The sequence below is a fragment of the Alphaproteobacteria bacterium LSUCC0719 genome, from assembly GCA_040839025.1.
In the GTDB taxonomy this organism is placed as follows: Bacteria; Pseudomonadota; Alphaproteobacteria; order Puniceispirillales; family Puniceispirillaceae; genus UBA8309.
In genome coordinates this window covers 443,784-500,426 of record JBFPJN010000002.1, presented here as the reverse complement: position 1 = coordinate 500,426, position 56,643 = coordinate 443,784, and the positions used below count along the sequence as shown (strand labels likewise).

56 protein-coding genes and 1 tRNA gene (1 of these 57 cut by a window edge) are annotated in these 56,643 nt (G+C 60.1%); 26 read left to right on the top strand and 31 right to left on the bottom strand.

All coding sequences use genetic code 11. From position 1 onward, the window contains the following. From AB3X55_07035 to lpdA, 3 genes are all read left to right on the top strand, one after another. Positions 1-2,518 carry the 3' portion of a 2-oxoglutarate dehydrogenase E1 component gene (locus AB3X55_07035; GenBank protein ID MEX0503334.1) on the top strand. 398 nt of this gene lie to the left of the window's left edge, so 2,518 of the gene's 2,916 nt are visible here — the last part of the coding sequence; its start codon lies off the left edge, out of view; its stop codon occupies positions 2,516-2,518. Between the two features lie 81 nt (positions 2,519-2,599). Further along, entirely contained in the window at positions 2,600-3,859 is a 1,260-nt protein-coding gene (gene odhB, locus AB3X55_07030) for a 2-oxoglutarate dehydrogenase complex dihydrolipoyllysine-residue succinyltransferase (GenBank protein MEX0503333.1), read from the top strand. A 52-nt stretch (positions 3,860-3,911) separates the two neighbouring features. Further along, a complete protein-coding gene (gene lpdA, locus AB3X55_07025) occupies positions 3,912-5,321 on the top strand; it encodes a dihydrolipoyl dehydrogenase (GenBank protein MEX0503332.1) in 1,410 nt (469 codons plus the stop codon). Positions 5,322-5,352: 31 nt separating this feature from the next. Here the strand turns inward: lpdA and AB3X55_07020 are convergent, their stop codons facing one another. Beyond that, positions 5,353-6,246 (bottom strand): tyrosine recombinase XerC, encoded by an 894-nt coding sequence (locus tag AB3X55_07020; GenBank protein MEX0503331.1) that lies wholly within the window; start codon positions 6,244-6,246, stop codon positions 5,353-5,355. A gap of 2 nt (positions 6,247-6,248) precedes the next feature. Next, positions 6,249-6,902 (bottom strand): fructose-6-phosphate aldolase, encoded by a 654-nt coding sequence (fsa, locus tag AB3X55_07015; GenBank protein ID MEX0503330.1) that lies wholly within the window; start codon positions 6,900-6,902, stop codon positions 6,249-6,251. A 114-nt stretch (positions 6,903-7,016) separates the two neighbouring features. On the opposite strand from fsa, the gene AB3X55_07010 reads away from it, so the two are divergent. From AB3X55_07010 to atpC, 6 genes are all read left to right on the top strand, one after another. Further along, a complete protein-coding gene (locus AB3X55_07010; protein ID MEX0503329.1) occupies positions 7,017-9,218 on the top strand; it encodes a primosomal protein N' in 2,202 nt (733 codons plus the stop codon). Between the two features lie 164 nt (positions 9,219-9,382). After that, positions 9,383-9,937 carry a F0F1 ATP synthase subunit delta gene (locus tag AB3X55_07005; GenBank protein MEX0503328.1) on the top strand — a complete coding sequence of 185 codons (555 nt, stop codon included), beginning with the start codon at positions 9,383-9,385 and terminating at the stop codon, positions 9,935-9,937. After that, on the top strand, positions 9,937-11,472 hold the full coding sequence (gene atpA, locus AB3X55_07000) for a F0F1 ATP synthase subunit alpha (GenBank protein ID MEX0503327.1): 1,536 nt from the start codon (positions 9,937-9,939) through the stop codon (positions 11,470-11,472). The genes AB3X55_07005 and atpA overlap by 1 nt, the downstream gene beginning before the upstream one ends. Positions 11,473-11,536: 64 nt before the next feature. Continuing rightward, on the top strand, positions 11,537-12,412 hold the full coding sequence (locus tag AB3X55_06995; protein MEX0503326.1) for a F0F1 ATP synthase subunit gamma: 876 nt from the start codon (positions 11,537-11,539) through the stop codon (positions 12,410-12,412). 32 nt (positions 12,413-12,444) lie between these two features. Then, positions 12,445-13,866 carry a F0F1 ATP synthase subunit beta gene (gene atpD / locus AB3X55_06990; protein MEX0503325.1) on the top strand — a complete coding sequence of 474 codons (1,422 nt, stop codon included), beginning with the start codon at positions 12,445-12,447 and terminating at the stop codon, positions 13,864-13,866. Positions 13,867-13,896: 30 nt separating this feature from the next. Next, on the top strand, positions 13,897-14,250 hold the full coding sequence (gene atpC, locus AB3X55_06985) for an ATP synthase F1 subunit epsilon (protein MEX0503324.1): 354 nt from the start codon (positions 13,897-13,899) through the stop codon (positions 14,248-14,250). Positions 14,251-14,354: 104 nt separating this feature from the next. Here atpC and AB3X55_06980 read toward each other — a convergent pair whose 3' ends face one another. From AB3X55_06980 to AB3X55_06925, 12 genes are all read right to left on the bottom strand, one after another. Next, positions 14,355-14,837 (bottom strand): RNA pyrophosphohydrolase, encoded by a 483-nt coding sequence (locus AB3X55_06980; GenBank protein ID MEX0503323.1) that lies wholly within the window; start codon positions 14,835-14,837, stop codon positions 14,355-14,357. Then, positions 14,834-16,189 carry a S41 family peptidase gene (locus AB3X55_06975; protein ID MEX0503322.1) on the bottom strand — a complete coding sequence of 452 codons (1,356 nt, stop codon included), beginning with the start codon at positions 16,187-16,189 and terminating at the stop codon, positions 14,834-14,836. The genes AB3X55_06980 and AB3X55_06975 overlap by 4 nt, the downstream gene beginning before the upstream one ends. Positions 16,190-16,297: 108 nt before the next feature. After that, positions 16,298-17,851: a 2,3-bisphosphoglycerate-independent phosphoglycerate mutase gene (gene gpmI / locus AB3X55_06970; GenBank protein MEX0503321.1), complete on the bottom strand. Its 1,554-nt coding sequence runs from the start codon at positions 17,849-17,851 to the stop codon at positions 16,298-16,300. Between the two features lie 112 nt (positions 17,852-17,963). Next, on the bottom strand, positions 17,964-18,419 hold the full coding sequence (locus tag AB3X55_06965) for a 23S rRNA (pseudouridine(1915)-N(3))-methyltransferase RlmH (GenBank protein MEX0503320.1): 456 nt from the start codon (positions 18,417-18,419) through the stop codon (positions 17,964-17,966). A gap of 83 nt (positions 18,420-18,502) precedes the next feature. Then, a complete protein-coding gene (gene rsfS / locus AB3X55_06960) occupies positions 18,503-18,868 on the bottom strand; it encodes a ribosome silencing factor (GenBank protein MEX0503319.1) in 366 nt (121 codons plus the stop codon). Between the two features lie 4 nt (positions 18,869-18,872). Beyond that, entirely contained in the window at positions 18,873-19,556 is a 684-nt protein-coding gene (locus tag AB3X55_06955) for a nicotinate-nucleotide adenylyltransferase (protein ID MEX0503318.1), read from the bottom strand. Further along, a complete protein-coding gene (locus AB3X55_06950; protein ID MEX0503317.1) occupies positions 19,537-20,829 on the bottom strand; it encodes a glutamate-5-semialdehyde dehydrogenase in 1,293 nt (430 codons plus the stop codon). The genes AB3X55_06955 and AB3X55_06950 overlap by 20 nt, the downstream gene beginning before the upstream one ends. Before the next feature lie 26 nt (positions 20,830-20,855). Further along, positions 20,856-22,001, bottom strand: coding sequence for a glutamate 5-kinase (proB, locus tag AB3X55_06945; protein ID MEX0503316.1), 1,146 nt, complete (start codon positions 21,999-22,001; stop codon positions 20,856-20,858). Continuing rightward, positions 21,989-23,023 (bottom strand): GTPase ObgE, encoded by a 1,035-nt coding sequence (obgE, locus tag AB3X55_06940; protein ID MEX0503315.1) that lies wholly within the window; start codon positions 23,021-23,023, stop codon positions 21,989-21,991. Before obgE ends, proB begins: the two co-directional genes overlap by 13 nt. Positions 23,024-23,163: 140 nt before the next feature. Then, a complete protein-coding gene (gene rpmA, locus AB3X55_06935; protein MEX0503314.1) occupies positions 23,164-23,433 on the bottom strand; it encodes a 50S ribosomal protein L27 in 270 nt (89 codons plus the stop codon). A 54-nt stretch (positions 23,434-23,487) separates the two neighbouring features. After that, positions 23,488-23,994, bottom strand: a complete 507-nt coding sequence (rplU, locus tag AB3X55_06930; protein ID MEX0503313.1) for a 50S ribosomal protein L21 — start codon at positions 23,992-23,994, stop codon at positions 23,488-23,490. Positions 23,995-24,258: 264 nt separating this feature from the next. Continuing rightward, positions 24,259-25,479 (bottom strand): mandelate racemase/muconate lactonizing enzyme family protein, encoded by a 1,221-nt coding sequence (locus AB3X55_06925; protein ID MEX0503312.1) that lies wholly within the window; start codon positions 25,477-25,479, stop codon positions 24,259-24,261. 117 nt (positions 25,480-25,596) lie between these two features. On the opposite strand from AB3X55_06925, the gene AB3X55_06920 reads away from it, so the two are divergent. The 5 genes from AB3X55_06920 to AB3X55_06900 all read left to right on the top strand — a co-directional run bounded on the left by AB3X55_06920 (position 25,597) and on the right by AB3X55_06900 (position 29,413). Beyond that, complete coding sequence (locus AB3X55_06920; GenBank protein MEX0503311.1) at positions 25,597-26,547, top strand: HAD-IIA family hydrolase; 951 nt, start codon at positions 25,597-25,599, stop codon at positions 26,545-26,547. 24 nt (positions 26,548-26,571) lie between these two features. Further along, positions 26,572-26,928 (top strand): dihydroneopterin aldolase, encoded by a 357-nt coding sequence (locus AB3X55_06915; protein ID MEX0503310.1) that lies wholly within the window; start codon positions 26,572-26,574, stop codon positions 26,926-26,928. 3 nt (positions 26,929-26,931) lie between these two features. Further along, positions 26,932-27,678: a hypothetical protein gene (locus AB3X55_06910; GenBank protein MEX0503309.1), complete on the top strand. Its 747-nt coding sequence runs from the start codon at positions 26,932-26,934 to the stop codon at positions 27,676-27,678. 179 nt (positions 27,679-27,857) lie between these two features. Continuing rightward, a complete protein-coding gene (locus AB3X55_06905) occupies positions 27,858-28,538 on the top strand; it encodes a chorismate mutase (protein MEX0503308.1) in 681 nt (226 codons plus the stop codon). Further along, complete coding sequence (locus tag AB3X55_06900; protein MEX0503307.1) at positions 28,535-29,413, top strand: prephenate/arogenate dehydrogenase family protein; 879 nt, start codon at positions 28,535-28,537, stop codon at positions 29,411-29,413. Before AB3X55_06905 ends, AB3X55_06900 begins: the two co-directional genes overlap by 4 nt. Positions 29,414-29,420: 7 nt before the next feature. Here AB3X55_06900 and AB3X55_06895 read toward each other — a convergent pair whose 3' ends face one another. Further along, positions 29,421-30,005: a YdcF family protein gene (locus AB3X55_06895; protein MEX0503306.1), complete on the bottom strand. Its 585-nt coding sequence runs from the start codon at positions 30,003-30,005 to the stop codon at positions 29,421-29,423. 188 nt (positions 30,006-30,193) lie between these two features. Between AB3X55_06895 and AB3X55_06890 the strand changes: the two genes are divergently transcribed. Continuing rightward, entirely contained in the window at positions 30,194-30,790 is a 597-nt protein-coding gene (locus AB3X55_06890; GenBank protein ID MEX0503305.1) for a DUF3426 domain-containing protein, read from the top strand. Positions 30,791-30,797: 7 nt separating this feature from the next. Here the strand turns inward: AB3X55_06890 and lysA are convergent, their stop codons facing one another. The 3 genes from lysA to argH are packed head-to-tail and all read right to left on the bottom strand — an operon-like array spanning position 30,798 to position 33,698. Beyond that, a complete protein-coding gene (gene lysA, locus AB3X55_06885; GenBank protein MEX0503304.1) occupies positions 30,798-32,075 on the bottom strand; it encodes a diaminopimelate decarboxylase in 1,278 nt (425 codons plus the stop codon). 33 nt (positions 32,076-32,108) lie between these two features. After that, positions 32,109-32,237: a lipopeptide gene (locus tag AB3X55_06880; protein ID MEX0503303.1), complete on the bottom strand. Its 129-nt coding sequence runs from the start codon at positions 32,235-32,237 to the stop codon at positions 32,109-32,111. A gap of 18 nt (positions 32,238-32,255) precedes the next feature. Further along, entirely contained in the window at positions 32,256-33,698 is a 1,443-nt protein-coding gene (argH, locus tag AB3X55_06875) for an argininosuccinate lyase (protein MEX0503302.1), read from the bottom strand. Between the two features lie 54 nt (positions 33,699-33,752). Between argH and AB3X55_06870 the strand changes: the two genes are divergently transcribed. Beyond that, a complete protein-coding gene (locus AB3X55_06870; protein ID MEX0503301.1) occupies positions 33,753-34,322 on the top strand; it encodes a TlpA family protein disulfide reductase in 570 nt (189 codons plus the stop codon). Positions 34,323-34,398: 76 nt separating this feature from the next. Here the strand turns inward: AB3X55_06870 and AB3X55_06865 are convergent, their stop codons facing one another. The 6 genes from AB3X55_06865 to AB3X55_06840 form a co-directional block, all read right to left on the bottom strand. After that, positions 34,399-35,331, bottom strand: a complete 933-nt coding sequence (locus AB3X55_06865; GenBank protein MEX0503300.1) for an electron transfer flavoprotein subunit alpha/FixB family protein — start codon at positions 35,329-35,331, stop codon at positions 34,399-34,401. A gap of 2 nt (positions 35,332-35,333) precedes the next feature. Then, positions 35,334-36,083: an electron transfer flavoprotein subunit beta/FixA family protein gene (locus AB3X55_06860; protein MEX0503299.1), complete on the bottom strand. Its 750-nt coding sequence runs from the start codon at positions 36,081-36,083 to the stop codon at positions 35,334-35,336. 115 nt (positions 36,084-36,198) lie between these two features. Further along, on the bottom strand, positions 36,199-36,768 hold the full coding sequence (locus tag AB3X55_06855; GenBank protein ID MEX0503298.1) for a cob(I)yrinic acid a,c-diamide adenosyltransferase: 570 nt from the start codon (positions 36,766-36,768) through the stop codon (positions 36,199-36,201). 44 nt (positions 36,769-36,812) lie between these two features. Further along, positions 36,813-37,013, bottom strand: a complete 201-nt coding sequence (locus tag AB3X55_06850) for a twin transmembrane helix small protein (protein MEX0503297.1) — start codon at positions 37,011-37,013, stop codon at positions 36,813-36,815. 62 nt (positions 37,014-37,075) lie between these two features. Further along, positions 37,076-38,002 carry a bifunctional methylenetetrahydrofolate dehydrogenase/methenyltetrahydrofolate cyclohydrolase FolD gene (folD, locus tag AB3X55_06845; protein ID MEX0503296.1) on the bottom strand — a complete coding sequence of 309 codons (927 nt, stop codon included), beginning with the start codon at positions 38,000-38,002 and terminating at the stop codon, positions 37,076-37,078. A 134-nt stretch (positions 38,003-38,136) separates the two neighbouring features. Then, entirely contained in the window at positions 38,137-38,424 is a 288-nt protein-coding gene (locus AB3X55_06840) for a YggT family protein (GenBank protein MEX0503295.1), read from the bottom strand. 137 nt (positions 38,425-38,561) lie between these two features. Here AB3X55_06840 and AB3X55_06835 point away from each other — a divergent pair, with 137 nt between their 5' ends. The 3 genes from AB3X55_06835 to AB3X55_06825 all read left to right on the top strand — a co-directional run bounded on the left by AB3X55_06835 (position 38,562) and on the right by AB3X55_06825 (position 41,417). Beyond that, positions 38,562-39,206: an SCO family protein gene (locus tag AB3X55_06835; protein MEX0503294.1), complete on the top strand. Its 645-nt coding sequence runs from the start codon at positions 38,562-38,564 to the stop codon at positions 39,204-39,206. Between the two features lie 76 nt (positions 39,207-39,282). Next, the gene (locus tag AB3X55_06830; protein MEX0503293.1) at positions 39,283-40,626 is read left to right on the top strand and encodes a hypothetical protein; all 1,344 of its coding nucleotides are present in this window, start codon (positions 39,283-39,285) and stop codon (positions 40,624-40,626) included. Between the two features lie 170 nt (positions 40,627-40,796). Then, the gene (locus tag AB3X55_06825) at positions 40,797-41,417 is read left to right on the top strand and encodes a LuxR C-terminal-related transcriptional regulator (protein ID MEX0503292.1); all 621 of its coding nucleotides are present in this window, start codon (positions 40,797-40,799) and stop codon (positions 41,415-41,417) included. A 42-nt stretch (positions 41,418-41,459) separates the two neighbouring features. Here the strand turns inward: AB3X55_06825 and acs are convergent, their stop codons facing one another. Together acs and AB3X55_06815 are read right to left on the bottom strand one after the other, a co-directional pair. Then, the gene (gene acs / locus AB3X55_06820; GenBank protein ID MEX0503291.1) at positions 41,460-43,400 is read right to left on the bottom strand and encodes an acetate--CoA ligase; all 1,941 of its coding nucleotides are present in this window, start codon (positions 43,398-43,400) and stop codon (positions 41,460-41,462) included. 131 nt (positions 43,401-43,531) lie between these two features. After that, positions 43,532-44,083, bottom strand: a complete 552-nt coding sequence (locus tag AB3X55_06815; protein ID MEX0503290.1) for a regulatory protein RecX — start codon at positions 44,081-44,083, stop codon at positions 43,532-43,534. A gap of 121 nt (positions 44,084-44,204) precedes the next feature. On the opposite strand from AB3X55_06815, the gene AB3X55_06810 reads away from it, so the two are divergent. From AB3X55_06810 to AB3X55_06785, 6 genes are all read left to right on the top strand, one after another. After that, positions 44,205-45,068, top strand: a complete 864-nt coding sequence (locus tag AB3X55_06810) for an ABC transporter permease (protein ID MEX0503289.1) — start codon at positions 44,205-44,207, stop codon at positions 45,066-45,068. 13 nt (positions 45,069-45,081) lie between these two features. Then, complete coding sequence (locus AB3X55_06805; protein MEX0503288.1) at positions 45,082-46,245, top strand: 2'-deoxycytidine 5'-triphosphate deaminase; 1,164 nt, start codon at positions 45,082-45,084, stop codon at positions 46,243-46,245. A gap of 221 nt (positions 46,246-46,466) precedes the next feature. Next, positions 46,467-47,699, top strand: coding sequence for an aspartate aminotransferase family protein (locus AB3X55_06800; GenBank protein MEX0503287.1), 1,233 nt, complete (start codon positions 46,467-46,469; stop codon positions 47,697-47,699). Then, positions 47,699-48,607, top strand: a complete 909-nt coding sequence (gene argF / locus AB3X55_06795) for an ornithine carbamoyltransferase (GenBank protein ID MEX0503286.1) — start codon at positions 47,699-47,701, stop codon at positions 48,605-48,607. Before AB3X55_06800 ends, argF begins: the two co-directional genes overlap by 1 nt. Positions 48,608-48,651: 44 nt before the next feature. Continuing rightward, the gene (locus AB3X55_06790) at positions 48,652-49,605 is read left to right on the top strand and encodes an Hsp33 family molecular chaperone HslO (GenBank protein MEX0503285.1); all 954 of its coding nucleotides are present in this window, start codon (positions 48,652-48,654) and stop codon (positions 49,603-49,605) included. A 95-nt stretch (positions 49,606-49,700) separates the two neighbouring features. Next, on the top strand, positions 49,701-50,288 hold the full coding sequence (locus tag AB3X55_06785) for a hypothetical protein (GenBank protein ID MEX0503284.1): 588 nt from the start codon (positions 49,701-49,703) through the stop codon (positions 50,286-50,288). A gap of 19 nt (positions 50,289-50,307) precedes the next feature. On the opposite strand, the gene AB3X55_06780 is transcribed toward AB3X55_06785, so the two are convergent. Further along, positions 50,308-51,753: a TrkH family potassium uptake protein gene (locus AB3X55_06780; protein ID MEX0503283.1), complete on the bottom strand. Its 1,446-nt coding sequence runs from the start codon at positions 51,751-51,753 to the stop codon at positions 50,308-50,310. A gap of 190 nt (positions 51,754-51,943) precedes the next feature. After that, positions 51,944-52,576 (bottom strand): GTP cyclohydrolase I FolE, encoded by a 633-nt coding sequence (folE, locus tag AB3X55_06775; GenBank protein ID MEX0503282.1) that lies wholly within the window; start codon positions 52,574-52,576, stop codon positions 51,944-51,946. A gap of 193 nt (positions 52,577-52,769) precedes the next feature. Here folE and AB3X55_06770 point away from each other — a divergent pair. Further along, positions 52,770-52,845, top strand: a tRNA-Gly gene (locus tag AB3X55_06770). Positions 52,846-52,946: 101 nt separating this feature from the next. On the opposite strand, the gene AB3X55_06765 is transcribed toward AB3X55_06770, so the two are convergent. Genes AB3X55_06765 through AB3X55_06755 form a run of 3 tightly spaced genes read right to left on the bottom strand, consistent with a single transcriptional unit; the run spans position 52,947 to position 56,599 of the window. Further along, positions 52,947-53,732: a xanthine dehydrogenase family protein subunit M gene (locus AB3X55_06765; GenBank protein ID MEX0503281.1), complete on the bottom strand. Its 786-nt coding sequence runs from the start codon at positions 53,730-53,732 to the stop codon at positions 52,947-52,949. Between the two features lie 11 nt (positions 53,733-53,743). Continuing rightward, entirely contained in the window at positions 53,744-56,128 is a 2,385-nt protein-coding gene (locus AB3X55_06760; GenBank protein MEX0503280.1) for a xanthine dehydrogenase family protein molybdopterin-binding subunit, read from the bottom strand. Positions 56,129-56,131: 3 nt separating this feature from the next. Continuing rightward, positions 56,132-56,599, bottom strand: a complete 468-nt coding sequence (locus AB3X55_06755; GenBank protein ID MEX0503279.1) for a (2Fe-2S)-binding protein — start codon at positions 56,597-56,599, stop codon at positions 56,132-56,134. Between the last annotated feature and the right edge of the window lie 44 nt (positions 56,600-56,643).

Genomic DNA, 56,643 nt, shown 5'->3' with positions numbered 1-56,643 from the left:
CGACCCGCTGTCACTCGAAAACAAGCCGCTTCATCCCGAACTTGATCCGGCCACCTATGGGTTTACTGACGAGGACTGGGACCGCCCGATCTTCATCAATTACGTTCTGGGGCTGGAAACGGCGACACTCCGCGAGATTGTCGAGACGCTGCGGCGCACCTATTGCGACACCATCGGAGTCGAGTTCATGCATATCCAGGATCCGGCCCAGAAAGCCTGGATTCAGGAGCGGATTGAGGCCATCGGCAATCGCACAGACTTTACCAAGCGCGGCAAGAAGGCGATCTATGAGCGCCTTGTCGATGCCGAGGAATTCGAGAAATATCTTCACAAGAAATATACCGGCACCAAGCGTTTTGGCATGGATGGTGCCGAGGCGATGATTCCGGCCATCGAGCAGATCCTGAAGCGGGGCTCGCAGCTTGGGCTCGGTGAAATCGTTGTCGGCATGGCGCATCGTGGCCGCCTGAACATGCTTCACAATGTATTTGGCAAACCGTTCCGGGCGATTATTTCGGAATTTCTCGGTAACCCGGCCAATCCCGAGGATGCTGGTGGGTCCGGTGATGTGAAATATCATATGGGCGCGTCATCCGACCGCGAATTTGACGGCAAGACCGTGCATCTCAGTCTGGCGCCGAACCCGTCGCACCTGGAAATTGTCGATCCGGTGGTTGTCGGCCGTGTGCGGGCCAAGCAGCAGCAGCGTGATGACGTCGAACGCCGAGAGGTGGTCGGCATTCTCCTGCATGGTGACGCCGCGTTTGCGGGCCAGGGCGTGGTTGGCGAGACCTTTGCCTTTTCGGCGCTTCGTGGCTATCGCACCGGTGGCACGATTCACATCATCGTCAACAACCAGATTGGCTTTACGACAAGCCCGCATTATTCGCGGTCATCGCCCTATCCGACAGATGTCGCGAAAATGGTGATGGCGCCAATTTTCCATGTGAATGGCGATGATCCGGAAGCTGTCGTCCATGCGGCGCGTATTGCCATCGAGTTCAGGCAGGCATTCGGCACCGATGTGGTGCTAGACATGTTCTGCTATCGCCGCTTTGGCCATAATGAGGGTGACGAGCCGATGTTCACCCAGCCGCTGATGTACAAGACCATTGGCAAACATCCGACAACACGCTCTATCTATGCCGACAAGCTTGTTGCCGAAGGCATCCTGAGCAAGGCCGAAGCACAGGCGGTTGTCGATGAGCGGATTGCCTATCTCGATGCGGAATTCGAGGCCGGCACAAGCTATCGTCCGAACAAGGCAGACTGGCTGGAAGGAAGCTGGTCCGGCATGCGTGCCGCGCATGGTGTCGAGCGCCGCGGCGAGACCGCTGTCGATCTCGACACGCTGCGCCGGATTGGTGAAACCATGACCACGGTTCCCGATCATATGACGCTGAATCCAAAGCTGACCCGTATTGTCGAGGCACGTGCCGCCAGGATCAAGGATGGCAATGGCCTCGATTGGGCCACGGCTGAACATCTGGCCTTCGGCTCATTGCTTCTCGAGGGGAACATGGTGCGTCTGTCGGGGCAGGATTCCTGCCGTGGCACCTTCAGCCAGCGTCACGCTGTTCTGGTCGACCAGGCAACCGAGGAGCGTTATGCGCCACTTGCGCATCTGGCACCCGACCAGGCGACGTTTGAGGTCATCGATTCACCATTGTCAGAAGCGTCGGTGATGGGGTTCGAATACGGTTTCTCGCAGGTTGAGCCAAACGCCCTGGTGATGTGGGAAGCGCAGTTCGGCGATTTTGCGAATGGCGCACAGGTGGTCATCGACCAGTTCATTTCGTCCGGCGAGGCGAAGTGGCTGCGGATGAACGCGCTGGTGTTGTTGCTGCCGCATGGCTATGAAGGCCAGGGCCCCGAGCATTCATCGGCCAGGCTGGAACGCTATCTCCAGCTTTGCGCCGAAGACAACATGCAGGTTGTCAATTGCACGACACCGGCCAATTATTTCCATGTGCTGCGCCGCCAGCTGCGTCGGGATTTCCGCAAGCCGCTGGTTATCATGACCCCGAAATCGCTTCTGCGTCACAAAGGATGCGTGTCATCGCTTGATGATATGGGCCCCGGCACCACCTTCCACCGTGTTCTCGACGAGCGCGACACAAAGGTGAAATCCGGCAAGGCAAAGCGCATCGTCATGTGCAGTGGCAAGGTCTATTACGATCTGGCGGCGGTGCGTGACGAGGCCAAACTTTGGGATGTCGAGATCATCCGGGTCGAACAGCTCTATCCGTTCCCGACACGCGCCGTGACAGAGGTTCTGGAACAGACACCAAAGGCAACGATGGTGTGGTGCCAGGAAGAACCGCGCAATATGGGCAGCTGGACATTTGTTCGCGATTTCATCGAAGAGGCGATGCAGGCGGCAGGTGCCAAGCAGCAACGCCTGATCTATGCGGGTCGCGATGCCGCTGCGTCGCCGGCAACGGGTACGCTTGGCCGTCACAAGCGCGAACAGGCGCATCTTGTCGAGGATGCGCTGGGCCTGTTGGCAAAGAAATAATCACCTCGGCCCATATTGGGTGGGCCGATTTGCAGTTTGACAATGGGGGAAACCAGCCCCCGACGAGGAGGCCTCAGCGCCATGGCGATCGAAATCACAGTTCCTACTCTTGGTGAATCCGTGGCGGATGCGACGGTGGCTCGCTGGATCAAGACAACAGGCGATGCGGTGGCAGCCGATGAACCTGTGGTCGAGCTTGAAACCGACAAGGTGACCCTCGAGGTGCCGGCCCCCGCCGCCGGCACGCTTGGCGAGATCATCGCTGCCGAAGGGGCGACTGTCGAGGTTGGCGCCAGCCTGGCCATTCTGAATGAGGGGTCGGCACCAGCTGCCGCCTCGACTGCCGGCGTGGCCCCGGCCGCGAAAGCTGCCGCCGAAGCGGCCCCGGTTTCCGCGCCCGCGGCTGTATCCGCACCAGCCACGCAAGGCGCATCTGATCTGCCGCTGTCGCCGGCGGTACGCCGCCTTGTCGAGGAAAACAACCTCAATCCGGCGACGATCAGGGGTACCGGCGTTGATGGTCGGCTGACCAAGGCTGATGTCCTGGCCCATATGAAGGGCGCGCCGACAGCCCCCGCGACCCCGGCAACCAGTGCCACACCTGTTTCCATGCCGCGCCAGACACCGCGCCCCGAGGATGCCGCCCGCGAGGAACGGGTGCCGATGTCAAAGCTTCGCCAGGTGATCTCCACCCGTTTGAAGACCGCGCAGAACACGGCAGCGATGCTGACCACCTTCAATGAAGTCGACATGTCGGCCCTGATGACGATGCGGGCGGATTACCGGCAGGCCTTCGAGGCCGCCTATGGCACCCGCCTCGGCTTCATGGGGATGTTCGTTCTGGCCTCGATCAAGGCGCTGCAGGATTTTCCGGCTGTGAACGCCGAGATCGACGGCACCGACATTATCTACAAGAACTATTACAATATCGGGGTTGCTGTCGGCACCCCGCAGGGCCTTGTCGTGCCGGTTGTGCGTGACGCCGGCGCTATGGATCTGGCGGCAATTGAAACGCAGATCGCCGATTTCGGCGATCGCGCCCGAAATGGCAAGATCACCCCTGACGACATGGCGGGTGGCACCTTCACGATTTCGAATGGTGGTGTCTATGGCTCGCTGATGTCGACACCGATCCTGAATCCGCCGCAATCCGGTATTCTGGGCATGCACAAGATTGAAAAGCGAGCCGTGGTGATCGACGACCAGGTGGTGGTCCGTCCGATGATGTATCTGGCGCTGTCCTATGATCACCGGATCATTGACGGCCGCGAAGCCGTGTCCTTCCTGGCCCGGATCAAGGAACTTGTCGAGGATCCGCGCCGCCTCGTTCTCGGGGTCTGACATACCGCCGCCGCCAAGGCGGCATGACAAGATGAGCAAGCTGGAGATCCAGATGAGCGAGACCGCATTCGACCTGATTGTTATTGGCGCCGGCCCGGGTGGCTATGTGGCTGCAATCCGCGCCGCGCAGCTGGGAATGAAGGTGGCCTGCGTGGACCGGCGGGACAGCCTTGGCGGCACCTGCCTGAATGTTGGCTGTATTCCGTCAAAGGCGCTTTTGAACGCATCCGAGCATTATGCCGGGGCGGCCGGTGGCGGTCTTGCGGCGCTTGGCATTTCGGTTTCCGGGGTCAAGCTTGATCTGCCGAAAATGATGCAGGGCAAAGACGAGATTGTCGGCAGCCTGACCGGCGGGATCGATTTTCTGTTCAAGAAGAACAAGATTACGCGGCTGCATGGACAGGCGCGGATTGACGGGCCGGGCAGGGTTGCAGTGACGGATGGCAAGGACAAGGGCACCTATGAAGCCCAGAAAATCCTGATCGCCACCGGAAGCCATGCGTCCAGCCTTCCCGGTATCGAGATCGACGAGACACGGATTGTCAGCTCGACAGGTGCGTTGACGCTGTCGAAGGTGCCGAAAAAGCTGATTGTTATCGGTGCCGGCTATATCGGGCTGGAGCTTGGCACAGTCTGGGCACGGCTTGGCGCCGAAGTGGAGGTCATCGAATTCCTGCCGCGAATCCTTCCCGGCATGGATGATGAGATTGCCAAGAAATTCATGGCTATCGCGAAAAAGCAGGGTCTGAAATTCCGCCTCAAGACAGCGGTGAAATCGGCCAAGGCCGGAAAGAGTGGCGTCACACTGACAGTGGCCCCGGCAGAGGGTGGCGAGAGCGAAACGATCAAGGCTGACGTCGCGCTTGTCGCGGTTGGCCGGCATCCGGCGACCGACGGGCTCGGCCTTGAAGAGGCCGGTGTCGCGATGAATGAGCGTGGACGTGTCCGGGTTGATTCGCGGTTCGAGACCTCGGTCGAGGATATCTATGCCATTGGTGATGTGATCGACGGACCGATGCTGGCCCACAAGGCCGAGGAAGATGGTGTTGCCGCGGTCGAGATGATGGCCGGTCATGCCGGTCATGTTGATTACGATCATGTGCCGGGGATTGTCTATACCGCGCCGGAAGTGGCCACGCTTGGCAAGAGCGAGGAGGCACTGAAGGCGGCTGGCATCGCCTATAACAAGGGAAGCTTTCCGTTCTCGGCAAACAGCCGCGCCCGCGCACAGGGTCATGCCGACGGATTTGTGAAAATCCTTGCCGATGCTGAAACCGACCGGGTTCTCGGCGTTCACATCATCGGCCACGAGGCTGGCACGATCATTCATGAATGTGCCACCGCAATGGCTTTCGGGGCCTCGTCAGAGGATATTGCGCGCACCTGTCATGGCCATCCGACACTGAATGAGGCGGTCAAGGAAGCGGCGCTGGCCGTCGACGGGCGCGCCATTCACATGTAGCCCCGGTCACATGTAGCCATGATGTCCCGCGTCAGGATGCGCGGGGATGGGTTTCGCGATGCATGCGCAGCAGGTGCGCCTCGTCGACATTCGTATAGCGCTGTGTTGTCGACAGGCTGGCATGGCCAAGAAGTTCCTGAATCGCCCGCAGGTCGGCGCCATTGCCAAGAAGATGTGTGGCAAAGGCATGGCGAAGCGCGTGCGGTGTCACATGGGCTGGCAGGTTCAGCTCCAGCCGCAGCGACTCGACAAGCCGCTGCGCGGCGCGCGCGCCATAGGCATTGCCACGCGCGCTGACAAAAAGCGGGGCGGACGGGCCACCATCAAAGGGACAGCACTCGAGATAGGCATGCACCGCCTCGGTGATTGCGGGAAGCACCGGCACATCACGCGTCTTGCCCCCCTTGCCGGTGATTCGCAGCCAGTCGCCAAGTGGCGCGTCACCACGGATCAGTCCGACCGCCTCGGAAACGCGAAGCCCGCCACCATACAGAAGCATCAGCAGCGCGAAATCCCGCTGCTTGGCCCAATCGCTTCCCCGACGGCGGAAAATGGCCGCAAGAAGCGCCCTTGCATCCGCCTCGGACACTGGTTTGGGAACGGATTTCGCCGGTCGCGGTGCGCGCAGCCAGCTGACATCATTGACGGTCATCCTGCCTGTCCGTCCACAGAATCTGTAGAAGCCACGCAACGCCGACACGCGGCGCGCGATGGTGCTTCGGGCCAGGCCGCGCGCCGCCATATCGGCAAGCCAGCCCCGAAAGCATCGTCTGTCCGGCGCGGCATCAGTGCCGGCATGGCGAAGATAGTCGTCAAGATCGGCGGCGTAGGCGGCGAGGGTGTTGGCACCATAGCGCCGCTCGGTTTCCAGCCAGGAAAGCCAGGCCTGTCTGTGTGCCTCTATATCCTGCCGCGCCGCCGCCATCGCTACAGGATGGACTGTCCGGTGCCTTCCCAGTCCGAGATGAAGGCGGCCAGACCCTTGTCCGTCAGCGGATGCTTGTAGAGCGCTGTCAGGATTTTCGGTGGCAGGGTAACGACATCGGCGCCAAGCAGGGCCGCATCGACAACATGCTGGGTGCTGCGAACAGAGGCGACGAGAACCTCGGTTTCCATATTGTACTGGTCATAGATGGTGCAGATTTCTTCAATCAGGCCCATGCCGTCATGCCCGATATCATCAAGCCTGCCGACAAAGGGTGAAATGAAGGTGGCGCCGGCCTTTGCCGCCAGCAGTGCCTGTCCGGCGGTGAAACACAGCGTGACATTCACCTGCGTTCCGGCCTCGCGAAGCACCCGGCAGGTCCGAAGCCCGGCTTCGGTCAGCGGCACCTTGACGGTGACATTGGGTGCCAGCGCGGCAAGTTTCTTGCCCTCTTTCAGCATGGTCTCGAAATCGGTGGCGGCCACTTCGGCGCTGACCGGACCATCAACCATCTCACAGATCTGGGCAATGGTTTCCAGGATATTGCGACCTGATTTGGCGATCAGGGACGGGTTTGTGGTTACGCCATCAACAAAGCCGCTGGCAATATGGGCCTCAATCTCGCTGATATCGGCGCTGTCGAGGAAAATTTTCATGTCAAGAAATCCGCTCTCCGGTGTAGGTTGGTGTCGACCGTGCCGACGCGCGGAGTGTATCGCATGACAGGTGGCAAATCCACCTGTCCAGTAGCATCAGGAGCGGTTTCAGGGGTGACCACGACAGCGGATACCGGTAACAGCCAGAAAACCGTCCGGGTCGCCGTCGCGGTGCCGCTCGACCGCACCTTTGATTACAATCAGGATGGTCTGGGGCCGTTGCCGCGCGGCAGCATTGTCAGCGTTCCCTTTGGACCGCGTGAACTGAATGGCATCGTATTGGGGCCTGGTGACGGCACGGTGCCGGCAACAACGCTGAAGCCGATCACGGCTGTCGCGCCGCTGCCGCCGCTGCCGCCCGCCTTTGTCGATTTTCTGGAACGTGTGGCCAGCTGGACGATGGCGCCGATCGGCGGCGTTGTCAAAATGGCGCTCAGCCAGCCGCAGGCCCTTCAACCCCCGCCTCAGCGCAAGGTCTATCGCCGCCCGGCAACGCCACCGGCGGATGAAAGGCTGACCGACGCCCGGCGCCGTGTTGTCGCGGCGCTGGAACTGGCCGGCGTGCTGTCTGCCGCCGATCTGCAACGCGAGGCCGGTGTCAGCGCCGGTGTAATCACAGCGATGGCAAAGACCGGGAGTCTGGATCTGCTGCTGGTCAGTGACAGTGACCCGCCGGCCCGGCCCCGGCCTTTGGCAGGCCCGCCACCAACCGCCGATCAGGCGGCGGCGATGCAGCAGATCACCGGCAAGCTTTCTGCCGGGTTCAGGCCCATGCTTCTGGACGGGGTAACCGGATCAGGAAAGACGGAAGTCTATTTCGACGCTGTCGAGAAAGTCGTGGCGGCGGGTCGACAGGCGCTGATTCTGTTGCCCGAAATTGCCCTGTCGGCGGCATGGAAACAACGTTTCACCGACCGTTTTGGCGTTCCCCCGACAGAGTGGCATTCCGACATCGCCCCGGGCCGCAAGCGGCGGGCCTGGCGGCATATTGCCCTTGGCGAGGCTTCGGTGGTTGTTGGCGCCCGCTCGGCGCTGTTTCTGCCATTTTCCGATCTTGGCCTGATCGTTGTCGATGAAGAACATGAACATGCCTACAAACAGGAGGATCAGGTCACCTATCACGCTCGTGACATGGCGGTACTGCGTGCCCGGATCCAGAACTGTCCGGTCATTCTGGCGACAGCGACACCGTCACTGGAAAGCTGGGTCAATGCCGGCATGGTTGGCGACCCGCCACGATATCATCATATCAGCCTGCCACATCGCGTTGGCGAAGCGCAGCTTCCCGAAATTACCGCTGTCGACCTTCGCCGCACCCCGCCGGAGCGCGGTCGCTGGCTGGCACCGCCACTGGTTGACGCGATCACGACGCGGCTCGAGGCTGGCGAACAGTCACTGCTGTTCCTGAATCGGCGGGGTTATGCGCCGCTGACATTGTGTGGTGCCTGCGGGCACAAGGTCACCTGCCCGAACTGCGACAGCTGGATGGTCATCCACCGTCTTGCCGGGCGGTTGAAATGTCACCATTGCGGCTATGAAGCGCAACCGCAGCGAGGGTGTGTGGAATGTGGCGAAGAGGACAGCATGCAGGCCTGCGGGCCCGGCGTCGAACGTCTTGCCGAAGAGGTTCTGCAGCGTTTCCCCGAGGCACGATTCGCCGTGTTTTCCAGCGATACGGTCACCACCCCGGGCAGTGCCGAACGCTTTGTCCGTTCGGTCGTCGATGGCGAGGTGGATATCATCATCGGCACTCAGATGGCGGCCAAGGGCCACCATTTTCCCAATTTGACACTTGTCGGCATCGTCGATGCCGATCTGGGGTTGGCTGGCGGCGATCTGCGGGCAGCCGAGCGGAGTTTCCAGATGCTTGCCCAGGTGGCGGGCCGGGCCGGTCGTGCCAGTCGGCCAGGGGTTGCGATGTTACAGACGATGGACAGCACCAATCAGGTGATGGAGGCGCTGTTGTCGGGTGACCGCGACAAATTCCTCAAGGCAGAATCGGAATCGCGGCGTCTTGCCGGCATGCCGCCTTTTGCGCGGCTTGCCTCGCTGGTTCTGTCAGCGCCCGACCCGCAGCGATTGCAGGCGGCGATGCAGACTCTCGATTCGGCCCGCCCGCATTATCATGGTGTTGATATCTTCGGGCCTAGCCTGGCCCCGCTTGGGTTCCTTCGCGGGCGTCACCGTGGCCGGGCGCTTGTCAGGGCTGACAGAACGGTCGATATCCAGGCGGTTATTGCGGCCTGGCTGGCGGCAACATCGCTGCCGTCGGGCGTCAGGCTTCAGGTGGATATCGATCCCTACAGCTTTCTCTAGAAAGCATGAAGGGGCGACGCTGGTTTGAAGCGGAAATTAGGCGGCTTCGGTGCTTGCCTTTCCGGCACGGGTATGATAGCCACCACACCGGCGCAAAAAGTCTTCGACGATCGTCGAATACCCCAGCGCCATCGTGAAAAATTCCTGTTGATGAGGGCACGTCGTTGAGTTCTAGCGCTAAGGGTCTTGCCGGCCGTTATGCAGGTGCATTGTACGCACTTGCCGAGGACGCTGGCAAAATCGATGCTGTTGTTGCCGATCTAACCAGTCTTGCCGACATTCTGGCCGGCAATGATGAGTTGAAGATGCTTGTTGGGTCACCGGCAATTTCCTGGTCAGCACAGACCAAGGCGATGACGGCCATTCTTGAAAAGGGCGGCGCCGACGCGCTGACGGTAAAGTTTGTTGGCACCGTCGCGTCAAATGGCCGGCTGCACGCCCTGTCCCGAATCATTTCCGCCTTCCTTGCCGAGCATGCCCGCCGTCGCGGCGAGATCTCGGCCGAGGTGATCTCCGCCGTTGAACTTGACGACAAGCGCCGGACGCGTGTCGAAAAGGCAGTGGCAAAACTTGCCGGCAGCGACAAGCTCTCGCTCTCCATGCGGGTGGATCCGGCACTCATCGGCGGTCTGGTCGTACGGATCGGATCGCGGATGATCGACACATCAGTAAGAACAAAGCTCAACCGGCTTGAAACAGCTATGAAGGGTATAGCGTGATGGATATTCGTGCGGCTGAAATTTCAGCAATCCTGAAGGAACAGATCGCCAATTTCGGCAGTGATGCAGAGGTCGCCGAGGTTGGGCGCGTATTGTCGGTTGGCGACGGTATTGCCCGTGTCCACGGCCTTGATGAAGTCCAGGCCGGCGAGATGGTCGAGTTCGAGGGCGGTGTCAAAGGCATGGCGCTGAACCTTGAATCAGACAATGTCGGTATCGTTATCTTCGGCGATGACCGCGCGATCAAGGAAGGCGACGTTGTTCGCCGGACCGCATCAATCGTTGACGCGCCGGTCGGCAAGGGTCTTCTTGGCCGTGTTGTCGATGCGCTTGGCAACCCGATTGACGGCAAGGGCCCGCTGAAGGACGTAACCCGCAACCGGGTTGAGGTAAAAGCGCCGGGCATCATGCCGCGCAAGTCGGTTCACGAGCCGATGCAGACCGGCCTCAAGGCGATCGACAGCCTGATCCCGATTGGCCGTGGCCAGCGCGAGCTGATCATCGGTGACCGTCAGACAGGCAAGACGGCGATTGCGGTCGACGCCTTCATCAACCAGAAGCCGGTGAATGAGGCGGCTGGCAAGGATGACAGCAAGAAGCTGTTCTGCATCTATGTTGCCGTCGGTCAGAAGCGGTCGACAGTTGCCCAGATCGTTCGCGCTCTTGAAGAACAGGGTGCGCTTGAATATTCGATCGTTGTCGCCGCCACGGCGTCCGATCCGGCCCCGATGCAGTTCCTGGCACCTTACACCGCCTGCACCATGGGTGAATATTTCCGCGACAACGGCATGCATGCGCTGGTCGTCTATGACGATCTGTCAAAGCAGGCTGTCGCCTACCGCCAGATGAGCCTTCTGCTTCGTCGCCCGCCAGGCCGTGAAGCCTATCCCGGTGACGTTTTCTATCTCCACTCCCGCCTTCTTGAGCGGGCGGCGAAAATGAACGAGTCGAACGGCTCGGGTTCGCTGACGGCGCTTCCTGTTATCGAAACACAGGCTGGCGATGTGTCGGCCTATATTCCGACCAACGTGATCTCGATCACCGACGGTCAGATCTTCCTTGAGACCGAACTGTTTTACAAGGGCATCCGTCCGGCCGTGAATGTCGGCCTGTCGGTCAGCCGTGTTGGTTCGGCAGCGCAGATCAAGGCGATGAAGCAAGTTGCCGGCTCGGTGAAGCTGGAGCTTGCGCAGTATCGCGAAATGGCAGCCTTTGCACAGTTTGCCTCGGACATGGATGCCTCGACCCGGGCGCTGCTTGAGCGTGGCGCGCGTCTGACCGAGCTTCTGAAGCAGCCTCAGTACAGCCCGATGAAGGTTGAAGAGCAGGTTGCGGTGATCTTTGCCGGTGTGAATGGCTATCTCGATGGAATCGAGGTTGGTGATGTCGGCAGGTTCGAAGCTGGTCTGATGGAGCATCTTCGCAGCGCCGCCAGCGATGTCCTTGGCGCGATCCGGGACGAGCAGAAGCTGTCGGACGAGACCGAAGCGAAGCTGAGAGCCGCCATCGAGGCATTCTCCAAGAGTTTCGCCTGAGGATAGCCGTTCGAACAGATACGCGCCGCCCCGTCGCCGCGTGCTGGAACATGGAGCCTGATGCATGCCATCGTTGAAAGACCTTAAAACGCGCATCAACAGCGTGAAGTCGACGCAGAAGATCACTTCGGCCATGAAAATGGTCGCGGCGGCCAAACTGCGTCGGGCACAGGATTCTGCCGAGCGCGGTCGTCCCTATGCCGATCGCATGCAGCAGATCATCAATTCGCTTGCTGCCAAGGCCGACCCGTCCTCGGCACCGCAGCTTCTTGTCGGCAACGGCCAGGACAAAACGCATCTGCTTGTCGTGATGTCAGCTGATCGTGGCCTGTGCGGCGGCTTCAACGGTGCCATCACCCGTCAGACCCGGACCGAGGTGGCTCGTCTTCGCGGCGAGGGCAAGACGGTCAAGCTGCTGATGGTGGGGCGCAAATCCGCCGACGCGCTGCGTCGCGAGCTTGGCGATTCCTACATCGAAGCCCTTGAAGGTATTCAGGGCACTTCGGTTGCCTTTGCAGATGCCGCATCGATTAGTGACAAGGTGCGGACCGGTTTCGAGGCCGGCGAGTTTGATGTCTGCACCATCATCTTCAACAAATTCAAATCTGCCATTTCACAGGAAATCACGCTGAAGAAGCTGATTCCAGCCGAGGTCGATGATACAGCCACAGCTGATGAACAGGGCGTTTCCTATGAATATGAGCCGGAAGAGGAAGAACTTCTTGCTGCGGTACTGCCGCGCAATATTTCGACCCAGATCTACAGCGCCCTGCTGGAATCCTCGGCTGCCGAACTTGCGGCCCGGATGACGGCAATGGACAATGCAACGCGCAATGCGGGCGATCTGATCGACCGTCTGACACTGGTCTATAACCGGACCCGTCAGGCAACCATCACCAAGGAACTCATCGAAATCATTTCCGGCGCCGAAGCGGTGTAACGGACCAGGACTCAATCGCGGAGTAAGGATAAATGGCAAACAATATCGGCAAAATCAGTCAGGTCATCGGCGCCGTTGTCGATGTCGAGTTCGAAGGCCACCTTCCGGCCATCCAGAACGCCCTCGAGGTGGACAATGGCGGTCAGCGGCTGGTTCTCGAGGTGGCACAGCATCTTGGCGAATCGGCGGTTCGGACCATTGCGATGGACTCAACCGAAGGTCTTGTCCGTGGCGCTGAAGCCGCAGATACGGGTGCGCCGATCACGGTTCCTGTCGGCCCGGAGACACTTGGCCGGATCCTGAACGTGATTGGCGAGCCTGTTGATGAGGGTAAGCCCGTCAAGGCAAAGAAATCCTATCCGATCCACCGCCCGGCCCCGGAATATGTCGACCAGTCGACGGAAGCCGAAATCCTGGTAACGGGGATCAAGGTTGTTGACCTGCTGGCGCCCTATGCCAAGGGCGGCAAGATCGGCCTGTTCGGCGGTGCGGGTGTTGGCAAGACCGTTCTGATCATGGAACTGATCAACAACGTCGCCAAGGCGCATGGTGGTTACTCGGTGTTTGCCGGTGTTGGCGAGCGGACACGTGAAGGCAACGACCTCTATCATGAAATGGTTGAATCCGGCGTCATCAAGACCGATGGCGAAGGCTCCAAGGCCGCGCTTGTCTATGGCCAGATGAATGAACCGCCAGGTGCCCGTTCGCGTGTTGCGCTGACCGGTCTGACACTGGCTGAATATTTCCGTGACGAAGAAGGCCAGGACGTTCTGTTCTTTGTCGACAACATCTTCCGCTTTACCCAGGCGGGTTCGGAAGTGTCGGCGCTTCTTGGTCGTATTCCTTCGGCGGTGGGTTATCAGCCGACGCTCGCCACCGACATGGGCGCGCTTCAGGAACGGATCACCACGACAACCAAAGGATCGATCACCTCGGTTCAGGCCATTTATGTGCCTGCCGATGACCTGACCGACCCGGCACCTGCCGCCTCGTTTGCGCACCTTGACGCGACAACCGTTCTGTCGCGCCAGATTGCCGAACTTGGAATCTACCCGGCTGTTGACCCGCTCGATTCGTCCTCGCGTATGCTTGATCCGCGGATTGTGGGCGAGCGGCATTACCAGATCGCCCGTAACGTCCAGGAAGTTCTGCAGCAATACAAGTCACTGCAGGATATCATCGCCATCCTGGGCATGGACGAACTGTCGGAAGAGGACAAGCTTGTTGTGGCCCGTGCCCGCAAGATTCAGCGCTTCCTGTCGCAGCCATTCCACGTTGCCGAGGTCTTCACAGGCTCGCCGGGCAAGCTGGTTGGCCTTGACGACACCATTGACGGCTTTGCCGGCATCATCAATGGGGATTACGACCATCTTCCGGAAGCCGCCTTCTACATGGTTGGCACCATCGAAGAGGCCGTTGAAAAGGGTAAAAAGCTGATGCAGGACGCCGCCTAAGCGGTTCCGGCACCTAGGGAGACGTTCGCCATGGCGGAAACCACGCAACTCGAGCTGGTGACACCGGCAGACATCATGGTCCAGAAGCCAGCCGAAATGGTTGTGGCACCTGGTGCCGAAGGTCTGTTCGGCGTGCTGCCACGGCACGCGCCGCTGCTGTCCGATCTTGTACGCGGCATTGTCGAGGTGCATGAAAATGGCAAGGTGACCAACAGGTTCATGATCGATGGCGGGCTTGCCGATGTATCCGGTGAATCCGTGACCATCCTGACCGAACGCGCCGAGGATCTCGACAAGGCCAGCCGCGATGACATCAAGGCCCGTGCCGATGCCGCCAATGGGGCCGAGGCCGAATTCCTGAATGCGGTGCTGGCGGCACTGTAGCCGGTCACCATGACTGAATAGAAACGCCCGGCCATGTGCCGGGCTTTCTTTTTGTCCGGCCCCTGTTTCCTGTCAGGTCTGTTTTCTGCCAGGCGTGTTTCCCGTCAGGGCCGCAGCAGACCGGCGAATGACTCCATGAGGGTTTGGTAGACATCCCGCTTGAACGGCACCGCAAGGTCGATCAGCGATTGCGGTGCAATCCATCGCCATTCGCAGAATTCAGGTTCCGCCGTGTCAATGTTGATATCGGCGTCCGACCCGGTGAATTGCAGAGCCATCCATTTCTGCTTCTGGCCGCGATATTTGCCATGCCATAGCCGGTCGGCAAGTGGCTGGGGAATGTCATAGTGAAGCCAGTCATCATGTTCCTGAAGAAGGTCGGCCTTGTTGGTGCCGATTTCCTCCTTCATTTCCCGAAGACAGGCTTCGATGGCAGACTCGCCATGGTCGATGCCGCCCTGCGGCATCTGCCAGGCCTCGGCCCGGTTGTCCAGCCGCCGGCCGGCAAATAGCTGGCGTTTGTCATTCAGCAGGAAAATGCCGACACAGGGGCGATAGCCCCGTTCTTCATAGGGAATGTCACTCATGAGGCGGGCTTCAGAGCGCCAAAGACAGCCACACCGCGGATCAGGTCAAGCGCCCGTGCCAGCTGATAGTCGATCTTTGACCTGTCGACAGGCTCCTCGGGTGTGTCATCCTTTGCCTTTTCGGTGTCGGCCGTCCCGTTTGTGCCGGTGTCGGCATTTCCGCCACCGCCATTATCACCTTCAATCGCGCCCTTCAGATCCTCCTCGCGAACCACACCGCCTTCCACCGGCTCGATCCTGGCAAGCTCAACCTCAATATCCGGCACAATCCCCAGACCCTGGATCGATACCCCGGACGGTGTGTAGTAGCGGGCTGTTGTCAGGCGGATGGCCGAGGTGTTGGAAATCGGGATCACCGACTGCACCGACCCCTTGCCAAAGGACCGTGTGCCGAGAATGACGGCGCGCTTGTGGTCTTTCAATGCGCCGGCAACAATTTCAGAGGCGGAGGCCGATCCGGAATTGATCAGGATCACCATCGGCAGGCCGCGGGCAATGTCGCCGGGCTTGGCATAGACATGCGATCCACCATCGGCGTTGCGGCCACGTGTTGAAACAATCTCGCCTTCTTCAAGAAAGGCATCGGACACTGAAATGGCTTCGGTCAGAAGGCCGCCGGGATTGTTACGCAGGTCGAGAACAATTCCCTTCAGATTGTCGCCTTCCTCGCGGAAGAAATCGTCAACCGTGTCCATCAGGCCCGGTGTTGTCTGTTCGGAAAAGGTGGTGATCCGGATGTAACCGATACCATCATAGATTTCCGAGCGAACCGACCTGATCTTGATGAAGTCGCGCACGATGGTGATATCAAACGGTTCCTGCTGGCCACGCTGGACCTTGACGATCACTTTCGAGCCAACCTCGCCACGCAGCTTTTCCACAGCTTCGGACAGCTGCATGCCGATAATGGATTCATCATCGACGGCGATCAGGTAATCTTCCGGTTGCAGCCCGGCCCGTGCCGCAGGCGTGTCATCGATTGGCGACACGACCTTGACCATGCCCTGTTCCATCGTGATCTCGACACCAAGGCCGCCAAACCGACCCTTTGTCTGTTCCTGCATATCCGAAAAATTCTCGGTATTGAGAAAGCTCGAATGCGGATCAAGCGACGTTAGCATGCCGGTAATCGCGGCTTCAATCAGATCGCGGTCGTCAATTTCATCGACATAACTCTCGCGGACCCGCTGAAAGATATCGCCAAACAGCCCAAGCTGACGGTAGGTGTCCTCACGCGATGAGGATTGCGCTGTTGTCAGCGTTGGTATGAGCAGGCCAGCCATGAACAGGGTGGCGCAAAAGACGGCAACGTGCCAAAGACGGAGGCGGCTGACATGCGTCCAATTTTCCATTTCACTCGGCTCCTTCCGGGCATTCAGGCAACAGGATTAATGTAATGGTGATTCCAGCTTTTGCAACGCCGACAGATGGACGCGCCACACTACCGGCATCAGCCCGCCTCAATCGACATCTCCAAGATGTAACGGCCGCCCTGTCATCGCCGCTGGCCGTTCCACACCCATAAGTTCAAGCAGTGTCGGTGCCAGATCGGCAAGCCTGCCATTATCAAGTTTTGTCCCGTCGGCTGCGCCAACAAGAATGACCGGCACCGGATTTGTTGTGTGCGCCGTATGTGGTGAATTGGCGACCTCGTCCCACATCACTTCGCAATTTCCATGATCAGCGGTGACGATCATGCTGCCATGATGTGCCAGCACCGCTTCGGCGATTCTGCCGACATAGCCATCAACTGTTTCAACGGCCCGGATGGCTGCATCCAGATCGCCTGTATGGCCGACCATGTCTGGATTGGCAAAATTCATGACAATCAGGTCGTGACGACATGCAGCCAGACTGTCCAGCGCCGCAGCAACCACTCCCTCGGCGCTCATCTCCGGTGCCAGATCATAGGTTGCCACCTTTGGTGATGGCACCATGACCCTGTCCTCGCCCGCAGCCTGTGATTCATCACCGCCATTCAAAAAGAAGGTCACGTGAGGATATTTTTCGGTTTCGGCAAGCCGCAACTGACGGCGACCGGCGGCTGCCACCACCTGGCCCAGCGTGTCGTGGATTGTCTGCGGGCCGAACAGGGTGGTCATCCGCGAATCAAGTGCCGCCGAATAGGATGTCATGCCAATGACACCGGCAAGCCGGACCGGGACAAGATCGCCGTCAACCTCGTCGGGGTAAAGCCAGCAGGACAATAGCTGGCGCACCCTGTCGGCACGGAAATTGATCATTACGATGGCGTCGCCATCGCGCATGCCGTCATATCCTGCGATCACCCTCGGAGTTACGAATTCGTCGCTTTCGCCGCTTTCATAGGCTGATTGGAGCGCCGTCAGCGGGTCTGGGGCGGGCGCGTGCTGGCATGTCGCGTCCGCAATGGCCGCATAGGCTGTCATCGTCCGCTCCCACCGGTGGTCGCGATCCATTGCCCAATAGCGTCCTGTGAGCGTGCCGAATCGTGCGGTGCCGGCAACAGCATCGAGAAAAGGGGGCAGCGAATGTACGGCATCCCGTGGCAGTACGTCACGTCCGTCGGTGAAGCCATGTACGATGACATCCGCGCCCAATCCGGCAAGCCCGTTGATCACGGCCAGCATCTGGTCCTGATGCGAATGAACACCCCCGGCAGACAGCAATCCCATGACATGAACGCGGCCCCCATTCCGGGTCAGATCAGCCGCCAGTTCGGCAAGTGCCGGATGCGCCGCCAGCGATCCGTCAGCCAGCGCGGCGTTGATCCGTGGCAGATCCTGCATGACAACCCGGCCGGCACCGATATTCATATGGCCAACCTCGGAATTGCCAACCTGGCCTTCCGGAAGGCCGACATCCGGCCCGGACGCAGCAAGCCTGGCATGTGGCCAGCGCGCCGTCAGCGCGTCAACAGCGGGCGTCCTGGCAAGCGCAACGGCGTTGGCTTCGGTCGAGGCGCGAAGGCCCCAGCCATCCATGATGCACAGGACAACAGGCGGGCGGGATGTGGGGTGGTTCGGGTTTGTCATAATGCCTTATAACGCTGGCCGGTTTGCGAGTACAGGGCGCGTAAAGTCGAATTTTGGGGCGAATATCGGCGCGAATTCTGGGGCGAATATTGGGGCGAACAGGTCAAGGCATTCAGGCCCGATGATAGGGGTGCCCGGCCAGGATCATCGTGGCACGATAGAGCTGTTCTGCCAGCATCGCGCGAAACAGCATATGCGGCCAGGTGGCGCTGCCAAAGGCAATCTTGTGCTGCGCGCGGTCAAGAACCGTGCTGTCATGTCCGTCAGCGCCGCCAATGGCGAAATAGGTCGTCGGGACACCATCGTCACGATAGCGCCGCAGCAGCTCCGCCAATGCTTCTGACGAGGTATCCCGCCCACGGGGGTCACAGGCAATCAACGGTGCCGAAGGTGCAAGGTGCCGCAACAACCTGTCTGCTTCGTCACGCGTTCGCGCAGCGCCCGAAGGCAGACGTGATTCAACTTCGACAAGCGCACCACCCTGCGGCAGCCGGTCAAGCCAGTCGCCGACAAGTGTCTGTTCCGGTGACGCGCGGCCCCGTCCAACTGCAAGAATGACAAGTTTCATCAGATTACGCCATGACACCGGCACCATGGCCAGCCCGTCCCGCCAGCGCGCAGGACAACATGATTCCAGTTTTCGTCCCAGCGTCAGCTGCTGACGGTAACGGTCTCCTGCGGCCCATCATTGGCCCACATCCGTTCAAGCCCGTAAAATTCACGAACCTCGGGACGGAACAGGTGGATGATGACGTCATTCGCGTCAATCAGCACCCAGTCGGCCTGCCGCATGCCTTCAAGCCCGAGAACCTCGACGCCAGCCTGCTTCAGTCGGCGTTCGAGATGTTCGGCCATTGCCGCCACCTGACGCGATGAAGTGCCACTGGCAATGACCATATGGTCAGCCATGGACGATTTGCCCTGTAACGGGATGGCAACAACGTCTTCAGCTTTATCGCTATCTAGGGAGGAAGTGACCAATTCCAGGATCTGGTCGGGATCCGGATTCGATTGCATTCTGCTAATCGTTTCTCTCCAGTTTTGCGCACTGCTGCTCTGCCCGTTGCCGCGCCTGCCGCAGTGCTGTTGCCGACGCATGGTGCCGGCGCCCAGCGATGAAACACCACCCTTTTGCGCTTCGGCCGGATAATGCCAGATTTCTGGCCATCTGCCGCGGCGTTGTCCGGTGGCGCAGAAGCGCGGCTCCTGCTTTCAACGCAGAGTAAGAATAGCCCGGCCTGTCAATCACCGCAATGGGCATGGTTTCGGCGATGACATCATGCCGCTGCCAGTTCGCGAACCCGACCAGATTGTCTGCCCCCATCAGCCAGATAAAGCTGTGTCCGGGACAACGGGCGCGAAGATGCTGCAATGTCCGGAATGTCAGGCTTGAGCGAAAATCGACCTCCGGCGCGATGATCCGCACGCGCCGCCGGCCAGAAACAAGCCGTCGCGCCCCGGCGAGCCGAACCGGCAGACGGGCCATGCCAGCTTCATCCTTCAGCGGGTTCTGCGGGCTGACAAGCCACCACAGCTCGTCAAGTCGAAGCTGCCGCTGGGCCAGGTCCGACAGATGAAGATGGCCTTCATGCGCCGGGTTGAACGACCCCCCGAACAGCCCGATGCGAAGCCGCCGTCGGTCATGGAACAGCCTTGGTGTCAGGTGGCGGCGATCTGCGCCGTGATCAGGGGCGGATCTGTCCATTGCCCCTGACGATATATTTGAAGCTGGTCAGCTGATGCGCACCGACAGGGCCGCGTGCATGCATCCGGCCAGTGGCGATGCCAATCTCGGCTCCCATGCCGAATTCTCCGCCATCGGCAAATTGCGTCGATGCGTTGACCATGACAATGGCGCTGTCCACCTGTTGCAGGAACTGCTCTGCACGGGTGGCATCCTCGGTAAGGATGCAGTCGGTATGGTGCGATCCATAGGTGGCGATATGGTCTATGGCGGCTTCCAGCCCCGCCACGACGCGAATCGAAATGACGCTGTCGAGATATTCGGTCGACCAGTCTGCCTCTTCAGCCTGGCTGGCATCCGGGACAAGGCTGCATGTCGCTTCATCCCCGCGGATTTCACAACCGGCCTGCTGCAGGGCTTCAGCAATCGATGGCAGCAATGTCGGCGCCACCGCCTGGTCAATCAGAATTGTCTCGGCCGCGCCGCAGATGCCGGTGCGCCGCATTTTGGCATTGACCGCTATGTCGACGGCTTTCTGCGGATCGGCGGCGGCATCGACAAAAAGATGGCAGATACCCTCGAGATGCGCGAAGACGGGCACGCGGGCTTCGGTCTGTACGCGCTCGACAAGTGATTTGCCGCCGCGTGGGATGATGACATCGATCTCGCCATTTGCCGCCAGCATCGCGCCAACCGCACCGCGATCATCTGTCGGCACCATCTGCACGGCATGGCGCGGCAGGCCGGCCTGCGCCAGCCCATCCGCCATCAGGCCAGCCAGAAAGGCAGATGTCTCGCGGCTGTCCGAGCCGCCGCGAAGGATCGCTGCATTGCTGGCGATCAGACACAGCCCTGCCGCATCGACAGTCACATTGGGTCGCGATTCATAAATCACGCCTATCACCCCAAGAGGCGTTGCCACCCGCGCGATATCGAGTCCGTTTGGTCGTGTCCAGCGCGCCAGCTCGCGCCCGATCGGGTCGCCAAGTCCGGTAATGTCCTCAAGGCCTGCCGCCATGGCTTCGATCCGGTCAGGCGTCAGCGTCAGACGGTCGATGAAGGCGGCGCCGATGCCGCTTTCGGTGGCGCGTGTCACATCCAGCGCATTGCGCGCCAGAATGTCGTCACGCGCCCCGCGGATCAATGCAGCTGCGTTTGTCAGTGCAGCGGTTCGCAACTCATAGGCTGACAGCGCCAGCGCCGACTGGGCGGCGCGCGCATCACGGACAAGGGCGGAAATCAACGCCGCATGGTCGCTGGCAGCCTGGCTGCTGTTTTTCGACATGTCTGTCATCATAGCTCCTGTGACGGTCGCCGCATCTAGGCCCCTGGCTCAAGCATCGCCAGATTGTCGGCATGGATGACCTCATCCCGGCCACGATATCCTAGCAGATTTTCGATTTCACTGCTTTTATGGCCAAGAATGGCGCGCGTATCATCTACCGAATAGGCCGACAGCCCATGTCCGATGACCTGGCTGGCCTCGTCCTCGATGGCAATCAGATCGCCACGTTCAAAGGCACCGCTCGCTGCCACGACGCCGGCAGGCAGCAGTGAGCGCCCCTGCCGAAGGGCCTGTACCGCGCCGCCATCAACGGTGATTCGTCCTTTTGGCGTCAGCGCCCCGCCAATCCATCTCTTGCGGGCGGTCAACGGGGTGTGCTCGGCCCGGAACAATGTGTGCCGCCCGCCACCGATCAGGCCGTTCACAGGCCGAGAGTCCCTGCCATCGCAGATGATCATGTCGCATCCGGCGTTCATCGCGATCCGCGCCGCCTCGAGCTTTGTCACCATCCCGCCAGAGGCATAGCTGGCATTGGCCGTGCCGGCCATGGCCATTACCTCGTCGGTGATTGCCGCCACTTCAGGAACGTGACGGGCTGTCTTGTTCTGGCGCGGATTGCCGGAATAGAGCCCATCTACATCCGACAGCAGAATCAGCAGATCGGCGCTGATCATCGCCGCAACACGTGCCGCCAGCCGGTCATTGTCGCCGAATCTGATCTCGGCAGTCGCGACCGTGTCATTTTCATTCACCACCGGTACCGCACCATGCTCCAGCAATGCGGACATGGTGGCCCGCGCGTTCAGGTGACGTCGCCTTGTTTCGGTATCCTCGGGTGACAGCAGGATCTGGGCAACCTTGATGTCATGGACTTCCAGAGCTTCGCGCCAGGCATGTGCCAGCGTCACCTGACCGGTGGCGGCAGCGGCCTGTTTTTCCTCGATTGCCAGGACCCGGCCGGTAAGTCCCAGATTGCGGCTGCCAAGTGCGATAGCACCGCTTGAAACTACAACGACGTTCTTGCCGTCGGCGCGCAACATCGCGATATCGGCTGCCACGCTGCCAAGCCAGTCGGCATTGACGGCATTGCGCTCATCATCGATCAGCAGCGACGACCCGATCTTGATGATAACGGTTCGTGCTGCCGCGATGGCGGCGGCAGCAGCGTTCATGGTGACCATGGCACTGTCTCCTGCGGGGCGGCTTCGGCCTCTCGCGCGGATTCGATGGTGCTCATAAGGTGGCGGAGCAGGTCGCGAACGCCGGTGCCGCTGACCGATGACAGAGTTGTCACCATGCCGGCACCCGCCTGTTGCAGCGCATCACGCACATCCTCGGCATAGCCGTCAGGTGCCGCATCGATCTTTGTCAGCGCCAGCACTTCCTGCTTGTCGGCAAGCCCGCCGCCATAGGCGGCAAGTTCATCACGAAGTGTCCGCCATGCCGCCACCGGGTCCTCGCCCGTGACATCTACAAGATGCAGCAACACGCGGCAGCGCTCGACATGACCGAGAAAGCGATGGCCAAGACCGGCTCCGCGATGGGCACCTTCGATCAATCCGGGAATATCGGCCATGACGAATTCACGGTCATCGATGCCGACGACACCAAGATTGGGATGCAGCGTTGTGAACGGATAGTCGGCAATCTTCGGACGGGCCGCGGAAACGGTGCTGAGAAAGGTTGATTTGCCGGCATTCGGAAGGCCCAGAAGCCCGGCATCGGCAATCAGCTTCAGCCGCAGCCACACCCACATTTCCTGGCCGGGTTCGCCCGGCTGTGATTTGCGCGGCGCGCGGTTTGTCGAAGATTTGAAAAAGGCGTTTCCCTTGCCACCAGCCCCGCCTTTGGCGAGGATGAATTCCTGGCCTTCCTCGGTCAGGTCGGCAAGTACGGTTTCCTGATCATCGGCCAGAATCTGCGTGCCGACGGGAAGTTTCAGCAATACCGGCTGACCGGCGCCGCCCGACCTGTCGCGACCCGCCCCCGGCTTGCCGGACTGGGCCTTGAAATGCTGTTGGTAGCGATAATCGATCAGGGTGTTCAGCCCGGCCACGGCACGGGCGATGACATCCCCGCCACGGCCGCCGTCACCGCCGTCTGGGCCACCAAAGGGCACATGCGCCTCGCGCCGGAAACTGACGGAACCGGGTCCGCCATGTCCCGAACGGGTATAGATTTTGGCCTGGTCTAGAAATTTCATCCTGGATTACCTGGCTAATGCCCTGCGCTGACTACCTTTTAACACCATCTTGGTGACGGCAACAAAAAAGGGGAACAACCTTCGTCGTCCCCCTTGTCCAGACCGCCGGTGCCGGCGTCCGATCCTGTTGATCGGCGCCCTTACTCGGCGGCCTCTGCGGCTGGCAGCACGTTCACGAACATGCGCCCACCGGATTTTTCCTTGAAAGCTACCTTGCCTTCGACAAGGGCGAACAGCGTATGGTCCTTGCCCATGCCGACATTGTCGCCGGGATGAACCTTGGTGCCACGCTGGCGCATGATGATATTGCCGGCCAGAACCGATTCGCCACCGAACTTCTTCACGCCAAGACGGCGACCGGCGGAGTCACGACCGTTACGAGAGCTACCACCTGCTTTTTTATGTGCCATATCCAGCTCCCTTCAGCTGTCGGCGCGCCCGGCGCGCCAGATTGCGACGACTACCTAGGATTTCTTTGCGGCGGCTTTCTTTGCCGTCGCCTTTTTCGTCACTGCCTTTTTCGCAGCTGCCTTCTTTGCCGGCGCTGCCTTTGCTTCCGCCTTTGGTGCAGCCTTCTTGGCAGCAGCTGTCTTTGGCGCGGCCTCTGCTTTCTTGGCAGTAGCCTTTTTCGGTGCGGCCTTGGCAGCAAGCGACTTGCCGTCCTCGGCAATCGCGTTGATCTTCAGCAATGTCAGATCCTGCCGGTGACCCTGGGTGCGACGATGGTTTTTCCGGCGCTTGCGGCGGAAAATGATGATCTTCGGACCACGGGTCTGGCGCATCACGGTGGCGCTGACGGCCGCGCCATCAACGCGCGGCGTACCGATTGTCACCTTGTCGCCGTCACCAAGCATGACGACATCGTCAAGAATAACCTCGGCGCCTTCATCGGCGGCAATCCGCTCGACGAGAATTGTGTCATCCTTTGACACGCGATACTGCTTACCGCCTGTTCTTACCAACGCATACATGGCTTCCATCCTCGTTCCTACCGCACCCTTCACCTGCTGGCCGTGTCCCGGCCCTGCTCCTGACAGCGTGTCGCCGACTGCGCCGCGGTCCAGCTGTCATTACCCGGATGGGTGGAAAACAAAAACATACCGCTCTGGAACCCCAAAGCGGATTGCGCTGGAATATACGCCTCGATGCGCCGCTGTCAAGACCGCAATCGCGCTATCCGTCTAGGATTTCAGACGGATACCCGGCGGCGGTGTCTGCATCATGCCCAGCTACGCTCAGCCGCCGCCGAAAAGATCATGTCGTTTTGGGTCATGCGGGGCGTCTCCCATCTCGAGATGCAGCCTGTTGCCGCCCCATGGATGTGCCGCCACGACCGAATCGTCAAGCTCAACGCCAAGCCCCGGCGCGATGGGCGGAATGATATATCCATCTTCCCACAGCAGGGGCTTTTTCAGCAGACTGGCATGGAAGCCATCCATTTTCCCGATCGATTCCAGGATCAGGAAATTTGGAATGCAGGCGGCAAGCTGGATGTTGGCCGCGGCAACGACAGGCCCGCAATAGAGATGTGGAGCCACCTGAACATAGCGTGTCTCCGCCATTGCGGCGATTTTCTTGCCTTCGAGGATGCCGCCGGCGCGGCCAAGATTGGGTTGCAGAATGGCGGCCGCGCCACATTCCAGAACACGGGCAAACTCGAACTTGCTGCACAGCCGTTCACCGGTGGCCACAGGGATCGAGGTGCCGGCGGCCACCCGTGCCATTTCCTCCGGCATATCGGGGGGACAGGGTTCTTCAAACCACAGCGGATCATAGGCCTCAAGGCGCTGGGCAAGACGCAGCGCACCGGCGGCGGTGAACTGGCCATGGGTGCCGAACAGAAGATCGGCCCGGTCGCCGACGGCGGCGCGGATTTCACGGCAAAAATCTTCACTGCGGGTCAACGCCTCCAGATCGGGCATGCGCCCGTCATAGACGGTATATTGGCCGGCCGGGTCGAACTTCACGGCGGTAAAACCCTCGGCGACACGGGATGCGGCAGCCTCGGCGCTGGCATGCGGATCATTGTAGAAAAGGGCGGCATCCTGGTCCTTGTCCGGATACAGATAGGTGTAGGTTCGCAGCCGGTCATTCACCAGCCCCCCGAGAAGCGCATATACGGGCCGGTCAAGCGCCTTGCCAATAATGTCCCAACAGGCCATTTCCAGTCCGCTGACGACGCCCTGGACCGATGCGTCCGGACGGTGGGTAAAGCCGGATCCATGCGCCCGTCGCCAGAAATGCTCGATCCGGTCAGGAGGCATGCCCTCCAGATAGCGCTGGAACATGTCGCCGGCCATCTGGCAGACGACTTCCGGTGCAAAGCTGGCGGCATAGATTTCGCCAACACCGGTGATCCCGCAGGCTGTCTTCAGTCTCACAAAGATGAAATAACGCCCGCCAAAGCCAGGTGGCGGTGTGCCGACAATAAAGGTTTCCAGTGATTCGAGTCGCATCGGCGTCTCTCCCGGGGCAGGATGCTGTGGATGCTGACATATAGCTGTGGCGACTGCAATCGCGCTTCGGTATCCTGCGCAAACCAGGATGCACAAAACCGAGATATAGAGACATTCATGACCGTTTCGCTTGCCGGTCTTTCGATTCCGGCACCAGACTCCATCACGCTTGATGACATCATCGCGATGTATGAGGCGCTGCGGTCGCATATGCCGTCAGCCGCCCCACCGGCCGCACCGCCGCGCGAGATATCCCGCCTTGTCGAGCTGTTGCCGCATGTTGATGCGCTGATTCTCGACGGCTTTGGCGTGATCAATGTCGGGCCAAATCCGATCGACGGCATCCACGAGGTTCTGGAACAGGCGGCGTCACGCGACATTGCGGTGATGGTGCTGACGAATGGTGCCGGTCAGGGGGCCGATGCAAGCTGGGCAAAATATCGTGACTGGGATCTGCCGATTACCCGTCCGCAGGTGGTGTCGAGCCGGGACGCGCTGGAGGCGGCCCTGCCGGAGGTGGCGTCGGGGCGTGTTGTCGCTTCGCTCGGTCCGGCTGCGCGCCCCCTTGGTGGCAGCAATGAACTGACCTTCGCTGCGGATCCGGATCTGTTTGATCGCGCCGAAACCTTTGCCTTTCTTGGGTCGTCAGGCTGGGATGACGGGCTTCAGGCGAGGCTGGAATCCGCGCTGGCGCGCGATGGGTGCGACCTGCTTGTCGGCAATCCGGATATCAGCGCCCCGCTGGGGGGATTTTTCTCTGCCGAACCGGGATATTGGGCGGTGCGGGCCATGCAGGCCACCGCTATCGAGCCGCGATGGTACGGAAAACCGCATGCAGCGGCGTTCGATCTGGTGTTTGCAAAACTTGAACAGGTCTATGGCCGTCGCTTTGAGCGGAAACGGGTGGCAATGGTTGGCGATACGCTGCATACCGATGTTCTTGGCGCGCGGGCGGCTGGCATGCAGGCGGTTTTGCTGACGGGGTACGGGTTGTTCAGTGAAGGCGGCGCGCATGATATGATCGCCAAATGCGCGATCACGCCGGACTGGATTGCCGCAACACTCTGAGCATGGCAGGAGAGACAACCCATTATGCTGCATCGTCGCTTTCTTCTTGAAGGTCTTGAGTGTGCTTGTCGCATTGGTGCCTATGATCACGAAAGGCTGGCGCCGCAATCTGTAGTGATAGATGCCGAAATCATGCTGGCCGAATCCACTGAACCGACAACCGACAAGCTGGAGGATGCGCTGAATTACGATGTGATTCGGACCACAATCCTCGATATCGCCACCTCACGTCATTTCGATCTTCAGGAAACTCTTGCGCGCCGGATTTTCGACTCGCTGTCGGCGCTTGCCGGCGTCCGGGCGGTACGGGTTCGCACCGCCAAGCCGGACGCCTATGAGGATTGCCGACAGATTGCCTATGAACTCTCGAATATGGGCTGAGCAATGTTTGAGGATGCCGGCCTGCTTCGTGACTATTACCAGACCCGGCAGGGCCGGCATGTCGCGATGCGACTGCGCCGATCTGTTGCCCCATTCTGGAGCGAGGCACCCAATGCCTGTAATGCGGCCATCGGCTATGCCCCGCCGGTACTCAGGGCCGAGGATCAGTTTCGCACGCTGGCGTTTTTGCCAAAGCGGCTAGGTCCGCTGAGATGGCCAAGAAAGACCCCGGCCCGCACCACGCTGGTCGATAGCCGGGCGCTGCCAATTCAAAATGTCCAGCTTGACCGGCTGTTGCTGATCCACGCGCTGGAATTCGATCCAAACCCCAGCCGCCTGCTCGATGAATGCTGGCGTGTTCTTGACGGGTCCGGACGGGTGATGGTGATGGTGCCAAACCGCAACGGGTTATGGGCTCGCGCCGAAAAGACCCCTTTTGGTCATGGCAGACCCTATTCACGCGGCCAGCTTCGCCATCTTCTGCAGGAACACGGGTTCACGCCGGTTGAATCGCGGACAATCCTGTTCACTCCGCCAACTGCCCTTGGATTGTTTCTCAGATTCGGTCCACAGATCGAACGGCTTGGTCGGAACTGGTCCCCTGCTATCGGCGGCGTTCTGGTGATCGAGGCGGAAAAGAACCTGTATGCGCCGGCCGGTCAGACGGGACGCCAGCGCACGGCCACATCCGCTATCGCGCGAAAGCTTGCGCCCCGACCGACCGGGGCCATTCGCCAAGGCCCGGATTGATGCCGGCATTGACGGTTGCGATCAGGCCCTTTGTCACGATTGTCTGGTACCGGCGGCGGTCTGTCTGCTATAGAATCTGAGGCGCGACAGAATCGGGAATGAGGCTGACCGGTTATGTGGCGCGTCACCCCGTTCAGTAATCATGCCGTGCCACCCTTTGCAAAGTTATTGCCTGACAAATGACCGACCATCTGACAGATCTGCGAGCCACCATCAACCAGCTTGATGACGAAATTCTGGCGCTGGTGCGTCGACGCATGACGCTTGCCAGCGATATCATTGCAGCAAAGCAGGGCCAGGCCGCCTATCGTCCGGGACGTGAGGCGGCTGTAATCGAGAGGCTTGTCGCCGCAGCGCCGGATCTTCCACGCCAGCTTGTGGCGAATATCTGGCGGCAGTTGATGACGGCAAGCACGGCATTGCAGGACAGCGCGCTTGAAGTGGCTGTGCATGATCAGGCGATGGCGGTGGCAGGTTGGCATTTTGGAGGCCTTGTGACGATACGTGAATGTGCCGATCTCGATGCTGTCAGGTCGCGGCTTGATGCCGGGGTCGGTCTGGCGCTGGTGCCGGAAAGCTGCGAATCGGAACTTGCGGCCTGGCTGCTGGCGGACAGCAACTATCATCTGATTGCCAGCACCCCGCCCTACAGTTCAAATGCCTTGCCGCCAACCTGGCTGATCGGCCGCCAGCCTGCAGATCCCGTTGACAGCGAAGTCACGCTTGTTGCCCGTCAGGGGAAAAATGGTATGGCAATTGACAGGATGCCGGGGCGTTATGAGATGCCGGTTTACGGTGTTGCCGGCGAACATCGGGTTGTCGGCGTGATCGCCGCGCCTGCGGGTCAGGATCGTCCATGACAGCAATTTACAGCAAACTGGCCATCATCGGGATTGGTCTGATTGGATCATCTCTGGCACTTGCCGCGCGGCGGGCCGGAATTGTCGATCATATTGTCGGCTGTGACAGCAACCCGGATGTGGCCCCCGAAGTTGCACAGCTCGGGCTTGTCGACAGCTTTACCGCTGATCCGGTAGAGGCCGTTGCTGATGCCGATCTGGTGGTGATGTCAGTGCCTGTCGGGGCCATTGGCGCGCTGGCGGCCCGGATCGCACCGGCGATGAAGCCCGGCGCGGTGCTGACGGACACCGGATCGACCAAACGTTCGGTGATTCGCGATGTCACGCCTCATGTTGGCGATCAAATTCACTGGATACCGTCTCACCCGCTTGCCGGCACCGAACATTCCGGACCGGGGGCCGGATTTCCGGATCTGTTCAAAGGCCGCTACTGGCTGATTCTGCCGGGTGATGTGGCGGCAGAAGAGGTGGCGCGGTTCGGATCATTTGTCACCGCCATCGGCGCGGTTGGCGAGCATATGGATGCCGACTATCACGACAAGGTGCTGGCGCTGACGTCGCATCTGCCGCATCTGATTGCCTATACCATTGTCAGCACGGCGGTAAATCTGGAAAGCCAGCTGAAGAATGATGTGATCAGGTTCTCGGCATCGGGTTTTCGCGATTTCACGCGGCTTGCCGCCTCCGACCCGGTGATGTGGCGGGACGTATTCATCAATAATGACGAAGCGGTGCTGGATATGCTGCAGCGCTTTTCCGAGGATCTGTCAGACCTGCAGCGGGCCATCAGATGGGGCGAGACGGACAAGCTTGAAAGCCTGTTTCATCGCACCCGCGAGATCCGCCGTTCGATCATTGATGCCGGCCAGAGCTGACCGGCAGTCAGATTCTGATGGTTTCCGCCAGATATTTGGCATATTCGCGGGTCAGCAGCCGGATCATGGCGCGGTCCCGCCACCAGCTTGACAGGTTCAGGTCGGCAGGTGCCACCGGCCATTGATACAGGTCGAATTCAGGCAATTCACGGGCAAACACAAGTAATGCCCGTGGCATGTGATAACTTGCCGTCACAAGTCGCAGCGAGCGCATGTTGTGACCAAGCGCCCAGGCACGCGTCGCAATGGCGTTTCCACGGGTGTTGTCGGCCTCAAAATCCAGCTCAACACAACAGAACAGCAGTTCTGCCTTGTGGTCATCAAGGCCAAGTTCCTGCACAAGCACGGCCCGGCTGACACCTTCGCCAACGCCCGAAATCAGCATTTTTCCGCCATCCTGTGTGGTCAGCAGACGCAAACCGTCATCAAGCCGCTGTTGACCGCCGGTCATGACGACAATCCCGTCGGTCACCTGCAGCTGGCCCTGCGGGGCCTGGGGCAGTGTCAGGACAAAATGCTGCAGGCCGGCGATAAAGGTTGCAAAAGTCAGCGTCAGATAGACGACAAAATATTTTGCCGTGCGTCGTGACATTGCTCCCTCCATTCCGGTCCGTTTCAATGACGTCTGCCATACCGATCATACGGTCTGACATGACAATCCTACCACATTCCGGTGCCGCTGCCGGACCAAAATGACGAGGCGGCATTTGGCGGGTGGCCTTTCCGAATGCGCGGCTTTGGTGTATCGAGATTACAGAGATGAAGAGGAGAGCGGGGGCGATGCTTCTGACCTGCCCGAACTGTGACACGGTTTTCCGGGTCGATGGCGAGAAAATCGGTGAGGCCGGACAGGCTGTTCGCTGTTCGGTCTGCGCGCATATCTGGCAGGCCGCCCCGCCCATGCTGACGCCGGAAGCCGAGCCGGGTGAAATGGCAAGCGCGCTTCGCACGGTCGCGGGGTCCTTCCTTGTCATGGTTGTTCTGCTTGGTGGTCTGGTCGGATTTGTCATCGAGCGCGCCACCATCACCGCCTATGCGCCATCGCTGGTCGGTGTGTTTGAAAGGATGGGACTGTCGGTCCGTCCGGATACGGCAAATCTTCGGATTGTTGATCTGAACGCGAATTATGCCGGCGATACCATGCGCCTGAGCGGACAGGTGCAGAATGAGGCGGCGTTTCTTGCGCATGCGCCGCTTCTCGAGGTCAGGGTGGTGTCGGAAGAGGGTGAGCCGCTTGCCAGCCAGATTATCCGTCCCGACGACGCCATCATTCGGCCCTCCCGCTCAAGCGGGTTTTTCACGCAGCTTGTTTTCGAGGCCAGCAGCGAACCAACCGTCACCGTGACCATGCGCGACGATCCGGTGAGTCCCCAATAGACTGCCGTCAGGTCAGGCTGGAAACCTGACTTGGAATGACTTCCTCGGCCAGCAATTCCGAGATGTCGCGTTGCCGACGAAGCACATGGCATTCACCGTCAAGAACCATCACCTCGCCAGCCGGTGGCCGGGAATTATAGCTCGACGCCATCACCGCGCCATAGGCCCCGGCCGACATCACCGCCAGCCTGTCGCCTTCGCCAAGTGCGGGCATCATCCGGTCCTGCGCCAGATAATCACCTGTTTCGCAGACCGGTCCGACAATGTCCGCCGGGCCCTGCATGACACCTGGCGGGGTGACCGGCACCACGGCATGATGCGCCTCGTACAGGGTTGGCCTGAGAAGGTCGTTCATGGCAGCGTCGACGATGACAAAGCGCTTGTTGTCACCCTCCTTGGTATAGATCACGCTGGTCAGAAGGACTCCGTTATTGGCGACGATCGACCGCCCCGGCTCGAAGCCGAGCCTGAATCCGCTATCGGCAAAGATCTGGCTGACAAGTTCGCCATAGCTGGTGAAATCGGTAGCCGTGCCATTTTCATAATCGACGCCAATTCCGCCGCCAAGATCAAGCGTCGGCACCGGCAGACCCTCGCCGCGAAGCGACGTGCCGAAATCAAGCAATGCGGTATAGGCGCGCCTGAATGGATCGAGATCCAGAATCTGCGACCCGATATGAACCGCCAGTCCGGCTGGCTGGATATGCGGGTCTGCCGCCAGCTGGCGATACAGGATGGCGGCCTCGTTCTGTGTTGTGGAGACCCCGAATTTGGTGGATCGCTGGCCGGTGGAAATTTTCGCGTGCGTGTCCGGGGCGACATCGACATTGACCCGCAGCGCCACCGGCGCCACGACTCCGCGCGCTGCGGCGATGCGGCTGATGGCGGCCACCTCGGCGGCGCTTTCGGCATTGATCTGGCCAACACCGGCGTCAAGCGCATCACCGATCTCGGCATCCGACTTGCCGACACCTGAAAAGACGATCTTCGCGGCCGGCACGCCGGCGACAAGTGCCCGCTGCAGTTCACCGCCCGAAACGATATCGGCACCAGCGCCCTGACTGGCAAGAAGGGCCATCACACCAAGCGCCGAATTGGCCTTCAGTGCAAAATGGACCTGGCCATCGACAGGGGCAACTGCGGTGGCAAAATTGCGGTAATCGGCGCGAATGCCATCGCCGGAATAGACATAAAGCGGGGTGCCATATTGTGCGGCGATGTCGTTCAGCGACAGCCCGCCAACGCACAGCTGCCCGTCTTCGTCACGCATAAAGCTGTTTGCCATGGCATGAACCCCCGTTGGTATCAGAATCCGGTGTCAGGAACCGCTGTCGGCCGATTTTGCCGGCACCTCCGACGGGCGATAGGGATCCCCTCTCTTGCCACAGGCGTTCAATCCCCCGGCGACAAGCGCCAGCGCCAGCATCACAACTCCGAAACGCTTCATCGTCTTCATCCTTCCCGCTCAGCTTCCTTCCAGCCCGTATCGCGTCCGCGCTTCGGCAATGCGCGCGCGCACTTCATCAGGCGCCGTGCCACCGAAACTGCGTCGCATGGCGACGGCGGCCTCGCAGGACAGAACCGCCAGCACATCCTCGGTGATGCGCGGCTCGACAGCCTGCATGTCGGCAAGGCTCAGCGCGTCAAGATCACATCCCCGATCGGCGGCGATGGCGACAATGGTGCCGCTGACATGATGCGCCTCGCGAAAGGGCAGTCCAAGATCGCGGACAAGGTAATCGGCAAGATCGGTGGCGGTCGGAAAGCCGGTTGTCAGCGCGTCACGCATCGCCTCGGGTCTGGCGGTCATGTCCGCAACCATGCCGGTGGTCGCGGCAATGGCAATGCCAAGCGCGTCCGCGGCATCGAAAACACCTTCCTTGTCCTCCTGCATGTCCTTGCCATAGGCAAGCGGAAGCCCTTTCAGAATGATCAGCAGACTGTTCAGCGAACCAATGATCCGCCCTGGTTTGGCGCGGACAAGCTCGGCCGCGTCCGGATTCCGTTTTTGCGGCATGATCGACGATCCGGTGGTGAAGGCATCGGACAGGGCGATGAAGCCGAACCTGTCGGAACACCAGATCACCATTTCCTCGGCAAGCCGCGACATATGAACGGAACAAAGCGCCGCTGCGGCAAGGAACTCGACAGCGAAATCGCGATCGGAAACAGCATCCATGGCATTGGCCGCCGGCCGGTCAAAACCCAGCAGATCGGCAGTCATATGCCGGTCTGTCGGAAATGATGTTCCCGCCAGCGCCGCGGCCCCGAGAGGCGATTCATTCAATCGCCGCCTGGCGTCGGCGAACCGTCCGCGGTCGCGCCCGAACATTTCGACATAGGCCATCAGGTGAAAGCCGAATGTGACCGGCTGCGCTGTCTGAAGATGGGTGAAGCCCGGCATCAGCGTGTCGGCATGCTCCTCTGCCCGGCGAACCAGTGTCAGCTGAAGCTCGGCAAGCGCACCATCAACCGAATCAATCAGTTCGCGCACCCACAGTTTGAAATCGGTCGCTACCTGGTCGTTTCGCGACCGCGCGGTATGCAGCCGGCGGGCCGGTTCGCCAACCAGCTCGGCAAGCCGCGATTCGATATTCATGTGAATGTCTTCAAGGGCGGCCGAAAAGACAAATTCACCACGCGTGATTTCGTCAAGGATGCTGTCGAGACCGCCATGGATGGCATCCCGGTCATCGTCGCCGATGATGCCGCAGGCCGCCAGCATGGTGGCATGCGCCTTCGACCCGGCGATGTCCTGACGGTACAGCCGCTTGTCGTAATCGATCGATGCATTGATATCCTGCATCAGCTGTGACGGTCCGCTTGAGAAGCGACCGCCCCAGATGCTAGACTTTGACGGGCCGCTGTCCGGCGATATGTCCCTATCGGATCTATCCTTGTCGGTCATGGCCTGATCTGTCCACGCGCCAGTCTGCTGGCGTCCTTTAGTCCGGAAAATTGCATGAGTTATAGACGGCTTTTGCCGATTTTACAGCCAAAAACACCGGCATCAATCCTGCTGGTCCTGTTGCTTTTGCTGATGTCAGGCGCCGGTTCGGTGTCGCGGGCGGGTGCGATGGGATCGGTCGAGGCACCGCCGCGCGAAGCGCCGCCGGATCTCACCAGCCCGATCACTGATCAGGCAGGCAGTGAAATCAGGATTGCGGATTTCGCCGGCAGTCCGGTACTGATCAATTTCTGGGCCACCTGGTGCGCTCCCTGCATCGCCGAGCTGCCGGCCCTGTCGCGTGCTGCTGCCGCGCTTGCCGATGACGATATCACGGTGCTGCTTGTCTCGATCGACCGCGGCGGTGCGGCAAAGGCCATGCCGTTTCTTGAAACACATGGTGTGACGGGGGTGCGGCTCGGCTTTGACCCAAAGGCACGTCTGTCACGCAACATGCAGGTTCGCGGCCTTCCGACAACCCTTCTTCTGCCAGCTGAACAGGATGCAGCCTGGCGGTTTGTCGGTCCGTTCGAGTGGGACGATCCGGACATGCTTGCGCTGGTTCGCGATCTCGTCGTCGAGTGATCGGACCATGAAAAAGGGCGGCATGTGCCGCCCCCAATCACCTGGTTGGCCCAGTCACGTCTTTGACATATCACGGTCAGCCGAGAGATGATTCCAGCTCTGGAACGGCCTCGAACAGATCCGCCACCAGCCCGAAATCCGCAACCTGGAAAATCGGCGCTTCCTCGTCCTTGTTGATGGCCACGATCACTTTGCTGTCCTTCATGCCGGCAAGGTGCTGGATAGCCCCGGAAATGCCGACAGCGACATACAGATCCGGTGCCACTACCTTGCCTGTCTGGCCAACCTGATAGTCGTTCGGAACAAAGCCGGCATCAACGGCAGCGCGCGATGCGCCAACAGCGGCACCAAGTTTGTCCGCAACTTTTTCCAGCATGGCGAAGTTTGATCCGTCCTGCATGCCCCGACCACCCGAAATCACGATTGGCGCCGATGTAAGTTCAGGCCTCTCGGAGCTGGACAGCTCGGATTTGACATAGCTTGACAGGCCGGCATCGGTCGATCCGGATGCGGCTTCAATGGCGGCGCTGCCACCTTCGGCGGCGGCGGCCTCAAAGGCTGTGCCACGGACCGTCACCACCTTGACCGCTTCATTCGATGTTACAGTGGCGATGGCGTTGCCGGCATAGATCGGACGCTGAAAGCTATCCGCGCTCCCGACCTTGATGATGTCGGAAATCTGCATCACGTCGAGAAGTGCGGCAACACGCGGCATGATGTTCTTGCCGGTGGTTGTGGCAGGTGCCATCAGGTGGGTATAGCCTGATGCCAGTGACTGGATCAGCGGTGCGACATTTTCCGCGATGCCATGTGCAAGCGCGGCGTCATCGGCGGTCAGCACCTTTGATACACCGGCGATGGCGGCGGCGGATTTGGCCACTTCGCCACTGGCATCACCGGCGACAAGGATATGAATGTCACCACCGATCTGGGTGGCAGCGGTAACGGTGTTCAGCGTGGCTGGTGCCAGCTGGCCGTCATCATGGTCTGCAAGGATGAGAATGCTCATGATCAGATCACCTTTGCTTCGTTTTTGAGTTTGTCCACCAGTTCTGCCACATCAGATACCTTGATTCCGGCCTGACGGGCAGGTGGTTCTTCGACGCGGATGATGGTCAGCCGCGGTGTGATATCAACGCCAAGATCGGCCGCGCTCATCGAATCAAGCGGCTTTTTCTTTGCCTTCATGATGTTTGGCAGCGACGCATAGCGTGGCTCGTTCAGGCGCAGATCAACGGTGACAACGGCCGGCATGCTGATTTCGAGATGCTCCAGTCCGCCGTCGACCTCGCGAACCACATTGGCGGTGTCACCCTTGATTTCGATTCCCGAAACAAAGGTGCCCTGTGCCCATCCCAGAAGCGCGGCCAGCATCTGGCCTGTCTGGTTGCAGTCGTCGTCGATTGCCTGTTTGCCGACAAAGACAAGGCCCGGCTCTTCGCGGGCAACCACTTCCTTCAGCAGTTTGGCGACGGCCAGAGGTTCAATCTCGTGCGGCGCCTCGATATGGATTCCGCGGTCGGCGCCCATGGCAAGCGCGGTGCGGATTGTCTCCTGGTTCTGGCTGGGACCGATCGATACGGCAACAACCTCGTCAGCCCCGCCAGCCTCTTTCAGCCGCAGCGCCTCTTCAACAGCGATCTCGTCAAACGGGTTCATCGCCATTTTGACATTCGCCAGTTCAACGCCGGTGTTGTCGGCTTTCACCCGCACCTTCACGTTGTAATCAATCACCCGCTTGACCGGGACTAGCACCTTCATCTGTCACTCCTTCAAAGAGAGTTTCAACTGCCTGAATAGTTACCTGAACAGCTATCTGTCTCAATACATCATCATGTCCTGTCCGGGATAATACCCCGGGCAGGGAAAAACTTGCTCATTTCTGGCCAGAATTTTGTCCGGGACGCCACAACACGTCGGTTTCACCCCCGTTGTTCAGCGTTCGGGCCAGCACAAACAGATGATCCGAAAGCCGATTGATGTAACGCATGGCGGCGTCATTCACCACCTCCTCGGCTGCCAGTTCGGTCATCCGGCGCTCGGCCCGGCGCACCACTGTGCGGCCAAGATGGAGCCACGCCGAGGCGGGCGATCCCCCCGGCAGGATAAAGGAGGTGAGAGGTTGCAGCGACACATTCATCTCGTCGATTTCGGCTTCCAGGCGCGTCACCTGCTCGTCGGTGATCCGCAGCGCCGGTTTGTCGCTTTCAGGTGTCGCGAGGTCCGCGCCAAGATCGAACAGGTCGTTCTGGATGCGGCCAAGCATGGCATTGGCGTCGCCGTCATCATCACAGTGAAGTCTGGCAAGCCCGATCACCGAATTCGCCTCGTCAACCTCGCCAAAGGCGCTTGGCCGGCGTGACGATTTGGCAACGCGCCGACCATCGACAAGGCTGGTCTCGCCATCATCGCCGGTACGGGTGTAGATCTTGTTGAGTTTCACCATGACTTGGTGCGCCTCCTGCTGATATCTGCGAATGCCAATCCGGGCTAGCTGCTGGCTTGCCGGAACCACATCAGGATCAGGATCAGGGCCAGCGCGATGGCCTGAAAGACGATCCTGTAACGCATGATCCGGTTGGAATTCTTGACATTATACTCGCCGCCACGTGCCATCGTGATCACCCCCCAGAACAGGATCACGGCGACAATGCCAAGCGCGGCAAAGAGAATGAGTTTGTCTGCGGCCATGGTAGCGGGCTGCCTTGTGCGAGGGCGGTTGCCAGATAGATAGGACGCGGCGCGGCAAAAAGCTAGAGATCGGCGAGATCGGCGTCAAAGCGTCGCGCGGCGGCGACAAGCGTGTTGCGAAGCAGGCAGGCAATGGTCATCGGACCAACCCCGCCCGGCACCGGCGTAATGGCACCGGCAACCGCAGCGGCGCTGGCAAAATCCACATCACCCGTCAGCCGGAATTTTCCGTCACCGCGTTCCGGCGCGGCCACCCGGTTGATCCCGACATCGATCACCGTGGCGCCGGGTTTGACAAATTCACCGGTAATCATTTCCGGTCTGCCGACAGCGGCAACCAGAATGTCGGCAGCGGCGCAGACGGCCTGAAGATTGCGGGTTCGCGAATGCGCGATGGTGACGGTGCAGCTTTGCTGCAACAGCAGCTGTGCCATCGGTTTGCCGACAATGTTTGACCGGCCGACAACAACCGCACTCAGGCCTGACAGGTCGCCAAGATGGTCCTGAAGCAGCATCAGACAGCCATAGGGGGTGCAGGGGACAAGCGCATCCTGGCCGGTGGCAAGCCGCCCTGCATTGACCACATGGAATCCATCAACATCCTTGTCGGGTGAGATCGCGTTGATCACCGCCGCCTCGTCAATCTGCGGCGGCAGGGGAAGCTGGACAAGAATGCCATCAACACCATCATCCGCGTTCAGCTGGTCGATGATGGCCAGCAGTTCATCCTGGCTTGTTGTTTCGTCGAGGCGCTTTTCGATCGAGCGCATGCCGGCTTTTGTGGTTTGTTCAATCTTGTTGCGAACATAAACGGCACTCGCCGGATTGTCGCCAACAAGAACCACGGCCAGTGCCGGAGCCCGGCCAATGGCGTCGGTCAGCCCGGCGGCGGCGGTGGCAACCCGCGACACCAGCCGGTCGGCGAACGCCTTGCCGTCGATCACTGTTGCTGCGGTCGCCGGTGGCTGAGTGGTCTGCGTCTGTGTCATGTTATCCCCCATCTTGCCCGGCGCGCTGTGCGACCCTAGATTGCCCGCATTGTGGAGGGGCGCGGCAGATTGTCCCGCCGGGTATACGCCGTTTTGTTCACCTGAGGCGACATGATGGTCGTAACTTGATGATCTCAGGCAATGTCGGCGAGGAAGCCGATGACAAGATTGCGGAGAAACTGCACCGCCAGCAGAAGCACGATCGGGCTGATATCGATCCCGCCAAGATCAGGCAGCACCCGGCGCACCATACCCATCAGCGGTTCATGGATGCGGCCGAGAAATGTCAGCGCCATACGGACGAAAGGTTGCCATGGATTGATGATCCTGAAGGCAATCAGCCATGTGATGATGATATAGGCCACCATCGTCCAGATGTAGAGATTGACGATCTGGTCGATGAGAATAATGAGAGCGTTCATGCGGTTGTGTCCGGGCTGGTCTGCATATCGCGCAGACTACACGCACCAGCCGCATCGATTCAATGATTAGGTCGATCGCCGGCATGTTCTGCAGGGACTCCATGTGCCGGTCGGGGTGAATTCTTCGGTTGCGCGGGGTGATTGCCGGCACTACACCACAGGTCATGGGACAGACAGCGCGTACATTTGGTGGCCGAGGGCTTGTGACCGGTGCCATTATCGGGTTTTGCGTTCTTGCCGGGATTGTTTTCTGGCTGGCGGAACGCCAGGCACGTCAGATGGATGTCGGCTTCCGCAATTTTCAGGATCAGCCATTCGAGCTGATTGATCAGACCGGCGCAACGCGGCGCAATGCTGATTTTGCCGGGGCACCGGTGGCGTTGTTCTTTGGCTACACCTATTGTCCCGATGTGTGCCCGATGACGCTGACATTGCTTGCCAAATCGCTTGACGAGGTTGCGCAGCGTGGCGGCGATTCGACATCGTTGCAGACCATTTTCATGACCGTTGATGCCGAGCGTGACACGGCTGACCAGCTTGCCGCCTATCTGTCGCTGTTTGACCTGCCGGTAACAGGCCTGACGGGCGACGCCGGGCAGCTGGCACGCGCGCACAAGGCCTTTGGTGCCTACGCCAAACGTGTCGTGGACAAGGACGGGGTGGTGCTTTTCGATCACACGGCGACTGTCTATCTCTATGATGAAACAGGGGCCTTTACCGGCACCATTACCTTTAACGAGCCCCCGGAATTCACCGTCGAGAAGCTGCTCCGGCTTCTCTAGACACCGAATTTTCCTCCCATGCCAAGATTAACCAGGCGCATCATGCTTTCGGATCATAATGCGTGCGGGGGAGGGCATGCGGAACCACGCAGCCTGGTGGCGGGCCAGTCTGGCAACGCTGCTGATAATCTATGGTGATGGCACACATCGCGTGGCAGCGGCGGCTGAGTCACAAGCCGCACACGAGGGTCCTGGATCCCGGGTTCATGTGCTGTTGCCACATATGTCGCCAGCATGGTTTCTGAACCGGTCGCGACTGCTTCTTCAAGACGCACGCCCTGCCGAGGCCCATCAGCTGGCGCGTGCCGCACTCGCCATGTATCCGATGTCGACCGAATTACGGCTCGGCGCCGCGTTTGCGGCGATGCGGGCGGGCCATTGCCAGCTTGTTGACGGCTATCTGGCCCCCCTTCGTTCGCAACCGCTGTCGCCCGGCCAGCGGCAGCGGGCTGACATGGTGCGTGCCGGTTGTCGGGGCCCCTGGCGATGGCAAGCGCTGATCGGCATGGCCACCGGTTACCGGCCATCACTTGTCGATCGCCAGCGGGATGTTACGATCCCTCTCCAGCCTGGATCGCAGCTTCATGATCTGTGCGTTCGCCTGGCCCCATTTTGTGATCCTGGCCAGCCCCTTGTCTCGCGCGGCAAGCGTGAAAGCGGGATTGACCTTTGGAACAGTCTGACGGTGCGGGCGCTGTATCGCGCCGGCGGTGACTGGAATTACGATCTTGATGGCATTCTGTTCCAGCGCCGCCCCAGCCGCCCTGGATTTGCGGGTGATGGTCTCATGCTGCGGGCGGCGGCGGCATCGCAGCGGATAGCAAGATGGCAGTTTCGCATCGGCGGTGAAATCGGGAAGTCCCGGTTTCAGCAGGGCCGCGCCGACCTGGCGGTATCACAGACACATCGACGCGCCAATCTCGGCGGTTCATTCAGTCATTCCGCCGGCCTTCACTCGCACCTCGGCGTATCCCATCTTCAGGTGCGCTCACAATGGCTTGATCTGGCACGGATTCGCTATGACTACACACTGACCGGGACCGTGACCAGGCGTCTGACAGTGTCGCTTGGCGGCGCGCATGAACGGACGCGTCAGTCGGGGGCCGGGCAGATGCCCGGGTCACGGGCCCGCGAAACAGGCGTTGGCCTACGCTGGACCGGGGACTGGGTTGCCGCATATCTGGGCCATCGGCGGCGGCATGAGAATTTCCGTGACAGCTTGTCCTTTCTTGCCGCACCACACCGCGCGCGGACACGCACGACAAATCTGGATCTGATGGCCGGCGAGGCCTTCGAATGGGCAAACCTTAAGGTTGTACTTTCCTTTGAATATCGGAAAATTTCCACTCCCGATCCCCTTCGCCCACCCTCAAGCAAGACCCTGTTTCTGCGCCTGACGCGTGAAATCTTTTCCAGATGACAGCAAGGTGTATGTCTACAATAGGTTGAAATATTTACGAAAAATCATGTGCAAGATCGGGGCACCCTCGGTAGTTTGAGTGCATTGATACTCAAATATCATTCTTTTGAGGTGGCTGGCGTGGTGACGGGAACAAGGTGAACGGCTGCCACAACAGGTGAGGGGGGACCATGCGCGTTCTGCTGGCATTGGAGAACAGTCTCAGCCGCGATTTTGTACAAAATCATCTGCTGCAGTCCCACCGGACGCCGGCGGATCGGGACCTGTCCATCCTGACCGCGGCAAGCCTTGCCGAGGCGATTGTGCTTGCCAACGAGATGAGTGATCTGGCGCTCGCCGTTCTTGATCTCCAGATACCGGACATGCAAGGGCTGCATGGTCTGAAACGATTCCGCCGTGATTGTCGTCACAGAATACCGCTGGCGGTGATGGATGCCCGTTCCAGCAAGGTGTCGGTTGCCGATCTGACGGCTGCCGGTGTGGCAGGCTTTCTGTCCTACAACCTCGCCCCCGATGCCTTTCTTGGGGCCATTCGGCTTCTGATTGCCGGTGAACGCTATTTTCCGGTCGACATGATAACGTCTGCGCCGCCACTGGCTATTCATCTGACCCGGCGCGAACATGATGTTCTGAAAGGGCTTCGCGACGGACTTGGCAACCGCGACATCGCCAGTTCACTGGCACTCAGCGAGGTCACGGTGAAACATCACATAAAAAGCCTTCGCGGCAAGCTTGGTGCCCGCAACAGGCTGCACGCGGTCTGCCGCGCCAACGAGCTGCAGATCCGGTGAGAGCCGCAGCTCTCGCCGGTCATGCATCAGGTTGCGACATGCCTACCGGTTCTGGCGGTTCTCCACCAGATCGGTAACAACATTGGGATCGGTCAATGTCGAGGTGTCGCCAAGCTCGGCATAGTCATTGGCCGCAATCTTGCGCAGAATCCGGCGCATGATCTTGCCGGAGCGCGTTTTCGGCAATTGCGGCGCCCATTGCAGAAGATCGGGCGTGGCGATGGGGCCAATCTCCTTGCGGGTCCATTGCCTCAGCTCGGCGGCCAGCTCATCGCTTGGCTCGCACCCCTCGATCAGGGTGACATAGGCATAGATACCCTGGCCCTTGATGTCGTGCGGATAGCCGACAACAGCTGATTCGGCGACCTTTGGATGCGCCACCAGCGCCGATTCGACCTCGGCCGTTCCCATCCGGTGACCGGACACATTCAGCACATCATCAACCCGTCCGGTGATCCAGAAATACCCATCCTTGTCACGCCGCGCGCCATCACCGGAGAAATAGCGGCCCGGAAACGTCGTGAAATAGGTTTCGATGAACCGCTGATGATCGCCATAGACAGTGCGCATCTGCCCCGGCCAGGACCGCGCGATACACAGATTGCCGTCGACAGCACCATCAAGAACATTGTTGTCTCCATCGACAAGCACGGGTTCGATGCCGAAAAACGGGCGTGTCGCCGAGCCGGGTTTGGTGGCTGTTGCACCGGGAAGCGGTGTGATCAGGATGCCACCCGTTTCAGTCTGCCACCAGGTATCGACAATCGGGCACCGCCCGTCACCAACCACCTCGTGATACCACATCCAGGCTTCCGGATTGATCGGTTCGCCAACACTGCCAAGAAGCCGCAGCGAGGACCGGTCACATCCCTTTACCGGGGCTTCGCCCTCCCGCATCAGCGCCCTGATGGCGGTCGGCGCGGTGTAGAAGATGTTGACCTTGTGTTTCTCGACAACCTGCCAGAAGCGCGAGCTGTCGGGATAGGTTGGAACACCTTCAAACATCAGCGTGACAGCGCCATTGGCAAGCGGGCCATAGACGATATAGCTGTGGCCTGTGACCCAGCCGACATCGGCGGTACACCAGTAGATATCACCATCGTGATAGTCGAACACATACTGATGGGTCATCGAGGCATAGACCATATAGCCGCCGGTGGTGTGAAGAACGCCCTTTGGTTTGCCAGTCGACCCGGAGGTGTAGAGGATAAACATCAGATCCTCGGCATTCATCTCCTCTGCCGGGCAGTCGGCTGATGCGTCTTCCATTGCCTCGTGATACCAGACATCGCGCCCCTCGACCCAGTCAATGGCGCCGCCAGTGCGCTTCACGACAATGACCTTGTTGCAGTCCGGGCATGAGGCAAGCGCCGCGTCGGTGTTTGCCTTCAGTGGGACGGCACGGCCACCACGAACGCCTTCATCGGCGGTGATCACCATGTTCGAGTCGCAATCCTGAATGCGGCCCGCCAGCGCATCTGGTGAAAACCCGCCAAACACCACCGAATGGACGGCACCGATACGCGCGCAGGCCAGCATGGCGACAGCGGCCTCGGGTATCATCGGCATATAGATGGTGATCCTGTCACCTTTCTTTGCGCCTTCGGCCTTCATTACATTGGCAAAGCGACAGACTTCCTCATGAAGCTCGGCATAGGTGATATGCCGTGAATCGGCAGGGTCGTCGCCTTCCCAGATGATTGCTGTCTGATCGCCGCGGGTCGCCAGATGACGATCCAGGCAATTGGCTGCCGCGTTCAACGTGCCGTCGGCATACCAGTTGATATGAAGATCGCCGGCATCATAGGACACATCGCTGATCTGGCTGTAGGGCTTGATCCAGTCGATCCGCTTTCCATGCTCGGCCCAGAACGCGTCGGGATCGGCGATGGATTGGGCGTACATCGCCTTGTAGCCATTCTCATCAATCAGCGCGGCATCAACGGTCTCCTTGCCTGGCGCAAACAGTCTGTCTTCAGTCATCAAAATTCCTCCCACCCGGCGTGCCGCCAATCATGCATGACTCTCTGTCCTGCCTTCAGACCGGTCGGCTGTTGAATTCCGGCCTGCAGTTTAGACCGATGGTATGGCGCATCGCAAGACAGGCCGACTGTCTAGCGGTGAAGCGTGGTGACAAGCGCCTCAGCCGCCTCGGCATCTTCAAGGTCCATCACCTGACGCGCGATGCCAAGCGTGAATCCGGCCCGTGCAAGCGAGGCCAGATGGCGTTGTCTTGTCGCCTCGTCCCCCTCGCGCGTGGCATAGGGGCCAAGCCGGCGCCGCGCTGCATGCCGCAGTGCCGCCACCAGCTCGCCATCGCTCGTATTCTCATCGGCGGCGGCAAGCGCCTGATCGACAAGCTCGCCGTCAATGGCGTGTTCCTGCAGACTGCGGCGAATGGCCAGCGCCGAACGACCACCGCGTCGCTTGCTTCGCGCCTTGGCAAGCGCAAAGGCGGTGTCATCGACATAGCCAAGCCTGACGCACTCATCGATCACCGTTTCCAGGGCGCGCGCAACCTCGGCCTGGTCATGTGACTCCAGCTTGCGCGCCGCAAACCGGCGAAGCACCTCGCGAAGACGTTGCCGCGATGCCGTGTACCGACCAAGATAATGGACGGCCTTGTTCATCAGGCGTCGTTCGGCTGGCGGTTTCCTGTCAGTCATCGAATGCGGCTCTCCGTCGGACCTGCGGCGAGTCTATCAGTCAGCCGCCTGTGCCGCCAGCGCGCTGCCGGCGTTGTCAGCGATATTGCGAAACAGTCCTGGCGGGCCTATGTTCTGCGGCATGAATGATCAGACATCTTCCACGCCGACCAAAGACACCGAACATCAGTTTGTCACGCGGCCCCATCCGGCCCAGCTGCGTCCTGTCCAGATAGGGCGCGTCAACTGGATCGGGCTGTGGACCCTCTATATGCGTGAGGTTCACCGTTTTGCGAAGGTGGCGATGCAGACCGTCGCCGCGCCGGTGATCACCTCGCTGCTGTTCCTGATGGTATTTGCGGTCGCCATCGGCGAGCGGGCCCAGCTTGCGGGCAATGTCGATTTCATCACCTTTCTCGTGCCGGGGCTGGTGATGATGACGGTGCTGCAGAACGCCTTTGCCAACACCTCGTCCTCGTTTGTCGTGTCAAAGGTGCAGGGCAATATTGTCGATCTGCTGATGCCGCCGATTGGCCCGGCGGAACTGCTTGTCGGCATGGCTGCCGGTGGGATGACGCGCGGCATCGCGGTCGGGCTGGCCGCCGCCGTCGTGCTTGGACTTTTTGGCGGGCTGTCACTGCCGGCGGCACCCCTGGTGGCGCTTGCCTTTCTTGTTCTGGGATCGCTGGCGCTTGCCTTTGCCGGCATTCTGGCCGGCATATGGGCCAATAAATTCGACGAAATGGCTGTCATTACAAACTTTGTGATTCAGCCATTGGCCTTTCTGTCGGGAACTTTCTATTCGGTCGAACGGCTGCCATCGCCTTTCGATACCATTGCCACGCTGAACCCGTTCTTCTATGCCATTGACGGTTTCAGATATGGCCTGATCGGCATTGGTGACCGTCCCATCATGACAGGCCTTGTCTGTCTTGTTGTTGTGAATGGCGTTCTGGGATGGCTGTGCTACCGTGTGTTGAAATCCGGCTATCGGCTGAAGAGTTGAAGGAACAGGGCGCATGACAAACCGGCGCGCGGCGGCTGCCACCACCAGCATGGCTGATGCCAGCATCGACACCAATGTGAAGGCGGGTATCCTGCCGGTGCAGGAAATACGGGCCGCCATTGAAAGTGGCATGATTGCCGCCGCCGCACCGATTACCGATGCACAGCTGCAGCCGGCAAGCCTGGATTTGCGGCTTGGCACGCGCGCCTGGCGCGTCCAGTCATCGTTTCTTCCCGGCCCCGGAATGGGGGTCGAGGACAAGCTTGCCCGCGTGGCCATGCACCAGATCGACCTGACCGGTGGCGCGGTGCTGGAACGCGGCTGTGTCTATATTGTCGAGCTTCAGGAATCGCTTTGTCTGGCGCCGGGGCTCAGCGCCATGGCAAACCCGAAAAGTTCGACCGGCAGGCTTGATATTTTCACCCGCCTCATTGCCAATCAGGCGTCCGAATTCGAGATGGTCCCCGACGGGTATCAGGGCGCGCTCTATGCCGAAATTTCGCCACGCACCTTTTCGGTTCTGGTGCGTCCGGGGTCATGCCTGTCACAGCTGCGTCTGCGCCGGGGTCCGGCGGCGATGTCGGATGCCGCGATGCTTGCCCTGCATCAGGATGTCGGGCTAGTGCGCGGCGCGGATGATGTCGATATCCGCGACGGTGTGGCGCTTGGCGTCAACCTGACGCCGACGACAAGCAGCGGCATCATCGGCTGGCGGGCCCGCAAACATGCCGGGCTGATCGATATTGACGCGCCGGCAAGCTGTCAGGTGGATGCGTTCTGGGAACGGCTGACCGCAGCCGATCTTGTCGCCGACGGGCTGGTGCTTCATCCGGACGAGTTCTACATTCTGGCCAGCCGTGAATTTGTCACGGTGCCACGCGACCATGCTGCCGAAATGCGTGCCTATGATACCCGTGTCGGTGAATTCCGTGCCCATTATGCCGGCTTTTTCGATCCCGGTTTCGGGATGGAGGAACTTGGTGCCGGTGCCACCCGCGCGGTTCTGGAGGTGCGCTCCCATGATGTGCCGTTCCTGATCGAGGAAGGCCAGACAGTCTGCCGTCTGGTCTATGAACCGATGGCGGCGATACCCGACAGCCTCTATGGCACCAGCGGATCGGGATCAAACTATCAGTCACAGGGCCTGCGGCTCGCCAAGCATTTCATTCAGGACTGACCGCGCCAGGGGTGACCCGGCAAACGCCTTGACAAGTTTGGCGGAAATGCCGAATTTGGCAGCCTTCCGATACCGCGAACACAGCCACCGGTACCGTCGACGACGTGCTGGTGGTTTGATTTTTTGAGGTGTTGATCGGGCGACGCCATGCCGGCGTCCGTGACGGAAGTTTGGATGATCATGGTCCGTAAAAGGGTCGGGCCGAGAGAATGGATTTCGACATGACCACGCCACAAACAGCCAAGATGCCGACATCGGCGGTGATGAAAACCTATGGCCGTGCCGACCTGTCCTTTGTCCGTGGGGACGGGTGCTGGCTGATTACCGATGATGGAGAGCGCTATCTTGACTGTGCCAGCGGTATTGCCGTCAACACGCTTGGTCATTCGCATCCGGGGCTGATTGCCGCCCTGCGTGATCAGGCTGGCAAACTGTGGCACACCTCGAATCTGTATCGAATTCCCGGTCAGGAACGGGTGGCAGACAAGCTGGTGTCGCTGACCGGTCTGGATCAGGTCTATTTCTGCAATTCCGGCGCCGAGGCGAATGAATCGGCGGTGAAGATGGCACGTCGTGCTGCCTATGAAAACGGACAGCCGGACCGCACCACCATCCTGTGTGCAACCGGATCCTTTCACGGGCGGACGCTTGGCATGCTTGCAGCCACTGACAAACCTGCAAACCGTACCGGATTCGGCCCGATGCCCGACGGGTTCGACCATGTCCCGTTTGGCAATCTGAACGAACTGAGGGCCGCGCTTGGTCCCCATGTGGCGGCGGTGATGATCGAGCCTGTCCAGGGCGAAGGCGGTGCCCGTGATGCGCATGATGACTATCTTCGCGGTGTGCGCGAGGCGGCCGATGAGTTCGGGGCGCTGGTGATCGCCGATGAAGTGCAGTCCGGCATTGGTCGTACCGGGACGCTGTTCGCCTATCAGACCTCCGGCATAAGGCCGGACATCATTGCCATGGCAAAGGGTCTTGGAGGCGGTTTTCCCGTTGGCGCGGTCATCGCCAGCGCCGCGGTTGGCAACGCCATGACACCCGGCACGCATGGATCGACCTTTGCCGGCAATCCGCTTGCCATGGCGGTTGCCGAGGTCATTCTCGACGAGGTGACGGCACCGGGGTTTCTTGAAGATGTGCGTCGGCGTGCGGACATCATGCGCGGCATGCTGGCTGAAATTGCAGCACGTCACCCGGCCATTGTTGCCGAGATCAGGGGGCGTGGTTTCCTGTGCGGTGTGCGACTGGACGACTCGCTGCCGGCCGGTGATGTGGTGGCAGCGCTTCGCGAGGTGAAGATACTGACTGTTCCAGCCGGTGAAAACACTGTTCGCTTCCTGCCGCCCCTGATCATTTCCGAGGATGAAATCAGACTGGCGGTCGAGAGCTTTGACACGGTTCTTGGCACAATGGTCCCACCGCAGGCCCAAGAACAGGATGGCCGGTGATGCGACATTTTCTGGATATCCGTGATTTCGACGCCGCGACGCTTCAAACCATGCTTGATGATGCCGCGGCAACCAAGGCCGCGCTCAAGGCTGGCGCCGAGACGGCAAAACCGCTTGCCGGCAAAAGCGTGGCGATGATTTTCGAGAAACCCTCGACCCGCACCAGGGTGTCCTTCGAGGTCGGGATCACACAGCTTGGCGGCACGTCGCTGATCCTGTCGGCGCAGGACATGCAGATTGGCCGCGGCGAGACCATCGAGGATACGGCACGGGTGCTGTCACGCTATGTCGATGCCATCACCATTCGCTGTTTCGCCCATGAGACGCTGTTGACCCTTGCCGCGCATGCCAGTGTGCCGGTGGTCAACGCGCTGACGGCGCGCTCGCATCCCTGTCAGATCATGGCCGACCTGCAGACAATGATCGAACGTCATGGCGCGCTGGATGGTCAGGTTGTGACCTGGATTGGTGATGGCAACAATGTGGCGGCAAGCTGGATTGAGGCAGCGGCCAGATTTGGTTTCCAGCTTCGGCTTGCCTGTCCTGACGGTTATGCGCCGTCGGCGGAACTACTGGCATGGGCCCGCGCCGAGGGTGCTGATATCGTGATGTATGATTCGGCGCTGGAAGCTGCCGCAGAAAGCCAGACGCTGGTCACCGATGTCTGGATTTCGATGGGTGACGACGAAGGAAGCCGCCGCAAGGACTTTCAGCCATTCCAGGTGAACCGCGAGCTTCTCGAAGCGGCGGCCGGTGATGCCATCGTTCTGCATTGCCTTCCGGCATGTCGGGGTATGGAGATCACCGCTGAAGTGATTGATGGACCGCAGTCGGCGGTATTCGACGAAGCCGAGAACAGGCTGCATGCACAAAAGGCCATCCTGTCCTGGTGTATGGCCGGCAACTAGACAAGATCCCGCGGGCCGCCGGTCCGCGCGCAGTGGAGAGACATGTGGCGTCACGTGATGCAAGCAATGAAGGCGCACAGATTCTGCCGTTCTATCTGGCGGGTGAGGCTGGAGATACCGCGCTGATCAGAGGGCGGTTTGCCAGTGTTGGTGTGCCGGTGACCAGCATCCTGGCACGGCATGACTATCCAGAGGCGGTGGCAAGCCTTCAGGCCGAGGCAATGGCCATTGCCGCCTGTCTGTCCACTTTCATGAAGTTCGATGGTGTGTTCACCCTGCAGGCCAAGGGTGATGGCTATGTGAAAACGCTGCTTGCGGATGTCACGTCGGATGGCGCCATTCGTGGTTACACAGCCTTTGACGAGCAGGCATCACCGCCTGTCGGTCTTGATATGGCAAGCGACCTGCCGGCGAGCGTGCCGGCGCTTCTCGGGTCCGGCTATGCCGCATTCACCGTCGATCAGGGACATGAAAATGGCCGCTATCAGGGCATTGTGGAACTGGATGGCGAAACGCTGAGCGATGCAGCGACAGCCTGGTTTGCCAATTCCGAGCAGGTCGACAGCCATATAGTTGCCGCCGCCAAACGGACAGGCGACAGCTGGACCGCCAGCGCGATGATGGTGCAGCGGGTGGCCGCCGAGGGCGGCAACCTTGCCAGCGTGCCGCGTGACGTCCATGACGATGCCTGGGCCACGGCGGAAATGCTGCTTCGTTCGGTCCGCCGGGATGAACTTGTCGATCCCGGGCTGGCGCCGGATGCATTGATTTTCCGATTGTTCAATTCGCTGCGGCCACATGTGGCCCCGGCGCACCCTGTCGAGGACAGGTGCCGCTGCAGCCCCGACAGGGCGATATCGGTTCTGGAACGCATGTCACCCGCCGAGCTGGCAGAGCTGATTTCGGAGTCGGGCACCATCGATGTCACCTGTGAGTTCTGCAAGACAACGCGTTCCCTCGACCCGCCGGTCACGGGTGGCACTGTCACCAGGCAATAATATTGCCATATTCATGCCGCCTTCTTGGTGTAGCGATTTCGGTGTAGCGATGGCAGATTGCCAATCGAGAATTGCCAATCGGGGAGGTGTCCTGGATGTCAAAACGCGTGTTCACCATACCATTGCTGATGGTGTCGCTGGTCCTTGTGGCCTGTACGACAACATCCTCGCCGCCGCCGCCGGTTTCGGTGCAATCTGCCGGTTTCGGGGCCATTGCCCTGAATGCACGCCAGCTTGAGGTCATCGAGAATTGGCAGATGCCCATCAAGCCTCCCTATATCGGTCATCTCCAGCAGCCCTACCCCGGCAATCTCGTCTCGCAATGGGCGACACAGGTGCTGATGCCGGCAGGTGGCAGCGGCGAGATGGTTCTCGATATCACCCGGGCCGCCGTGACCAAGGTCAAGCTGCCGCCGCAGACCGGTCTGGCAAATGCGTTGAGTGACCAGCAGGACAGCGAGATCCGGGTCGAGTTCGAGGCAAAGCTGATGTGGCTGCAGCCTGTTGGCGGATCGCAGGCGATGATCAAGCTGGCATCATCCCATTCGGTGACAATTCCCGAATCATCCTCGGCAAACGACGTTCAGCGCGCGGTGAATGACTGTCTGAACAAGGCGCTTGCCGGGCTGGACAATCAGGCCCGCATCGAGCTTGCCAAGATCGACAATGTGATCCTTCCCTGACGATGGGACGTGGGTCCGGCTAACGGCGCCAGAACCCCGGATTGAGCATGACCAGAACGGTGAACAGCTCCAGCCGGCCAAGAAGCATGCCAAACGCCATGATCCATTTGGCCAGATCGGGAAGTGACGAGAAATTGCCCTCGGCACCGATCAGGTTGCCAAGTCCGGGCCCGACATTGCTGATCGACGTGGCGGCACCTGACAGGGCGGTGATGAAATCAAGGCCAAGGGCGCCGAGAAGAATTGCCAGAATGACGAAACAGAGGATGTAGAGGTAGAAGAACCCCATTACCGAATCCATGACCTCGTTCGGTACCGGTCGCCGGTTGTAATAGGCCAGGATCACCGCGTGCGGGCGCAGCAGACGGCCAATCTGCACCCGTGCCGTTGTCGCCAGAACCTGCAGGCGGAACACCTTGATGCCACAGGTTGTCGAACCGCCACACCCGCCGATAAACATGGTGATCAGCAGCAGCGTCGAGGCAAACCCGCCCCAGGCCGAGAAATTCGCACTGCCATAGCCGGTTCCCGTCATGATCGAGACAGCGTTGAAGCTTGCCTGGCGGATGGCGGTGGCAACAGGCATGCCGTCATTGCTCAGGAACCAGATCAGGGTCAGCACAACCAGGGCAAGAAGCGCCAGGAACCAGCGCACCTGTGGATCCTGAAGAAGCGGCCGCCAGCCACCACGGACCATCGCCAGATAATGTGCAAAGGGCAGACTGCCGACAATCATGCCAAAGATGATGATCCATTCGATGGCCACCGAATCAAAGGCCGCAATCGATGCTGTCCTGGTTGAATAACCGCCGGTCGCGATTGTGGTCATGGCATGTGCGATGGCATCGAAATTGCTCATCCCGGCCACTGACAGCATGATTGCCCAGCCTGCCGTCAGCCCGGCATAGACAAGCCCGATTCCGCCGGCAAGCTGGGTTGCGCGCGGCACAACCTTGTCGGCTGTATCATAGGATTCGGTGCGGAACAGCTGCATCCCGCCAACCGACAGCATCGGCAGCACAGCCATTGCCATGACGATGATTCCAACCCCGCCAAGCCATTGCAGCAGGGCGCGCCAGATCAGGATCCCGGGCGATGCCATTTCAATGGTCTGAAGTACGGTCGATCCGGTGGTGGTGATGCCCGACACGGACTCAAACACCGCATCGGTGACGCTGAGCTGCAATTCACAGAACATGAAAGGCAGGGCACCGAAAATCCCGATGGAAATCCAGGACCCGTTGGTCAGCAGAAATGCCTGCCGAAGACCGAGATCAAAGGCCTCGCGCTGTGATGTGGCAAGCCATATCGATACGCCGACAAAAGCGGTCAGCAGTGCCGACAGTGCAAAGACCTGCCAGTCGGAAGATCCGAAATACAGATCCACGCACATCGGGATCAGCATTGCCGCCCCCAGAATGGTGGTCAGCAGGCCAAGGATGTTCAGCACCGGTGAGAGGATCATGTCTCGGGCACCCGTTGTTCCCTATATTGCGGGCCTCATGTTGCGGACCAGTTTCATGGCCCGGGTGTGTGGGCCAAGTGTTTGGGCCAAAGATACAGGCCGGCGTCACCGGAGCATAGCCGATCACCCCATAAGGTCACACAAAAATCCGGTGGCTGGCAGATAATTGCCGGCTGGCGGTGGCGCCGGCCTAGCCGTGCCGCGCCTCGTTCAGGAACCTGTCGCGAAGGTCGCGGTCATCCTGGAATATGCCGGTAAAGCGGGTTGTTATCATTGATACATCGGGCTTGTGAACGCCGCGCGTGGTCATGCACTGGTGCTGCGCGTCGATCAGCACTGCCACGCCGCGCGGCTGCAGCGCCGTCTGGATGCAGTCGGCGACCTGCGCTGTCAGCGTTTCCTGGGTTTGCAGACGGCGGGAAAAACTGTCCAGCACACGGGCCAGTTTTGAAATGCCGACAACGCGCCGGTCCGGCAGATAGGCGATATGGGCCGTGCCAAGGATCGGCACCAGATGATGCTCGCAATGGCTTTCCATGCGGATCGAGCGCAGCATCACCATGTCGTCATAGCCCTCGACCTCTTCGAAGGTGCTGCTCAACAGCGCTGCAGGGTCATCATCATAGCCGGAACAGAATTCTTCCCAGGCGCGAACAACGCGGGCCGGCGTATCCACCAGCCCTTCACGCGCCGGTGATTCGCCCATCCAGCGCAGCAATGTCTCGACAGCGGCCTCGGCCTCATCACGAGACGGACGCGTGGCGGTCTGTTTCCGACCGGCTGGTTTGGCGGGTTTGCCGGTGCCATTGTCATACGGTGTCATCACATTCCTCTGCCGCGACGTACCCTGCTGGGGCATGTTTCACCTCAGCCTATATGGAGGCAATGGAGGGGTAAGGCAACAGGTTAGGTGCCGGCCGGGCTGTTTCTTCGCGAACATGGTGCCTTTGCGTAAAACATGGCATGCGGGCAAAAGACCTTGCCTTCACCGGTGCAACGACTAATCTGACCGGCATGCGGGTGTAGCTCAGTTGGTAGAGCACGAGCTTCCCAAGCTCGGGGTCGCGGGTTCGAACCCCGTCGCCCGCTCCAGTATCTTCGGGTCCATGCGCCGACGGGATGATGCGATCCCGGCATAAAAAAGGGGCGGGAATTCCCGCCCCTCTGTCATGTCCGGCTGTCAAACCGCTGCCTCAGCAGGCGGCAACCGCACGTTTCGCAATTTCACGAACAAGATGCGCCCGATAATCACCAGAGGCGTGGATATCGCTGATCATCTCGTCGGCGTCGACCGCAATGCCGTCAAGCGAGGCGGCATCAAAGCTGCTGTCAAGTGCGGCTTCCATCTCGCCATGGCGGAAGACGCCGTCACTGCCGGCCCCTGTCACGGCGACCCGGGTTCCGGTGCCGGTGCTGGCGACAAACACCCCGACCATGGCATAGCGCGATGCCGGGTTGGGGAATTTGACATAGGCTGCCTTGCCGGTTTTCGGAAAGCTGACGGCGGTGATCATCTCGTCATCCTCAAGCGCCGTTTCGAACATGCCGACAAAGAAGTCATCCGCCGCGATGTCACGCTTGTTGGTATGGACAGTGCCGCCAAGACCGAGAACAGCCGCCGGATAGCAGGCGGACGGGTCGTTGTTGGCCACCGAACCGCCAATGGTGCCGCGATTGCGAACCTGCCTGTCACCTATTCCACCGGCCAGAGCGGCCAGCGCCGGAATGGATGTCTGCACCAGATCGGATCCGGCCACATCGACATGCCTGGTCATCGCGCCGATACGGATTGTGTCACCCTTGTTCTCGATTCCGGCAAGCCCGCACCCGGCAAGGTCCACCACCTTTTCAGGGCTGGCAAGCCGTTGCTTCATCGTCGGGATCAGCGTCATGCCACCGGCAAGAAGCTGACCGCCATCTGCCAGTTGCGCGGTGGCGTCATCGACGCTGCTGGCCTTCACATAGGTTGTGTGATGCATGTTCCTTCTCCTTATTCTGCGGCTTCGGCCTGTGCGGCACTGATCGCGCGCCAGACCTTTTCAGGCGTTGCCGGCATCGACATGTCGGTGATGCCAAGTGGCGCCAGCGCGTCGATGACGGCATTGATCAGCGCCGGTGGCGAGGCAATGGCCCCGGCCTCGCCGCATCCCTTGACCCCGAGGTCATTATGCGTGCAGGCAGTCACCGTATAATCGACCTTGAAGTTTGGCAGATCATCGGCGCGCGGCATGCAATAATCCATGTAGGACGCCGTGATCAGCTGGCCCGTTTCATCGTAATGGGCGTTTTCCAGAAGCGCCTGGCCAACGCCCTGGGCGATACCGCCATGCACCTGACCCTCGACAATCATCGGGTTGATCAGATTGCCGAAATCATCACAACAGGCCCAGTCGACAAGCGCGACAACGCCTGTTGCCGGGTCGATCTCGACTTCGGCAATATGCGTGCCCGACGGATAGGTGAAGTTCAGCGGGTCATAGAACGCCGTTTCCTCAAGGCCGGGTTCCAGCCGGTCATGGGGATAATTGTGCGGGACATAGGCCGCCAGTGCGATCTCGCCAAACCCCTTTTCGGTGTCGGTGCCGGCGACCGTGAACTTGCCATCGGCAAAGACCACATCGGCATCGGCTGCCTCCATCAGATGCGCGGCGATGATCTTCGATTTCTCGATCACCTTGTCGACAGCCTTGACGATGGCGGCCCCGCCAACGGCGAGCGAGCGCGACCCGTAGCTTCCCATGCCGAACGGGATCCTGTCGGAATCGCCATGAATGATCTCGACGCTGCCAATATCGATGCCAAGCTTGTCGGCGACAATCTGGGCAAAGGTGGTGTCATGACCCTGGCCATGGCTGTGGGTGCCGGTGAATACATTGACGGTGCCTGTCGGATCGACACGAACTGTTGCCGATTCATAGAGCCCGACCCGCGAGCCGAGCGCGCCGGCAACCGCCGACGGCGCGATGCCGCAGGCCTCGATGTAACTCGACAGGCCGATGCCACGATATTTGCCACGCGTGGCGGCTTCGGCACGGCGGGCCTCAAAACCCTTGTAGTCGATCATCGCCAGCGCCTTGTCCAGCGGCGCCTCATAGTCACCGATATCATATTGCAGCGCCACCGGTGTCTGGTAGGGGAAGGCGTCCTTTGGAATGAAGTTCAGACGGCGGAATTCGGCCGGGTCCATGCCGACCTGACGGGCCGCGCTGTCCATCACCCGCTCCAGAAGATAGGTTGCCTCCGGCCGGCCGGCACCGCGATAGGCGTCAACCGGTGCGGTTGTCGTCGCCATGCCCTTCACATTGGTATAGATCGCCGGGATCTTGTAACAGCCCGACAGCAGCGGGGCATGAAGAATGGTTGGCGTCACTACCGAAAAGGCCGACAGATAGGATCCGATATTGGCCATCGTATCCACCCGCAGACCGGTGATCCGGTTGTCCTTGTCAAGCGCCATCCGGACCTTGTTGATATGGTCGCGGCCATGCGCGTCGGCAAGGAAGGATTCGCTGCGGTCGGCTGTCCATTTGACGGGGCGCTTCAGCTTCTTGCTGGCCCAGGTGCAGACAGCTTCCTCCGGATAGACATAGATTTTCGATCCGAATCCACCGCCGACATCAGGTGCCACGACACGGAGCTTTGATTCCGGGATGCTGAGCATGAAGGCCCCGATCACGAGCCGCGTCAGATGCGGGTTCTGCGAGGTTGTGAACAGGGTGTAGGAATCATCGATCGGATCATATTCCGCCAGCGCGGCCCGTGGTTCCATCGCGTTCGGGATCAGCCTGTTGTTGCGCACCTCCAGTTCGACAACGGTCGCCGCCGAATCAAGCGCGGCTGCGGTTGCCGCCTCGTCGCCAAGCTCGAAGTCGAAATACATGTTGCCCGGCACATTTTCATGGATCTGCGGACCGGACCCGGCATTCGCAAGATCAACGACCGGAGCCAGCACATCATAATCGATTTCGACCAGCTCGGCGGCATCCATCGCCTGCGCGAGGCTTTCGGCAATCACCGCAACAACATGGTCGCCGACATAGCGTACCGCGCCATTCGCCAGAATCGGATGCGGCGGCTCATTGGTTGGCGAGCCGTCGCGATTCGTGACAACCCAGCCACAGATCGGGCCGCCAATGCCGTCGGCGGCGACGTCTTCGCCGGTGAAGATGGCAACCACACCATCGGCCGCGGCGGCGGCTTCGGTCCGGATGGCCTTGATGTTGGCATGTGCATGAACCGAGCGGATGAAATGCACATGAAGCTGGCCGGGCCGGTTGATGTCAGCTGTGTAACGGCCGGACCCGGTCAGGAACCGCTTGTCTTCCTTGCGACGTACCGAGGCACCGATACCGTCTTTGATGCTTCCCTCAGGCATGGCCTATTCTCCCATCATTTTGGCGCCGGCCTGAACGGATTTCACAATATTGTGATATCCGGTACAGCGGCAGATGTTGCCCTCAAGACCCTCGCGAACCTCTGCCTCGCTGGGGTTGGGTTTGTTTTTGACAAGTTCAATTGCACTCATGACCATGCCAGGTGTGCAGAAACCGCACTGCAGGCCGTGATTCTCGTGAAAGGCCTGCTGCATGGGATGCAGCCCGTCGCCATTCGCGATTCCCTCGATTGTCGTGACATTCGCGCCTTCGGCAGCGGCAGCCAGCATGGTGCAGGATTTCACGGATTCGCCATCGACATGAACGACACAGGCGCCGCACTGGCTGGTGTCGCATCCGACATGCGTGCCGGTCAGGCTCATTGTTTCCCTGATGAAATTGACGAGAAGTGTATTGTCAGGCACGTCTGCGCTGACCGGTTTCCCGTTCAATGTAAGACTCACGGTTGTCATTCCATTCCTCCTTAATTCGCAGCACGGTTTGTATATTCTCTGCT

Excerpts from the sequence above, each read along its gene's own strand:
- AB3X55_06915 (MEX0503310.1), top strand. The coding sequence starts at position 26,572 with ATGCTGCATCGTCGCTTTCTTCTTGAAGGTCTTGAGTGTGCTTGTCGC.
- AB3X55_06890 (MEX0503305.1), top strand. The coding sequence starts at position 30,194 with ATGCTTCTGACCTGCCCGAACTGTGACACGGTTTTCCGGGTCGATGGC.
- proB (MEX0503316.1), bottom strand. The coding sequence starts at position 22,001 with ATGGTCACCATGAACGCTGCTGCCGCCGCCATCGCGGCAGCACGAACC.
- lysA (MEX0503304.1), bottom strand. The coding sequence starts at position 32,075 with ATGGCAAACAGCTTTATGCGTGACGAAGACGGGCAGCTGTGCGTTGGC.
- AB3X55_06895 (MEX0503306.1), bottom strand. The coding sequence starts at position 30,005 with ATGTCACGACGCACGGCAAAATATTTTGTCGTCTATCTGACGCTGACT.
- AB3X55_06815 (MEX0503290.1), bottom strand. The coding sequence starts at position 44,083 with ATGACTGACAGGAAACCGCCAGCCGAACGACGCCTGATGAACAAGGCC.
- AB3X55_06805 (MEX0503288.1), top strand. The coding sequence starts at position 45,082 with ATGACAAACCGGCGCGCGGCGGCTGCCACCACCAGCATGGCTGATGCC.
- AB3X55_06855 (MEX0503298.1), bottom strand. The coding sequence starts at position 36,768 with ATGGTGAAACTCAACAAGATCTACACCCGTACCGGCGATGATGGCGAG.
- AB3X55_06760 (MEX0503280.1), bottom strand. The coding sequence starts at position 56,128 with ATGCCTGAGGGAAGCATCAAAGACGGTATCGGTGCCTCGGTACGTCGC.
- argF (MEX0503286.1), top strand. The coding sequence starts at position 47,699 with ATGCGACATTTTCTGGATATCCGTGATTTCGACGCCGCGACGCTTCAA.
- rpmA (MEX0503314.1), bottom strand. The coding sequence starts at position 23,433 with ATGGCACATAAAAAAGCAGGTGGTAGCTCTCGTAACGGTCGTGACTCC.
- AB3X55_06765 (MEX0503281.1), bottom strand. The coding sequence starts at position 53,732 with ATGCATCACACAACCTATGTGAAGGCCAGCAGCGTCGATGACGCCACC.
- AB3X55_06995 (MEX0503326.1), top strand. The coding sequence starts at position 11,537 with ATGCCATCGTTGAAAGACCTTAAAACGCGCATCAACAGCGTGAAGTCG.
- argH (MEX0503302.1), bottom strand. The coding sequence starts at position 33,698 with ATGACCGACAAGGATAGATCCGATAGGGACATATCGCCGGACAGCGGC.
- AB3X55_06905 (MEX0503308.1), top strand. The coding sequence starts at position 27,858 with ATGACCGACCATCTGACAGATCTGCGAGCCACCATCAACCAGCTTGAT.
- odhB (MEX0503333.1), top strand. The coding sequence starts at position 2,600 with ATGGCGATCGAAATCACAGTTCCTACTCTTGGTGAATCCGTGGCGGAT.
- AB3X55_06925 (MEX0503312.1), bottom strand. The coding sequence starts at position 25,479 with ATGCGACTCGAATCACTGGAAACCTTTATTGTCGGCACACCGCCACCT.
- atpA (MEX0503327.1), top strand. The coding sequence starts at position 9,937 with ATGGATATTCGTGCGGCTGAAATTTCAGCAATCCTGAAGGAACAGATC.
- atpC (MEX0503324.1), top strand. The coding sequence starts at position 13,897 with ATGGCGGAAACCACGCAACTCGAGCTGGTGACACCGGCAGACATCATG.
- fsa (MEX0503330.1), bottom strand. The coding sequence starts at position 6,902 with ATGAAAATTTTCCTCGACAGCGCCGATATCAGCGAGATTGAGGCCCAT.
- AB3X55_06920 (MEX0503311.1), top strand. The coding sequence starts at position 25,597 with ATGACCGTTTCGCTTGCCGGTCTTTCGATTCCGGCACCAGACTCCATC.
- AB3X55_06755 (MEX0503279.1), bottom strand. The coding sequence starts at position 56,599 with ATGACAACCGTGAGTCTTACATTGAACGGGAAACCGGTCAGCGCAGAC.
- AB3X55_06785 (MEX0503284.1), top strand. The coding sequence starts at position 49,701 with ATGTCAAAACGCGTGTTCACCATACCATTGCTGATGGTGTCGCTGGTC.
- AB3X55_06865 (MEX0503300.1), bottom strand. The coding sequence starts at position 35,331 with ATGAGCATTCTCATCCTTGCAGACCATGATGACGGCCAGCTGGCACCA.
- AB3X55_06830 (MEX0503293.1), top strand. The coding sequence starts at position 39,283 with ATGCGGAACCACGCAGCCTGGTGGCGGGCCAGTCTGGCAACGCTGCTG.
- AB3X55_06910 (MEX0503309.1), top strand. The coding sequence starts at position 26,932 with ATGTTTGAGGATGCCGGCCTGCTTCGTGACTATTACCAGACCCGGCAG.
- AB3X55_06965 (MEX0503320.1), bottom strand. The coding sequence starts at position 18,419 with ATGAAACTTGTCATTCTTGCAGTTGGACGGGGCCGCGCGTCACCGGAA.
- atpD (MEX0503325.1), top strand. The coding sequence starts at position 12,445 with ATGGCAAACAATATCGGCAAAATCAGTCAGGTCATCGGCGCCGTTGTC.
- AB3X55_06810 (MEX0503289.1), top strand. The coding sequence starts at position 44,205 with ATGAATGATCAGACATCTTCCACGCCGACCAAAGACACCGAACATCAG.
- AB3X55_06850 (MEX0503297.1), bottom strand. The coding sequence starts at position 37,013 with ATGGCCGCAGACAAACTCATTCTCTTTGCCGCGCTTGGCATTGTCGCC.
- lpdA (MEX0503332.1), top strand. The coding sequence starts at position 3,912 with ATGAGCGAGACCGCATTCGACCTGATTGTTATTGGCGCCGGCCCGGGT.
- AB3X55_06880 (MEX0503303.1), bottom strand. The coding sequence starts at position 32,237 with ATGAAGCGTTTCGGAGTTGTGATGCTGGCGCTGGCGCTTGTCGCCGGG.
- AB3X55_06840 (MEX0503295.1), bottom strand. The coding sequence starts at position 38,424 with ATGAACGCTCTCATTATTCTCATCGACCAGATCGTCAATCTCTACATC.
- AB3X55_06950 (MEX0503317.1), bottom strand. The coding sequence starts at position 20,829 with ATGACAGACATGTCGAAAAACAGCAGCCAGGCTGCCAGCGACCATGCG.
- AB3X55_06870 (MEX0503301.1), top strand. The coding sequence starts at position 33,753 with ATGAGTTATAGACGGCTTTTGCCGATTTTACAGCCAAAAACACCGGCA.
- gpmI (MEX0503321.1), bottom strand. The coding sequence starts at position 17,851 with ATGACAAACCCGAACCACCCCACATCCCGCCCGCCTGTTGTCCTGTGC.
- AB3X55_06860 (MEX0503299.1), bottom strand. The coding sequence starts at position 36,083 with ATGAAGGTGCTAGTCCCGGTCAAGCGGGTGATTGATTACAACGTGAAG.
- rplU (MEX0503313.1), bottom strand. The coding sequence starts at position 23,994 with ATGTATGCGTTGGTAAGAACAGGCGGTAAGCAGTATCGCGTGTCAAAG.
- AB3X55_07020 (MEX0503331.1), bottom strand. The coding sequence starts at position 6,246 with ATGGCGGCGGCGCGGCAGGATATAGAGGCACACAGACAGGCCTGGCTT.
- AB3X55_06900 (MEX0503307.1), top strand. The coding sequence starts at position 28,535 with ATGACAGCAATTTACAGCAAACTGGCCATCATCGGGATTGGTCTGATT.
- folE (MEX0503282.1), bottom strand. The coding sequence starts at position 52,576 with ATGACACCGTATGACAATGGCACCGGCAAACCCGCCAAACCAGCCGGT.
- obgE (MEX0503315.1), bottom strand. The coding sequence starts at position 23,023 with ATGAAATTTCTAGACCAGGCCAAAATCTATACCCGTTCGGGACATGGC.
- AB3X55_06980 (MEX0503323.1), bottom strand. The coding sequence starts at position 14,837 with ATGAGTGACATTCCCTATGAAGAACGGGGCTATCGCCCCTGTGTCGGC.
- rsfS (MEX0503319.1), bottom strand. The coding sequence starts at position 18,868 with ATGCAATCGAATCCGGATCCCGACCAGATCCTGGAATTGGTCACTTCC.
- acs (MEX0503291.1), bottom strand. The coding sequence starts at position 43,400 with ATGACTGAAGACAGACTGTTTGCGCCAGGCAAGGAGACCGTTGATGCC.
- AB3X55_06955 (MEX0503318.1), bottom strand. The coding sequence starts at position 19,556 with ATGGACAGATCCGCCCCTGATCACGGCGCAGATCGCCGCCACCTGACA.
- AB3X55_06800 (MEX0503287.1), top strand. The coding sequence starts at position 46,467 with ATGACCACGCCACAAACAGCCAAGATGCCGACATCGGCGGTGATGAAA.
- AB3X55_06975 (MEX0503322.1), bottom strand. The coding sequence starts at position 16,189 with ATGGAAAATTGGACGCATGTCAGCCGCCTCCGTCTTTGGCACGTTGCC.
- AB3X55_06780 (MEX0503283.1), bottom strand. The coding sequence starts at position 51,753 with ATGATCCTCTCACCGGTGCTGAACATCCTTGGCCTGCTGACCACCATT.
- AB3X55_06825 (MEX0503292.1), top strand. The coding sequence starts at position 40,797 with ATGCGCGTTCTGCTGGCATTGGAGAACAGTCTCAGCCGCGATTTTGTA.
- folD (MEX0503296.1), bottom strand. The coding sequence starts at position 38,002 with ATGACACAGACGCAGACCACTCAGCCACCGGCGACCGCAGCAACAGTG.